Raw genomic sequence first — 57,671 nt, 5'->3', positions numbered from 1 at the left:
CAGCAAATTATTATATCGTCTACTTATTTTTACTTACAATTTTGGAAATCAATTATATGATGGCTCATATCTGTGGCTTCCTGATTAGTTTCATCATTTCATTTTTCCTGAATTCCTATTTTACGTTTATGGTGAAACCAACGTTATCGAAGTTTTTGCAATTTCCTTTGACTCAAGCTTTTAATGTAGCCGTTTCCTCTTTATTTATGTATGTGTTTGTTGAGTATTTCCAAATGGATAGTACAATCGCGCCAATCCTGTCTATTTTAATTACTACTCCACTTACTTTTATAATAACGGGAAAAATCTTAAAAAAATAACGGGGATTTGATATGAAAAAAAAACGTAACCTTTCCATCCTTTTTGGAGCAAGCCTTGTTCTTGCAATCCTTGCCCATCTGTTTTTTTTGAAGGAATGGACCCAAGGGCAATACATGGTAGGGCCAAATGACGGCTTGCAGCAGATGATGACATTCAAAAAGCTCCTTTATGAGCAATATACAAGCGGAAATTTCTTTTACGCGTATCAATATGGTTTAGGTGGCGGGACATACAGTCAATTAGCCTTTTACTTCTCGACGTCATTTGTATTCATCATCACTGCAGTTCTTGTTTTTTTATTGGAATGGATTCACCTGATTGAAACACCGGATATTGTTTTTTGGGCTAAGGCAGCTGTTTTTATAAGCATCTGCCGGTTAACACTCATTATTTTTATGACGACATATGTTTTTCGCTATATGAAATGTAATTGGCTGTCTGCGTTTATCGGGGCCGGTGTATATGGTTTATCTATTATGTATTACCGTCACGTAACGTATTGGGAGTTTTTTTCTGACGCGTTTCTCTGGGTTCCGTTGCTTGTGTTTGGCGTGGAAAAAATCATCCGTGAGGGACGGGTCGGATGGTTTATTGTTGCTATGGCAATAACGCTTTTTAACAATTTTTACTTTGCTTATGTCAATATCATTTTTATTGTCATTTATATTATATTTAGATGGCTTATTCAATTGGAGTCGAATGAAACAAGCAGACGGAGTCAATTAAAATTATATGTCAGTGGTGGACTGATCAGCTTTGGGATAAGTGCGGTGGCATTTATTCCTGCTGTTTATGGTTTTTTAAACAATTATCGACCATCCTATCCTTACGCCATTAAAAGCTTCGATTTTTCGGATAATATTTTATTTTTAAGTGCTTATGTTATTGTGCCTGCCCTTGTTTTACTTTTTCTTTTTACATTTTCCTTATATAAAATGAAAACTTTCCGATTGTTTGCCATCATGAGTGCTGTATTTATTTTTTTTCACTTTAGTCCGTTCGTGGCAAGTGCATTTAATGGTTTTTCTGCACCTCAATATCGCTGGGAATACCTGCTGTCATTCACGATGGGCGGAGCTGTTGCGGTAGGGTTGCAATATGTAAACAAGATAAGCAAGAAAGGAATTGGGCTATCAAGTATTATTGTGATCAGCCTTTATCTTGTTGTTTGTTATCTCGATGAGTCACTGCCCATCGCTTCTTTTCCGGTCATCTCCATATTATGTCTGCTAATTGCAACCATTACACTACTGTTTCTTTTTATTTGGAAGCGAAACAGGCCAAGGTATCTCTTATTACACATTGGGGTTTTACTTACCTGTGTTCTGCTCGCCAATGTTTATCAATACGCTATTTCAGAGGCGGGATCAGTTCAGAAAGTTACCAAAAGCTATTTGCTCAGTGATCGATATAATGGAAAAGAACAACGTGAATTGTTGCAAAAAGTGAAAGAACAGGATGCTGGTTCCTTTTACCGGATTGATTGGAAGGTCGGTTACTTAAATAACACCCCCATTGTTCAAGACTTTAATGGGATAAGCGCCTATTCAAGTATTCTGAACCAAGATATTCTATTTTTCTACCTGTATGATTTAAATATTGACATGGGCCGGGAAAGTGTCAGCCGTTATGCGACACTGGGAAATCGGGCAAACTTGTACAGCCTGTTTCAAGGCAAATACATGATGCGGGAAAAGGGCAATCCAGCGAGTGTTCCGTATGGTTTTAAGGAATTAATGGAGTCGGAACACTATACTGTATATCAAAATTCAAATGTATTGCCATTTGTACGCACAACAAAGCAAGTCTTTTCTGAAAAAGACCTGGAAAATGCTCCTGTTTTAAAAAGAGAACGCGCCATGCTCGAAGGGGTTATTGTAGCAAATTTGGACCGAACAAACGCTAACCTGCATGATGTACCTAACATCATAAACAAGACATCGATTGAAACGGTTGGTGCATCATATAAAAACAATAAACTGTCCGTCAATGAAAAAGAGGGAGGAATTGATCTTATTATCGATAAACCTGATATGGCTACAAGGGATTATTACGTCAGCTTTCATCTTGAAAGTTTGGCCAAAAGTCAAGGGTTTGCGTTAAAAGTAAATGACTACAGGACAACCCGCAAGCATAATCAATCCATCTATAAAACCTTTGTAGATGACCTTGTCATTCGTGTTCCAAAAGCAAATAAGATTTCGATCCGTGTACCAAGAGGAAAGTACATTTTGCGAGATCTTGCATTGTATAAAGAAAATTATCATACATTGGAAACTGCAAAAAAAACCGCAACAAAAAAGTCACAGGTGAACTGGGTCGATAATAAATTAACGATAACCTATAATAACCAGAACAATGATCGCTATATGATGCTGCCGATTCCATTTGAAAAAGGGTGGGAGTTAAGCATAAATGATGAACAGCAACCATTGAAAAAAGTGAATTATGCGTTCCTGGGGTTTCCTATAAAAGATGGGATCAATGAGATTAAATTAGTATATTACCCGCCATTTTTCAAGATCTCTTTAGCGGTGACATTGATAAGTATCCTGCTGACCCTTTTAATTATAAGACGAGGAAAGGGTAAGAAAGAACAAAGGCGCAAGCGCCCGATTAGCGGCGTATGTGCTGGACTGAGCCGTAGGAGATAAAGGAAACACGACGACCGGAGGGAGTCGATGTTGACTTATCGTACGGAGGTGAAGGAAGCACACTAGCCGCTGGGCGCTGGAGCCGGACGTGGCTTATCCGGTTATTAAGTTATCCACAGCCGCAAAATTTTATAATTTCCTAGACGACAAGACAGGAAATAGTGATTATAATGAAGGCTATATTTCCTTTCCCATACTTATTTTTGTAAACATAACAGGAAACAGCGCAGCTTATAGCGAATTATATAAGTAAGAATGGGTATGAAAGGGAGCTGGAAAATGGTAAAGGCAATTTTATTTGATTTGGACGATACATTGTTATGGGATAAGAAAAGTATTAAAGAAGCGTTTAAAGCTACATGTGAACTGGCAAAAGCAAAATATCATATCGACTCAGGTCTGCTGGAGGAAAAAGTGCGGGAAAATGCCCGTGAATTGTACGCCTCTTATGATACATATGCTTTTACCAAGGATATTGGCATCAATCCTTTCGAAGGACTTTGGGGGAATTTCGCGGACGAAGGGGAATCGTTTCGTAAATTAAAGGCAATTGTTCCGACATATCGGCGTGAATCATGGATCAAAGGCTTGAAAGCAATGGGAATTGATGATTCCAGTTTTGGTGCCACCCTCGCGGAAACATTTCCAACGATGCGCAAGAAAATGCCATTTGTTTATGATGATACGTATCCTGTACTAGATCAATTAAAAGGGAAATTTCAACTTCTGCTATTGACAAATGGTTCCCCCGATTTACAGCAGGCCAAACTTGATCTGACGCCAAAATTGGCAACATACTTTGATCATATTATAGTTTCTGGCGATTTTGGTAAAGGAAAACCAGACCCTGAAATTTTTGATTATGCATTAAAACACCTGCCCGTGAAGAAGGATGAAGCGATCATGGTAGGGGATAATCTTATGACTGATATCCTTGGAGCATCAAGGGCAGGGGTTGATTCTGTCTGGGTAAATCGTAATGGTGGCTTAAAACAAGGGGAAGTAATGCCGACCTATGAAATAGCTGATTTGGAAGGGCTTTTGCCGATTGTAGAGGGCTTGCAATCAGGTAAATTGGCTAAGCACTCGGTGCGGCAATGCTGATCAATATGCAAAGGTATTAAAAAGAAAACCCATTTCGGCACAGCAACAAGGAAATTATATGACGAAAAAAACGGCCTCCATTTAAATGAAGGCCGCTAATACCATAATTTACTTCGCCTCACTAACCTCAAGCTGGTTATGGGCATAATTTTGCGCCATTGCGACTGCATTTTTTGCTTCAATATATCCCCAATGATCATCAAACATTGGTGGGGCAGTAGTTTGCAAAATGCTCTTTACATCGTTCGGGCTAAGTGCAGGATTTGCCTCAAGCATCAATGCGACAACACCTGCACATATTGGGGTTGCCATCGACGTACCGGATAGCTGCAAATAATAGTCGTCGATAATTTGTTCCGGCACTTGTTTTTCCAACTCTGAATCTGGTGCCAGCAGCGAAATTATATCGGTCCCGGGTGCATAAATATCAGGCTTAATCAGTGAATCAATTGTAGGTCCTCGGCTGGAATAATCAGCAATTTCGTCGTCGGAACGTGACTCGGTATTTTGATCCACTGCCGATCCAACAGTGATAATGAACGGATCGATTGCTGGCGTACTGATTGTCATAGGCTTTGGTCCGTCATTCCCGGCAGCAGCACAAACAACAATTCCTTGATGCCATGCTTCTTGAGCTGCTTGGGCTAACGGGTCATCCCGATAGGATTCATAAGCCTCGGCACCTAAAGAAAGAGAAATGACCCGGATGTTGTAGTCTTCTTTATGTTGTATACACCAGGAAATGCCTTTTATAATGGTCGATAATCTGCCGCTTCCATTCTGATCCAGCACTTTTACCCCAATTAGCGAGGCTCCTGGTGCGGGACCAGTATATTTTCCGTCTGACTGATAGCCATCACCCGCTGCATCGCCAGCGCAATGCGTTCCATGTCCATTATCATCATATGCTTCTTTATTATCATTAATAAAATCTTTAAAAGCAACAATACGATTCGCTTGCTTTGTTAAATCATCATGAGGAAAAATTCCTGTATCAATTATGGCAATGCCAACGTCTTTTCCAGTAAAACCGGACTGTTCCTGTACGTTAATTGCACCAATTTGTTCCGTAGCAATGTCAAGCAGGGCTGTAACTTGACGATCGTAAAAGATCCGATCAATTGCTTCATGATCTTTGATTTTCCGTATCATTTTTGGTGTAAGATGACCACAGACCGTATTGTCCATTCCCAAATCATTGCCAATCTTGTTGTTCGCTTCCTGATGACAGGTTTTTATAAGATCATCCACCTTGCTCCTTTCCATGCTCTTCGCAAAATAAACAATAACTGGGATGTTCTCGTCGTCTGTTTCATAAGGATCTTTTTTTCGTTTGTACCGTAGTTCTTCCACTAATCCAGGATCCAGTTTCCGGCCGGCTTCATCATACCATACTCTTTTTCGACTGCTCATTTTGTTTCCTCCTTGTGATTTTATATTTTTAAAATCTACTTGCGAAACAACAATGATGTTGAACAAGGTATGCTAACCATCATCTGGGCTGTCCATTCACATATCTTGTTCGTTTTCTAAGAGTTTGCCAATCTGATAGGTGATGATTCATTTGATACTAGCATAGCAGGCCGGGACAAGGTTAACAATATGCCGAATTAATCAATTTTTTAGAAAAGTATCATGTTACTTTAAAACTAGAATTTGTAAAGTGGTTAGGTTGAAATGTCTGAATCTTGTAGTAATATAATTACTATAGACTTATAAAAAGGGGGATTAAGATGAATGCAAAGGATATAGTAAAACGATTTGGTTTGCAGATAAAAGAGGAACCAGTAAGTATCTATCCTTTTTCGCCCGTTTTTCGTGTCCCTTATCAAAAGGGAGATGTCATTGTTAAGCGAACGCAAAGGCGTGCAAAATGTTTGACAAACTATACCACCTCAATAAAAGAAAACGGGATTCAGGTCGTAACCCCTGTCCCGCTGGCTACAGCAAATCCGCAAAAAATCGGTAATGATACATATGTCGTTTATCCGTTCATCAAGGGGTTTACCTATTCCGGTAAAGACCAGGAAATTGTAGAGGCAGGTGAATTACTGGGACGTATTCATTCTTTGTCTCCAAAGGAAAACACGTTTTCTTTGGCAGAATATGATGTCTTTGATTTTACGGACGACGAAGTAGAAGAAAGTATGCAAGATATTGAACGTAGTGCCGAACAACATAACATTATTATCGACAGCATGGAATTAAAACAAAAGCTGCTGGAAATCGTCAGACAACAAAATAATTTTAAAAACAGCAATTTGCCGTCTATTGCAACACCACACGATTTCAAGGCAAATAACCTGATTTATACACCAGAACCCTATTTAATTGATCCCGATAATGCAATATGGATTCCCCGTATTTTTGACTTGGCATTAGCCCTTTTGTTATTTCATAATGAACTGTCGACTGCCCCGGATACAATCTTTACACCTCGGCAATGGAAGCTTTTTCTGAATGGATATAAGGCAAACGTCCAGTTGACCAATTTAGAAAAGCAATTCTGGCAAGAAGCAATTGAGCATGTCTTTTTAGATGAGGTGATGTGGCTGATGGCTGATGTTGAGGAGGATTGGGAGAGAGTGGAGCAGCGAAAACTGTTTGAAAGTTTGATAAAGATGTTGATGGATCCAGTTGATTATGGACTTGATATGTAGTATTGAATAAGATTGTTCAATACTAGGATATTCTCCTTCTGCATAATTTGCATTTAATTACAACCTGGATTCCCGGTTTTTTATACCTAGGCGCTTGAAACCCTTAATAACACTGGATTCTTCATTTGGCTCCATAGGTATAAATTAACCTATGTGTTGACGAAAATAATTCAAGGATCCTTTATTTATACGGCTTTAAAGAATCCTAGGTATAATTTTCCGGGAACCCAGGTTACAAAGATAACTAGCAAAAAAGTTAACGGAGGTTTTTTGATGGAACAGGGAAAACAAATAAGACTAACCCCAGGAGAAACATCACAGGGTGCTGTTTTACATTATGGAGGATATGGCTGTAAAGGATATTGCTATTCAGGAAATCACCACTATAAATGATAATCTAAGGATGTACACACCACAGATTTACTCTTATCTTTCGTATCCATATTCCATTCTTTTGACTTCATACAACGATACAAACACTATGTTATTCATACTGTTCCTTCTTATTGGGCATATTATGGAATGATCAACAAGTAAAAATGATCCAAGTAAGAAAGGATTGTCATCATGGAAAAAATTATTTTACGAGGATTTTTTGCATTGGGGCTCGGTCTGTTACCTATTTTATTTAGGAAGCCTTCAAAGAATTTGCTGATCACTTTCTTTTTGACTGGGTTTTTAGCGAATTTACTTGATGAATTTATGGTCAAAACCCGTCGAGTAAAGTATCCTGTCCGGCTGTTTAAACGATTTAGTGATAAAAGCATCTTGTTTGATTTTTTAATGCTACCCATTGCCTGTACGCTTTTTATAAAAGCAACATCAAAGTCGAAATGTTCTTCCATTATTGGTAAAGCATTTTTATTTAGTGTACCGATGACTGCTTTTGAATGGTTGTTGGAACGAAAAACGCGTCTCATTCGATGGATTCGATGGTCCGTAGTACATAATCTCATTTCGCTTACGCTTTATTTTCTTGGGGCACGCGGCTTTATAGGGGGTATCAATACGTATTCAGGAATGGACTTACTAAATAAAGAGGATGATGATTAGACATGTAAGCCTAAATAAGCTAGTAAAGAAGCTGCAGATATAGCTTCCCCCGACAACAGCCAAAGATGATCTCTATTGATGTAACGATCCTTAAACACAGAACTATGGATAGCGACATTACTTTGAATGAGGCATAGCGATAGAAGGGATTGTATGAAACCGAATAAAGAATATAAATCTCCTGTGGCAGCTTTATTGTGGTCGATCATAATGGCTGGTTTCGGCCAGTTTTATAACGGACAGTATTTTTTTGGTACACTGCTTTTAATATTGGAAATTGTTTTTAATGGTTTTTCCAGTTTAAATATGTCTATTCTTCATTCTTTTCATGGAGAGGCACAAAGGGCTCATGATATTTTCGATCATCAATGGGGGTTATTTTATCCGTCTACGTATGCTTTTTCAATTTGGCATGCTTATAACAAAGCAATTATTATAAATTATCAGCAAGAGGAGAAAGATCCTCCTAAAGAGACGTACTTAACGGGTTTTTTTATTGCATTTGTCGTTGGGATGAATGTTGGCGTTTATTATCACCACTACTTCCTCGTCCATATCCGGTTTTTTACATTCTTATCCAGTCCTATATTCAATGGGCTTCTTTTTGGAATTATTTGCGGTATCGTTGGGCACTTTTTGGAAAAGTACATAAAACATAAATGGAATTAAATCAAAGACAGGTTACTATAGCAACATTAGATTTTCCTACCCATGTTACAAGTTGCAGGTGGATTTGACCAATTTGGAAAAGTGATACTAGCAAAAAGCAACCGCGATGTCTTTTTAGGTGACAGATGTAGAAGAGAATTAGGAAAGGGGGTAGCAATGAAAACTGTTTGCAAGTTTGATTGAGATGTTGAGTGATTCAACTGATTATGGCTGACATGTAGTTCCATCCCTGCGCACCAAACGTTAAACCGACTTTTCCATATAGAGGGGGCTCTTATCGGAACGCCTTTTGATAAGGAGAATACAATAAAATGTATACGGTTTAGCTAAAACGATGTAGAAGAGGGAGTTTTATAATTGAAAGACATTACTGCTATTCTTGTTCAATATACCGATCAGGCATTATTGCAAAAGGCGCTCGTCTCTTTAAAAGAAATACGCTCCAGGTTGGAATCCATTATCATTGTCCAAGCGCAAAATAGTTCCTTCCAAAATCAACAAAATTGGTTTGAGCAAGTTCAGCTTGTTACAATCAAAAATAACGACCTTGGGGAAACCTTGAATACGGTTATTGACGGGGTAACAAGTCCATATGTGTTATTTCTTCATGATTCAGACTACCTGACTGCTAACATTAATGATGGATCCCTCCACATCCCAAACAAAAAAGCGATTTTAGCAACACTACATTGTCATCGCAACATTGTTACCCATTGGCCATTATTAGTCCCCACAGTGTTGCTAAAACAGGAACGTTTTATGTCCAGCTATCAGCTGCCTTTTAAGGAGGCACTTTTACCTGCTTGGCTTAGCAAAATGGACACTGCCTTTATAATTAAGAAGGAAGGTATCATCAAACAAGCAAGGAAAAATAATGCTGCAAATACAATAGAGAAGCAGCAATTTATCCAGAAATATCAGCAACAAAAAATAAAAACGGATCACCCGGCCATTACTGTTTTGCTAGCAAATTATAATATGAGGAAATATGTAGAAACAGCTATTGCTTCCTGTTTCATGCAAAGTGAACAACCTCAACAGGTTCTAGTCATGGACGATGGATCAACGGATAATTCACTTGAACAACTAAAGCGCTGGGATAATGGAAAGCAAGTGCTTGTATTTCGTAAAACAAATGAGGGAAAAGCAAGGGCATTAAACGATTTGTTACCGCATGTTACATCTGATTTTATATTGGAGCTTGATGCTGATGATTGGCTTGATCCTGACGCCATTTCTGTTATAAAGCAAAATTTATCAGACCTTCCGAACGATGTTTCGGTGTTGTACGGCAATTTGCGGAGATGGAAACAGTTAAAAAATGAAGTGGATGTACTTTTTAAAGGTGTTGCCAAAGGAAAAGCTGTCAATGGCCTAAACGATTTGTTAGGGTATCGTTTTCCCCTTGGTCCTCGAATATACCGAACATCGTTTTTACAAAAGGCAGGGGGATTTCCTGTCATCACTTTTGAAAATGGCAGGCTGTATGAAGATGTAAGTGTATTATGCCGTTTAATAAAGGATTCCCGATTTAGCTACCGCGACTTTACTGTGTACAACATACGGGAACATCAGGAGAGTATTACAAAGATCAACAATAAGAAGTGGAATGACTTTATAAAATTAGTATCCATTGACTGAGAAGAACAATGGATATGTCTTTTACCCATTGTTCTCGGCAAACTTTTTGACTACTGAAATAATGTAGTCCTGTTTCTCAACGGAAAGTGTAGGAAAAATTGGCAACGCTAATATTCTTTGAGCTGCTTTTTCGGCAATCGGGAAATCACCCTTCTGATAGTCAAGATAGTGGAAAGCCTTTTGCAAATGCAGCGGAATCGGATAATAAATAGCAGAGGCGATGCCGTTATTATTTAGTTCCTTTGCAAGCTCATCCCGTTTGTCTAATTCGATACAGTACTGATGGAAGGTGTGCCTTCGCCTTTCCGGGATGGTTGGTGTTTTAAAAAGATTGTTGAAGCTGTGCGTGTATCTTCTGGCGATTTCTATTCGCTTATGCAAATAGGAGTCTAAATAAATAAATTTGGTAAGCAAAATTGCTGCCTGAAATTCATCAAGCCTGCTGTTCATACCAATTGCCGCATGATGATATTTCTGTTCGCTCCCATGATTCCTGAGTATATTTATTTTTTCATACCATACCTTCTGATTTGTTGTGACAAGCCCACCATCACCAAATGCACCGAAATTTTTGGACGGAAAAAAGGAGAAACAGCCAATGTCCCCAATTGCGCCTGCTTTTTTTCCTTGGTACTCGGTTCCAAAGGCTTGACAGGCATCCTCGATGACATACAAGTTATTGTCACTTGCGATTCGCTTTATTTCCTGCATATTAGCCGCCTGCCCAAATAAATGAACGACCATAATCGCTTTTGTATGATGGGTTATTTTTTCTTCCAATTTTTCGGGGTCAATGTTATAAGTAGTTTCCTCAATATCAACAAACACCGGTTTTGCCCCAGTTTGTGCAATTGCCTCGGCAGTCGCAAAGAAGGTAAATGGGGTAGTGATGACCTCATCTCCTGGTCCAATGTCTAATGCTTTTAAAGCTAATATAAGGGCATCGGTACCATTTCCTACTCCAAGACTATAAGATGTTCCTAAATAGCTGGAAGCTACCTTTTCCAGTTTTTTCCCTTTTTCCCCTAATATATATCCCCCACTATTTAAAACCTCGGTTAATTCGGTTAAGAGGGGATTTCTTAACAACTTAGCCTCTTCTTTTAAATCAACCATTGGTATCTGTCCGAATTTATTATTTTGCATGTTTAATTCATCCCTTTACTTGCATTTCCGATACTTTGATAATCAATGCCCAACGTGGTAATCTGTTCTTTGTTTAGTTTATTTCTTCCATCAAAAACCAGCTGACAGTTGCTAAATTGCCTAAACCCAAGATCGGCGTATTCTGAATGAAAGGCTTGGAGAATTACTACATCTATTTTGGAAACAAAAGAGTCATCCAATGATAACGGGTGAACACTAAATTCGGCAATTTCGTGATCTGAAAACTGTGGATCATTTACGAAAATATTTGCATTTCTATCTTGTAGTAAATCAATTAATAACAATGTGGTAGACTTGGTTGGCTCCTTGACATTTTCCCGATAGGATAAGCCTAAAATAAGCACATTTTTATTCGCCAGGGATCCGAGCTCTTTTTCAATTTTTAAAATTGCGTCATTTGCCATGTTATCATTGATTTGCCGTGACAGCGTCGTTAGCCCCTGGCCCAAGCCTTTGTTGATAAAAAAGTGGGGATAAATTGGGATGCAGTGTCCGCCAACCCCAATACCAGGGGAATGTATATGTGAATAGGGTTGACTATTGCTAGCTGCGATCACTTCTGAGATATTCACTCCTTTTTCATCGGCAAACTGGGCAAGTTCATTTGCGAGTGCAATATTCACATCACGATACACGCACTCTGCTACCTTGGCGAATTCTGCCGTTTCCAATGAACTTACTTTGATTAATTCGCCGCTAAGTGTTTGTTTGTAAAAGTTTGCAGCAAGTTCAACACTTTTCTCGTTAATTCCGCCAATGATTTTCGGATAGTGCTGCAAATCTTCAATAATTCGATTGGAGTAAACTCTTTCGGGACTATATGCCAGATAGAAGTCCTTACCTAAACGCAATCCCGCCACTTCTTCTATTTTTTTGCCGAACCGATGTTGTGTATCCCCTGGTGGAAGTGTTGTTTCAAAAATGACTAACGAGCCTTTTTTAATCCCCTTGGCTATGTCTTCAACCGCTTGATCAATAAAGCGGTAATCGGTATTATTTTGCTGATCAATTAATACGGGAACAATCACAACAATTACATTTGCTTGGGAAACGGCTTCTGTACTTTTGGTAGTAGCCGTTAATGTTTTATCTTTATACGCATTTGCGACTAGCTGATCTAATCCTGGCTCATTGTTAATATGGGATTTACCTTGATTGACAGCATTTACGACATCATTGTTAATATCTGCACCAAAAACATGGCATCCATGATTGGCAAACACAGCAGCTAATGGCAGCCCAATCTTGCCGAGCCCGATAACTGCCACATTCGGCAGTGACTGGTTTTGATCTATCATTCTATTTCAACCTCATTTCTATGATCGTAACAAATTTATTAACAGTTTATGTAGTTGAAAAATAAAATGATTGGACTGTTTTGTTGGGTTGTATCTTGATTTATTGTCAATATCATCAAGTAAGTTTTACGAGCCAGATAGTATGTATACGTTATTGCTTTAATCGGCTGTAAATGGAAAACAGCTTTTTTTCCATATGTCCCCAGCTGAAATATGTTTCCATTATCTTGCGGGCATTTGTACTCATTTTGATAATTTCACTGCGATTGGAATGAAGGTTGCTCAGTGCATGAGCATAATCAGCAGCTGTTGCCTGCTGTTTCTTGACAATATACCCACAATGATAGGTTTGAATAAAATTCTCCATATCCTTGCATTGGTTAACCAGTACGGGTATGCCATTATTCAAATAGCTGAAGAATTTGTTTGGCATAGCATATCGATTATTCAGGGAATATTCGGCATCCAAATCGATCCAACCAATATCAACGTCTTGCATAGCTTCCGGAATGGAATCATAATTTACCCATCCAGTAAATTCCACTTTGCTTTCTAAATGAGAAGGAACAGGAGGATCCGTATCTTTGGCTAATTTTTTTCGTCCGCCTATAATCCTTACTCTCAGGTCAAAGTTCTTGTTACACGTTTCCACAATATTCATCAGCTTTTTAAAACTCCCGCGTTTCGTATTGAGCACACCTTCAAATCCGATGAGCAGATCCTTTCCTTTGCCTTGACCTGGGTTATATTCGGATGTTAATGGCGGGGAATTATAGATTACTTCAACCGGAGTCTTGGGGTTTATCGAATGAAACCATGATTTAATCGATTCGGATACCGTAATCACGTAGTCTACCTCTTTTAACATATACGCAAGCATTTCACGTTTCAGCTTTTGTGTGCTTTGCGCCTGTTTAACCAGCGGGTCTGGTTCTAATTCATGGCTATCGTAGATTAATTTGCAATTTTTCCCTATTGCAGTTAGTGCACGCTTGATTCCGACACCAGAATAAAGTGAAAAAAATTCATGAGCATGATAGATATCTGCCTGTTGCTTTATTCCCAATTGTGTTAACGGATCATTAAAACGTGAATCGCTTCCAGAACGGAGATTGTGATGCAGACCTTTGATATTTTTTTCTGGATCTATCTGTTCATAAGTAACCACTTTAATACCTTCATGAAAAAACGTAGGGGAGCGAAAACGGTCGTGAAAGATAGTTCCATCTACGTCAAACAGGTAACCATCTTTTCTGGGCACAATCATTGTTACCCGATAACCTCGTTTGTTAAGACTTTTGGCTTCCTTTTTAAAAATTCGTGCGTCTAAAAAAGGATGTTCCGATACAAGAATACAAACATTTTTAGGCATTATGATCCTCCAACTCACGCTTTACGTTTTTCCTGCACTTTCTTTAAAAGCTAAGAAAGTATATAAATTTTGGCTTTATTCTGCTCTCAGCAGGGTAAGCCACGTCCGGCTCCAGCGCCCAGCGACTAGTGGACTTCCCTCACCTCCGTACGATAAGTCAACATCGGTTCGCTTTCAGCTCACCGTGTTTCCTTTATCTCCTACGGCTCAGTCCAGTCCATACGTCGCTAAACGGGCGCTTGCGCCTTTGTTCATGTGTAATTCATTACCTACTCTCTATGATATTTGCGTCCATGTAAAATCATGTTCGGAAAGTGATAATAAGTAAGACCAAATTCAAGTTAATGAACCACAAATAGAATGGCGAATAAAATGGATTAAACGTTTTATGGAAAGGAGAAAAAAATGAAAATTTTAACGGTTATCGGAGCAAGACCGCAATTTATAAAGGCATGTATGTTGTCTAGAATGATAAGATCTGATTCGAAAATGGAAGAAATTATCGTACACACTGGACAACATTACGATGATAATATGTCGGCCATTTTCTTTAACCAATTAAAGCTGCCAAAACCAGATTATTATTTAGGGGTAGGGTCTGGATCTCATGGAAAACAAACAGGTAAAATGTTAATGGATTTGGAGAAGGTGATGCTCCTTGTTAGACCAGATATCGTATTGCTATATGGCGATACCAATTCAACGCTAGCCGGATCCCTGACAGCTTCAAAGCTTCATATTCCAATAGCGCATGTAGAGTCCGGATTGCGCAGTTTTAATAAAAGTATGCCTGAAGAGATTAATCGAATTGTCACGGATCATCTCTCTGATTGGTTGTTTTGTCCTTCGAATACTGCTATTGAGAACTTAAAAAGGGAAGGGATCGAAAAGGGAGTATATCTCACGGGCGATATCATGTATGATGCTGTTCTGCATTTTAAACATCATGCCTTAAAACAATCGTCCATACTAAACGAGTTATCACTTTCCAAAAATAACTACTATCTGGCAACCATTCATCGGGGTGAAAACACGGATGACCCCGAACGCTTAAAATCGATACTTGAAGCTTTTCAAAAGGTAAACATGGAGGTTGTCCTCCCGCTACACCCCAGGACCAAAAGTAAAATAAACCAATTCAATTTTACCGATTTCATTTCGTCTTCGTCTATTAAAATCGTAGAGCCGCTACACTATTTTGACATGTTAGCTGTTGCTTCGCAGGCAAATGCTATTTTAACGGACTCTGGAGGATTACAGAAAGAGGCCTACATGCTTCAGGTTCCTTGTATTACGCTACGAGATGAGACAGAGTGGGTAGAAACTGTAATGGCAGGCTGGAATCACTTGGTCGGTACAGATACGCAGCAAATCGTCAATACAGTAAAGGCACTTCAAGTCCCCAAGGAATATGTACCGCTTTTTGGGGATGGAAGTACTTCAAAAAAAATAGTTGATATCCTCATGAAAAGCTTTGGAGAAAATTGATGGGGTGAGAAAAACTCACCTCCTTTCTGCTAAATCATTTATGGGCTTATAATTTTTTATAAACCTCGATATACTGATTAATTACCTTCTGTGCACTATGATGTTGTTTGGCATAAGCTCTTCCTTTAACACCCAAACTCTTCCATTGGTTAGGGGTATTGATCAAATTGCCCAAAACAGTGGTAATGGTATCCGGGTTTGCGTTAACAATTGGAATTTTTGCGGGATATTTATCTATTAGATCTTCCCTTATATAGCATATTACCGGTTTTCCCAATGCCATCGCCTCTGTACTGAGATAACCGTAGGAACCAATTCTTAGCTGATCAATAACGATATCAGCCTTTGCTAAAAGTTTCATTGTTTCCTGATGATCCATGCCTTCAATTAATTTAAATTCAAGGGAAACTCCGGAATTTTTCAATTGTTTCACAGCTTCCAAAATAAATTCTGTTCCTTTTAAATCACGTTTTGTGGGAGCGTGAACAATAAGAGGTGTTGCCTTACCTTTTGGATAATTTGGTTGTAGTTCATTGTGATCAATGATATGTGGAATCACATGGATATACTTATATGAATCTGAGATATATCTCTCTAACTCATGATCCTGGACAATTGCATGATCAATATATTTGGACAAAACAGCTAAGCTATTATTTATTTTTCCTTCTGTCCACCCAGGTTTTACCCGAACATAGGGGTTGTTTTTTTTGGCTACCGAAAGAAGCCGAATGTCTGAACCGTGATGATGGACAACCATTTTCTTGCCAGCTTGTTTCAAAATTTCCAAGTCCTTTTTATCGGGGAAAAATGTTTCTCCAAAATGAAAGTGAAAGATGTCATACGTTTGTATCGATTCTTGTAAAAACTGTTTTATTTTGGTATACCTTTCCGTTTCTGGAAGTAAATTGAGTTTCAAACATATATCAGGTTTGAATTTAAAAGGATGTTCATTAAAATGACAAGATGTAGACTGCACTCCCATTGATCGTAATGCCTTTGACAATTCAATCATAGGAGAACCATAAGAAATATGAAGTACTCTCAAATGTACCTGTCCTTTCTTTTGATTATAAAGGTGAAACACTGTACAGATAAAACTTATTTTCTCTTCACCACATAGTATTAACGTATTAACAACTTTATTGAATTATTCATACAGATATAAATAGATATGTCCATTTTAGGAGGAGACAAAGGTGGATTTAAATCTTAAAGGGAAAAAGGTGTTAATTACTGGAGGATCAAGAGGGATTGGAAAGGGGATCGCTAAGGCTTTTCTTGACGAGGGGGCAAAGGTCGGAATTGTAGCTAGAAATAACAAAGAACTTTTACTAGCTAAGCAAGAATTAGGAGTAGAAATCTACCAAAAAGACCTTTCAAAATATGAAAATAGAGAGCAGCTAATAAAGGAATTTATTAATGAGTTTAATGGCATTGACATTCTTGTTAATAATATGGGGGCTAGCCATGGCAGTACGGTTCTTAATACACCCCCACATATATTTGAGGAAGCGATGGAACTAAATTTTATTGCTGGGGTTCATTTATGCCAATTGTCAAGTAAACACATGATAGGTAATGGGGGAGGGGTTATTATAAATATTTCCTCAATTTATGGAAAAGAATCCGGAGGTTTACCTTCATATAACGCTTCAAAAGCTGCTTTAATCAGTTTTACAAAAGCATTTAGTTCGGAGGCAATAAAAAATAATGTTCGGGTAGTTGGAATTTCTCCGGGTGCCATTTACCATCCAAATGAGGAATGGCAACGGAGGTTAGCACTTGATTCCAACTTTCTTGATAAATACGCCCACGATAAAATACCAGCAGAAAGACTTGGAAAAACAGAAGAGATTGGAAATGTTGCAGTATTCTTAGCTTCCGATAAGGCTTCATGGGTAGTCGGAACAACGGTAACTGTAGATGGCGGGCAATCTCGATTAAACTTTTAGATAAAATAGTAGAAAGGAATGGACAAAGATTGAAGCGACAATCAATTGAGAATAGCACTGTATTAGTCGTTGGTGGCGCCGGTTTTATTAGTAGTCATTTGGTAGATAATCTAATAACAGAGGGGGCAAAAAGAGTAATAATTATTGATAATCTTTTTATTGGAAAAAAGGAAAACTTAAACCACGCCTTAAATAAAGGAGCAATTTTTCATGTGGATGATGCCGAGAATCAAGAAGTGCTTGACTACATCATGGAAAAATATGATATTGACATTGTATTTAACTGTGCTACCAAACCATTAAATTATTCTTTTATTAATCCTTCCAATGCTTTTTTGACAAACGTAATTGTCATGAAAAACTTATTGGAGCTGCAGAGAAAGAATGCCTTTCAAACATTATGTCATTTTTCTTCTTCAGAGGCATATGGTTCAGCCCAATATCAACCTATGGATGAAGGACATCCGCTTGTTCCTTTGACCACATATGCAGCAGGGAAGGCTTCGGCCGATTTGATGTTGCAATCTTATGTAAGAATGTTCGATTTAGATGCCTTTATTGTTCGTCCTTTTAATAACTATGGACCGAGGCAAAACTTTGAAGGAGAGCTGGCTGGGGTAATCCCGACTACAATTAAAAAGATTCTTGAAGGTGATGCTCCGGAGATTCATGGAGACGGCAGGCAAACAAGAGACTTTATTTATGTTGAAGATACAGCTAATATCGTGTTAAAGGTCTTTCCTATTATTCCTCCCGGTGAATGTGTAAACATTACAACAGACCAGCAAACCACGATTAAGACGGTTGTGGAAACCATAATTGATGTTATGAATTATCAAGGAACTGTTCTTAAAAGGTCCGCCCGAACGGCCGATGTTCAAAGCCATCGAGGTTCGGTAAAAAAACTGCAAGATATGGTTGGTAAGGTTCAAAAAACTTCCTTTAAAGATGGCATAGTGAATACTGTAAATTGGTTAAAAGAAGTAAAGGGAATACCCATTGATCATTAAATTTGTTCAGACACAAAAAGAATTTATCACAATGAAAATGAGGTGACTAAGTCTCACCTCATTTTACATATGACCTTATTTTACTTCTCCTTGCAAATACCCTTTCCATCTTAGTAATGTTGCATTGATTTTCGCGTCTTTCTCGATTGAATTTAATGCAGATAGCTGATGAATATGCATAATATGATATCCCCACTTTGCAACATTTGGAAATCCTCCATCCGTTGTATAATGGGTTAAGTCATATGCTGACCGATTCCCTAAATCATACAAAGGAAGCATTCTTTTTAGTGAAGTGATTCCCTCTTTATATAACCATTTTGCTTCCTTATCGCCTGTTGTTTTATACAAATCATATAAGCCAATCAAGGCAAACATGAAACCGTTTAAAATATAACTTGGAGGATCTGTTGGACATTCCTCATAGAATAGAAATTTATTTTCAAATTTGGCTTGCACACCATTGTTAGTTGATGGCGTTTTAAAAAGGGTCTTAGCTTTTAATGCACAAATACTATATTTATTATCTTCTGTTAGAAAAGTTGCTCGAGATAAAACCGACATTGCCATACCTAAACCGATGGCTGAATACCATGGGGCTTTTAGTTTATTTAGTCTGCTGGAAAAAAAGTTATGATCAAATATATATGCCCAACCGCCTCTGGAATCTTGGTGATTTACAAACCAATTAGCCACTTTTAAGAATTTGTTTTTACTATCCTGGTCATTATTTTTTAAATATAGGCTATAATGTTGTAAACCATATTGAGCGATAGTAGATGGATTATAATGTGTACCATGGGAATAAACTGTTTTCGGTATTCCTTCAGAAGTGAATTTTACATTCCAGCTTTCAACCCTGTTTTTATCATAACTCAAGTAATTTCCGTTATGATTATAGGATTCAATATCTGATACCTTTGAGTTGGTCACGTTTAATTTTAACATTTTCTCTTTTTCATTCCATAATTTTACGATATTGAATCCCTTTTCTATTAATGAGAGCGGTATAAATAATTCATCCTCAATCTTTTTCCCTACAGCTTCAAACCGATCATGTATTACTACTTTAAAATTATTGATTGATTTTGATTCCAAAATAGTTCACCTCACCTTATATTGAAAAACAGTTCCTTATAATTTTTTGTAAACCTCAATATACTGATTAATTACCTTCTGTGCACTATGATGTTGTTTAGCATAAGCTCTTCCTTTAACACCCAAACTCTTCCATTGATTAGGGGTATTGATCAAATTCCCCAAAACAGTGGTAATGCTATCCGGGTTTGCGTTAACAATTGGAAGTTTTGCAGGATATTTATCTATTAGATCTTCCCTTATATAGCATATTACCGGTTTTCCCAATGCCATCGCCTCTGTACTGAGATAACCATAGGAACCAATTCTTAGCTGATCAATAACGATATCAGCCTTTGCTAAAAGTTTTATTGTTTCCTGATGATCCATGCCTTCAATTAATTTAAATTCAAGGGAAACTCCGGAATTTTTCAATTGTTTCACAGCTTCCAAAATAAATTCTGTTCCTTTTAAATCACGTTTTGTAGGAGCGTGAACAATAAGAGGTGTTGCCTTACCTTTTGGATAATTTGGTTGAAGCTCATTATGATCAATGATATGTGGAATAACGTGCGTTTCCTTATAATAATCATTAATATAGGTTTCTAATTCATAATCCTGCACAATAGCATGGTCAATATATTTGGATAGTTGTGCTAAGTTTTCTTTGATTTTTTCCTCTGTCCATTCTGGTTTAACACGGACGAATTGATTTTGGCTTTTTGCTGCCGATAATAGACGCACATCGGAACCGCGGTGATGGACAACCATTTTCTTACCCGCTCGTTTCAATATTTTTAAATCCCTTTTATCAGGGAAAAAGGTCCCGCCAAAATGAAAATGAAAGATATCATATTCCTTTATAACTTTTTTAAAATACTGGTTAATTTTTTTTTCCCGTAAATGTTCTGGTATGTCTTGCAAGTTTAGACAAACATCTGATTGGAAGTTAAAATGATTTGCGTAAAAGTGACACGCGGTAGCAGTAACACCTGTTGATCTTAATGCCCGACATAAATTAATCATTGGTAATCCGCCTTCAGGAATATGCAATACGCGCACCTTTTCCCCCCTTTCCTTCATGACAAGTTACGGTTGTCAGTTCCCCAGATGTTGATAAATTTGAAATAATCGATCCTCCATCTTTTCCCACGAATATAGACGCTCCATTACTTTGCGAGCATTTTGACTCATTTGTGTTAATTTGCTTTTATTATTATGAAGAAAAATTAAAGCGTCTGCGAAATCCTGAGCTGTAGCCTGCGTTTTGTCGACAACAAACCCACATTGATGCTTACGGATAAAGTCTTCCATTTCATGACATTTATTTACTAAGACGGGTATCCCGTTATTTAGATAGCTAAAAAATTTGTTTGGCAATGAGTAGTCTCGATTAAGGGATTGATTAACATCATCTATATCAATCCAGCCAACATCAGCATCTTTCATATGCTTGGGAATAGAATGATAATCAACCCATCCGGTTAACTGGATGACATTTTGAAGGTGTTTCGGTATTAAAAAGGAATCACCAAATCGAGTTCCTCCAATAATTTTGAATTGGAAATCGATTGCTTTTGAGCATATTTCAGAAATGCCTATAACCTTATCTTTGTTTCCTCTTTTAGCATCAACGTTCCCTACATAACAAGTAATGAATTCGGCGTTATCGAACTTTTTAGGTGCATAGTCTTTGGTAAGTGGGGGGGAATTATAGATTACTTCCACAGGCACGTTCGGTTTATGAGCTATATACCATGATTTAATTGAATCAGAAACAGTAATGATATAATCTACTTCTTCAAGCATGTAAAGAAGTTTTTGTTCCAAAATCTTTCTTTTTTCCTCGGAATAGCGAGGGTCTAAAGGGTCAGGTGTCAACTCATGGCTATCATAAATTAACTTTACATGTTTTCCTTTTCTTTTCTTTATCAATCGTTTTATACCAATTCCTGCAAAGAGGGAAAGGTATTCGTGGGTATGATAGATATCTGCGTCTTCTTGGATAGCGAGTTTGGTTAAGGGATTGTTAAACCCCTGTTTTTCCCAAACGTCTTCGGTGTTTAGGACTTTATTTAAGTGGTTCCTGCAACTCTCCGAATCATAAGTGACAATCTTAATTCCCTCATGGGTGAAAACTTTATTTCTGAAGCTTTTTGTAAATGGGGTACCATCAATATCGAATAAATGTCCATTTTTTCTCGGAACTATCATTGTCACATTATATCCCTTTTTTTGTAAGCTTTTTGCTTCCTTCTTAAAAATCCTTGCGTCCAGAAATGGATGATAAGCAACAACCATGCAAACCTTTTTTGACACAATTATTCATCCTTTCTCTAGTAAGATGTTTGCTCCCACTATTCTTACGAAGGTATCTTCCTTGCGGGAACACCGGCTGCTACAATACCATCTTCCATATTCCTGGTAACAACAGCTCCTGCCCCAATAACAGTGTTCACACCAATTGTAATGCCGGGTAACAGGGATGCGTTATTGCCAATCTTGGCTCCCGTTTTAATGTACGGTCCTTTTAAGGAATACGGTTTTGCCCCCATATATTTATCATTAGACATGGAGACGCAAGGACCAATGAAAACGCGATCCTCTAGTGTTGTATCACCAGTTATATAAGCATTTGTTTGAACGGTACAGGATTTACCAATGGTCGTATTTAATTCCACAATGGCAGCTCTTCCGATCACTGATTCTGCACCGATGCTAACGTTCTCCCTAATACCAGCATGATCGCCAATAAAAACATTTTCACCAATAGAGGTGCCGGAATAGATAGATACCAAATGGCCAATACGAGTACCACATTGTATAACAAGCCCATTGTTAGCTTTAAAAGTCTTTCGCATTCGCTCATTAACGCTAGGTTCGATGCCTAGCACACAGTTACAGCCAATGGTAACGTTATCACCAATTTCTGTCCCCCTTAAAATGGTAGTATGATGTCCGATCACAACATTTTCACCAATCATCACATCTTGTTCAATAGCCACATGGTTTCCTAGCTTGACGCTTTTTGGAATAGTAGACAACTGAAAACCTCCTTTATTATTTTTGAATGACGCTTTCGATTTTTTTAATAAGCTGGTCTGATCGTTGTTTAACGGAATGCCTTTTCCGGATAAACCGGTAACCCTGTTCCGCTATAGTTTGTCGTTCGGTTTCATTAGCCAAATAGTAGGCTGCTTTATCCATAAAATTATTTTCATCAATTGGTATGAAATGATAGTCAGGGACAAAGCCAAGATCCTCTAATTCTTTGAAGGTTGGAGCTAACAGTAAGGTTTTGCAAGCAAGCACTTCAAAATATTTTATGACAGGATATTGGAATACGGATGGACAGGTGAATACAATTTTCGCCTGGTTTATTTCTCTTGCATATCTTTCACCAATAAAATGTTGGTTTTTTTCATCTTTATTAAAGTTCCGATATCCAGGATGCTTGTGATAAATAAAATCTGGATTCCCTTTATATGTCTTGATGATTTTTTGCCGTAATGGGTAATGATCGCTAACTGCTCCCATCATCAACAGGTTGATATTCTTATCTATGCCGTAATCACGGAATATTTCTGTTTGAACAAAATGTGGAAACCATTCCATTTTATCAACAAATTCGGGATAAGTTTGGATAAATTTATCGCGTATGACTGTAAATAAATGGTTAATATTATTTTTGGTGATGAAATTTCTCCGCAAATTGATGAAGCGGTGTACATCATTTATGAATAACCCAGTGGGGATACCGGAATGGGACAGGCCCTTAATCATCGGGGACATTTGTTGGTCTATGTCATTTAATAATAAGATAAAGTCCGGTTTGGTGGGGAGCTGCTTCAAAATAAAATCAATATGGCCAGATTTTCGCCATATCATTACGTTTGCTCTTTCCTTTAGCTCTTGTTCCAGATCATAATAAATTCTATGTATGAACTGTGAAGTGTCTTCTGTAACAAACAACACATTTAACATTTTCCCGCCTCCTTTTTTCCAAGAATCTAGTATTTTGGTCATCGTACAAGCGCCAAATTTATTTTTTCGTTATGAACGTCTACCTCACCGAAAAGCTAGTGCATAGGATATTTATGAGCAGTACAAAGAGTGAGGAGATATTTTATGAAAGTAGGCGTAATTGGAACAGGTAATATGGGAGAAAATCATGTACGAACATACTTATCGTTACATGATCATTGCCAGCTTGTTGGTATATACGATAGTGATGAAAAAAAAGGACAGCAAATTGCCAAGAAATATAAGGTGAAACAATTTCAATCCATGCCTGATCTGCTACAGTCAGTTGATGCCGTCAGTATTGCTGTACCAACTGAATTTCATTATGATATCGGTCTAACTTGTATCAGGCACAAGGTACACATGTTGATGGAAAAGCCAATTACGAGTACAGCCGTTCAGGCTGAAGATTTACACCATAAAGCTGCAGCAGCAGGTATAAAACTTCAGATAGGACACATCGAACTTTTTAACCCATTCATTCGATATCTGATCAAGGAACTGAAGAAAGAGTCTATTATTGGTATTGATTTTCTAAGAATGAATCCGTATGATGAGAGGATTAAAAATGTTGATGTGGTAAAGGATTTAATGATTCATGATCTATATATTTTACCTGAATTGCTTGATGATGAAATCGTAGAATTTTATGCGCTTGGCAATATTATGGAAAATACACCAAAACACGCAGCAGTCATTTCCAGATCATCACAAGGGGTTACAGCCCAGCTGACGGCCAGTTTTAAGGCGAAAAGAAAAATCAGAACCATGCAAATTTTGACTGAAGATGCTTTTATTGAAGCCGATATCCTTAACAATAAAATAAGGCGAACCTACCCTATGATTGAGCATACAAGCCATGCTCCAATAACTGTAACCGAAAATATTCAAATTGATAGTTCCATCCAGCCATTAGAAATTCAGTTGTTGGATTTTCTGAATTGTATTATGTCCGATACAGAGCCTTCCGTTACCGGGAAAGACGGAGCGAAAGTATTAATGATTACCAATGAAATAAGCAAGACAATCCGAAATGGGAAACAGTGATCGTTTTATAACCGTTATCTAGTTCAGAGTACATTCATTCATGTACTCTTTTTTTGTTTTTTATTGTAATGATTGTATGCCATGTTTTATGCATTTATTCGTGAGCTTTTAAGATAAGTGGGGGCAGAAGTATTAAGGGGATGGATGATCTATTGATATGAAACATAAAAAACCGGAAAATGAGGTATTGAATCCTATTTTCCGGTGCTTGCTGTTTGTTAGGCTGCTACAGGAAAGCGAATAAAGTTTATCGCATCCAGTGAGATATATAATCTGGTACTGTCATAACCGCTGTTAACGTCAATAACGAGAACCAATTCAGCGGTTACTGTTGAAAGAATTCCTTCCACCAAATTGTTATCAGTAGCGACCTCCACACTTGAACCGACTCTGGTTGCTAGTTCCGCTGCAAACGTATCTTCAAACATCCGTATCCCTCCTTACATTTGACTGACAAATTCAATTTTATCGATGCGAACCAATACTTGATCACCGGTACCACTTTCAATTAAAACAATATAGTCGTTTCTTACTGCGATTAGTAGACCGGAAACCATACCAAAAGGCGTTGTCACTTGTACCTGTTCATTTAATGCATTGCATAATACTTCTCGAATTGTCGTAGGTGTGGTTGGTGGACAGGTATCTGAACCGCTACCTGAACCGTCACCTGAACCGCCTCCTATTCCAACATTGAAATCTACGTCTAAGCCTGGTAAACCAACTGAAAAATCAGTATTTAACCCGCTGTTAGCTGCGATATTTTGTGACAATTGGTTAAGAAACCTTACAAGATCCGCCTGGCGATTTGTTAGTGCCAATTGTACTCATCCTTTCTGTAATATAATCTTTTCTCTATTTACTATATTCTCATCTAAACCTTCTGTAAGGGCGTTTAAGTCTAAAGATAGATAATTCCACCAATATCCTAGAATCTCAGATAGTTAACTAGGTTGAGGTTTGCAAGTAAGGAAACGGCCCTTGTCCTAGTTGAAAGCACATTTTTAATAGATTAACGGATATTGCACTAAACAGGTGCACAAAATGTATGGAAATAGACTATTAGTCCTAACACAGACACTTCTTATGAATATACTATATAAAAATAAGTGCTGGAGGTGGATTTTTTGAGTAATAATAATGGGTTTGAAAACTTTTCAACTCAAATTATCGATATGCTTGTGGATACAACATTAAAAAAGCACGGTGCAAAATTAGATGCAGAAAAACTCGATTCCCAAGATAAAGAAAGAATTAGAAATTTAGTGGAAAGCTTGAAACAGAGTGTGGATGATTTAACACGGGTTCGGAAGGAGGAAGGGAATCAGGAAAAAGAAAAAGGTTAATTATTCTGTACAATTGAGTAGTCTATATCATTTTCCGTCACTTTCCACATCGGTGAAGCACATTCAGTTATATGTCTATTAAAATAGTTGTAATACCCCGGGCAGTCAAGTGTCCGGGGTATTATATGCCTATCATTATTGGGATAGTTTATCGTTTTCAACTATTTCATTAGAAAATGAGAAAATAGGTTACTATGATAAGACAATCACCCTTACTAATTAAAACGTTATACATAACATAAAGTAAACGGCAAGAAGGAGGAGAGATTTAATGCACAACCAAAGAAACTTTTTACTAGAAAGGGAAAGGTCTAAGAGTCATTGTCGCAAGGTAGATCTATGTGACAATCAGTGTCATCATTGTGAATCGCACTGCAAAGAGGATTCATGCCATAAGCAAGATCCGTGTGACAAAAAGGATCCATGCCACAAGTGGAGTGCACTAGACCCAACAATGGATCATCCTATGCATTTTGATAATGATAGTACTATTAATCAGGAAGCGAGCGGACAATTGAAAAATGTTCAACAGTCTAGTGAATGCATTGTGATAAAAGATTCATGCGATGTAGATGTTCAATCAACAGATACCCAGGCTGCTGTTAATATTCAAGTTGCCCTGCAAGCTGCGATTGCTTTAGTTATCAGCATTTCAATTGCTGATACCAATGCTGGAGATGAGATCACACAAGATCTTTTTGCAAAATTAAAGTCAAGCCAAGTAAACAAACAGCAGCTTTATATTGAAAATTCACGTGGTGTAAATGTAACGACAACTGACACTGATATCGCCGTTAATGCCCAAATCCTGTTACAAGTTTTAATTGCATTAGTTGTTAGACTAGACGTACTTTAGTTTTTACAGTGGTGTAACAAGAGGCAGATTTCCGCAAAAAACCCAATTACTCCTTTTAAAATAGACGAGAAACATAGAAAACTCCTATTGTGAAGGCAGAAGATAAGTTGCCGGTATAGGAGTTTTTCTTTTATTCTTCTTACAGTGCTTCCGACAGATGCTAATAGGGAACTAATGCTATGGTGACGCTGTAGCCAAAGACCGGTCGACATATTTATTTAATTATTATAAAATTATTATTGTAAGCGGTTAACTAATAAATTATCATATTTGTAAGTACCTATACATTCCGGAAAAGCTGGATTAAATTCAGGATTTATGATGAAAGGAAGTTAGCTATGCATGAAGCAGTAATTGTTGAAGCGGTTAGGACGCCTGTAGGAAAACGAAACGGAATTCTAAGTGGTATCAGAGCAGAGGAACTGGCCGCGAAGCCATTGGAGGAGGTCGTGAAAAGAGCTGGTATTAGTCCGTCATTGGTGGAGGATGTGATCTTTGGCTGCGTTTCCCAGGTGGGAGAGCAAGCATTTGATATCGCCAGGCAAGCTGCATTAATTGCGAATTATCCAATTGAGGTTCCCGGAACGACGATTGATCGACAATGTGGCTCAAGTCAACAAGCTGTCCATTTTGCTGCGCAAGCGATCATCAGTGGGGATATGGATGTTGTCGTCGCTGGCGGAATCGAAAGCATGTCGCGGGTACCAATGGGGTCAAATGCGCAGGGGGTTAAATTAAGTGAGTCGTTAACAACCAAGTATGAAATCATTAACCAGGGCTTATCTGCAGACCGTATTGCAACGAAATGGGGGTTCAGTCGGGAGCAAATGGATGAATTTTCCCTGGAAAGCCACAGAAAGGCAATTGCTGCACGTCAGGATGGGCGTTTCGCAAAAGAAATATTGCCACTGGAAATACTCCTTCCAGATAGCACAAAAACGGTCGTGAAGGATGATGAAGGGCCAAGAGCTGACACGACATTGGAGAAGCTTGAGACATTAAAACCTGCGTTTAAAGAAGACGGAAGCATAACAGCGGGAAATTCCAGTCAAATTAGTGACGGTGCTGTGGCGATTCTCCTGATGTCACGTGAAAAAGCGGAGAAACTTGGACTTAGGCCAAGATTTCGTGTAATCGCCCGTTCTGTGATTGGATCCGATCCGACATTGATGCTGACGGGGCCGATCCCAGCGACGGAAAAGGTGCTAAAAAAGGCAGGACTCTCGATTAACGACATCGATATCTTTGAAGTAAATGAGGCGTTCGCTTCGGTACCGCTCGCTTGGTTGGACGAAACCGGTGCTGATCCGGAAAAACTGAATCCAAATGGGGGAGCAATAGCACTAGGTCATCCGCTCGGAGCAAGCGGTGGGCGGTTAATGGTAACGATGATGCATGAACTGGAACGGACGGGGGGACGTTACGGATTGCAGACCATGTGCGAAGGCCATGGTATGGCTAATGCAACGATAATTGAGCGGTTGGAGTAAGCAGCTTCTTGATCAAATGCACAATTTTTGGATCAAGCGAGAAAAAGTACTTATTGGGCTGCGTTCAATATAAATGGGGATATATTGCCGAACATTAAGCAAATCTAAATTATTCATTATGAATAGCGTCTAAATCTATACCATTTTCACGGATTCAGACGCTTTTCTAATCTTTTTCAGGGTCAATTACCGTGAACGGTCGCATCGTATCATAATCTTCATGTTCCAGTATATGACAATGCCAGACGTAATCCCCAGTATACGGGGCAAAGTGAGCAATTACCCGAGTGATTTGGGCAGAAGGTGCCGCTAATGTGTCTTTCCATCCCCGTTCGTTTGGTTCTGGTGGTATTGCCGGTCCTGTGAATTTGATCAGTCCACTTTCGTTATAGAAATCAAGATCGAATGGACGACGATCCAGTATCTGAAACTGAATCAAATGGATATGAATTGGGTGTGTGAAACCAGTGATATTCATGAGCGACCAGATTTCGGTCGTTCCTAAACGAGGTTTTTCTGTAATTGGATCTTTCCATTTTTATTGTCGAGTAAAAGTAATGGTCTTCCTAGTTCATCGGTCGATCCAACAAGCTTTAAATTACGGATCGCATTAATGTTATTTTGTTTTAGTGATGGAATATGTGTTAAATTGCGTGGAATGATGCTCGTATCTTTTTTGGAAAGCGGTACGGTTACCTTAAATTGCAGTACATCATCCGTTTTGTCATTTGGATCAGCATTTGGTCCCAAGTCATTTTTTAAATTAATTGTCTTACCATCATAGTTTGAAAAATCAATAATCAAATCTACGCGTTCTGCGGGTTCAATCGTAATTTTTTTCATTTTGGCTGTTTTTTGCAGGAGCCCCCCATCTGAGCCTATTTGAAAAAACAGCTGCTCCGAATCAAGGTATAATTGATATGCTCTCGTGTTTGATGCATTTAAAATGCGAAATCGATATTTACGTGGTTCGACTTCCAAATATGGCCAGACCTTCCCGTTTACTAGAATGGTGTCGCCGGTAAAGAACGGGGTAATCGATGGGTTTGGCAACTTATCGGAAGGATTGGCAGGTTGCCGCGGATAAAAGAGCGAGCCATCCTCATTGAACGATCGATCTTGGATAACCAGCGGAATCTTAGTGAGCCGATACATGTTAAATGGATTAACAATAGTAGATGAGTGCCCAATCTCGTTTGGATAGCAAGAAAAGAGTCTTTCATCTAGGCAATGAACGCCCCAATCTCGTTTGGATAGCAAGAAAAGAGTCTTTCATCCAGGCAATGAGCGCCGAATTTCGTTTGGATAGCAAGAAAAGGGTCTTTCATCTAGTAGATGAGCGCCCAATCTCGTTTGGATAGTAAGAAAAGGGTTTTTCATCCATGCAATGAGAGACTTACTATATAAAGCCGGATACACCAGTAAAAAAATGGCATGTAAGCCTTTATGATTTCACATGCCATTTATTAGGTGTTTTTGCACCCTTAAAGATAACCCATTATATTTGAACTAGGGGATGTTCATTACTCTGCCATTTGCAAAAGTTGTAATACTTCCTTGGAGGCATCTTGATAAGAGGAAGCCATAATATTATCTTTAATGCTTTCGATCAGATCCACTGCCTCTGGATTGGTAACGGTCAATATTTTGACATTGCCATTAAACATGTCGTTTACCTCATTTTTGGCCTGCTTCAAATTATCAAGGCTTTCACCTTTTTCGTCTTTTACTCCCTCAGGTTCGCCTCTTCCGGACATTCCTTCATTGCCGCTTAATAAATCATTTTGCATATTATCGTATTTATGGCTAGTTGTTTCCTTTTTATTTCTTGCCAACACAACAGAGTCATCAATAACAAATACTTTTACACCTGTAATTCCTTGACCCTCCAAAATCGATTCAAAATAAGAAGAAACGCCCCCTTCATGGATTCCGGAACTACCGATTGAGCCATAAATATTATTTCCCATACCAGAATATGTAGTCCCGTCTTTATTAGTTGTGCTTGTTTTATCCCCTATCTCACTTGGGATAACGTCAGGATTATCTAACCCCTCCTGGTTGTTGTTATGGGAATGGTCGGAAACATTTGTTGTGTTCTCTTCATCCTGTCGATTTGCATTTGCTGCTCCTTGATCTTGATTGTTACAGGCAGAAACAATGATTGCAATACTAAGCAATAACGCCATTGTTATTCCCTTGCTGATTCTTGTCATTATTCTTTCCCTCCATCATTTTATGATCTTTTTTATTTTACCCAGTTTAGTTTTTGGCATGAGTGGATAATTATGTTTTTTTATGCATGAATGGCTAATTTTGGTGACATAATAAAATGAAACTTCATTCATTGGGGGGTCTTACTGCCCGTTAATTCAGGATAAAATGACTAAAAATACTTTTCGTAAGGAGGTCTATGGATTGGCAGACGAAAATCAGAGTAAACACGGAGAAGATGTATCACGTCGAAAATTTTTAAAAAATTCCGGGATAGCCGTTGGCGGTCTTGCTGTTGGTGGAGTAATTGGCAGCATGATTCCGTGGGACGTTGGCGATAAAGAAGAACAAAAGGCTACTAAAAACGTAAAAAACAAAAGCTATAATCAAGCACTCATGTATCTCAGCCAGGCTGAATTTAAAACAACGGAAGCCGCGACAGAACGTATTTTTCCAAAGGATGAACATGGTCCTGGAGCAGGCGATTTAGGTGTAGCCTATTATATTGACCATCAGCTAGCCGGATCTTATGGGTTTAATGCAAGGGACTACATGGAACCTCCATTCTTCCACGGCGAAAAAGTTCAAGGGTATCAGGGCAGGTTAAAACGCCGGGAAATTTTCAGGGTTGGCTTACGGGAAATGCAAAACTATAGCCATCAGAAACATAAAAAGGGGTTTACAGAGATTACAGAGGACCAACAAGATAACATTCTAAAAGACTTTCAGGAAGATAAGGTTAAATTAAGCACAATATCACCAAGCGGTTTTTTTAATTTGCTTCGAAGTATGACATTGGAAGGTTTGTATAGTGATCCTCTTTATGGCGGTAATATTGATATGGAAGGATGGAGGATGAGAAATTATCCGGGAGATCAGATGGGCTACACGGACATTATTGAAGGAGATTTCAAGAAAATGGAGCCAAGTAGTTTACGTGATCATATGTAAAAAACAAAGGCGGAAGCGCCCGTTTAGCGACGTATGGACTCTCGCCCTGCCAAGCAGGGTGGTTCGGTGTGGCGATTGTCGTCGCGGTTTTAACCGAACTTCCCCTGTAATCGATGTTGACTTATCATACGGAGGCGGGTGTTGTCCACTAGTCGCTGGGCGCTGGAGCCGGACGAGGCCTACCCTGACGTGTAGAATATGTGCTTGATTTATATTTTCTTATCGTAGCATAAATGAAATGAGGAGGATGAAAGAATGGCGAAAAAATTGCCGAAAACGGATGTCGTGATTGTTGGAGTCGGCTGGGGTGGAGGTATTATAGCATCAGAACTGACAAAGAAAGGCCTTAACGTCGTAGGGCTGGAAAAAGGGGAAGAAAGACATACGGAAGATTATTACATGGTCCACGATGAATTGCGATATGCGATTCGCTATGAATTAATGCAGGATTTGTCAAAGGATACGCTTACCTTTCGCAGAAATGAAAAAATACGGGCATTACCAATGCGGCAATATGGATCATTTCTCTTAGGAGAAGGGCTTGGAGGTGCAGGCGTTCATTGGAATGGGATGACATTTCGTTTCTTGCCTTATGATTTCGAAATACGCAGCAGAACGATTGAAAAATATGGTAAGAATAAAGTTCCGGCCGATATGACCATTCAGGATTGGGGGATTACGTATGATGAGCTGGAGCCGTACTACGATCAATTTGAGAAAATGGCTGGTATATCAGGAGAAGAGAATCCACTGGGCGGAAAACGCTCCGATAAATACCCGACAGGTCCAATGAAACAGTCCCCGCAATTGAAAATGTTTAAGAAAGCAACGGAAAATTTGAAGTATCACCCATATATGATACCGTCCGCCAATTTATCGGAAAACTATACAAATCCGGATGGCATAGCAAGAGCGGCATGCCAGTATTGTGCATTTTGTGAGCGGTTTGGTTGTGAATATGGGGCGAAAGCTGATCCTGTTGTCACCGTCATTCCAGTTGCCAATAAGACGGGGAAATTTGATTTACGTACACATTCATGGGTGCGCAGGGTTTTACATAAGGATGGTAAAGCTACCGGTGTCCTTTATACGGACCTTACTACTGGAGAAGAAATTGAGCAGCCTGCAGATGTAGTCGTTTTGACAAGTTATGTCTTCAATAATGTAAAGACTTTATTAAACTCCAAAATTGGACGCCCGTATGACCCTGCAACCGGAACTGGCGTTATCGGTAAAAACTATGCCTATCAAGTTGTAAAAGGTGCAGCTTCTGGTTACTTCAAAGATAAACAGTTCAATAATTTTGCTGGGGCAGGGGCACTTGGTATGGTTATCGATGACTTTAACGGCGACAATTTTGACCATACTGATCTTGATTTTATTCATGGTGGTTATCTTTCTCTAACTCAAACAGGGAAAAGACCAATAGCGAATAATCCCATTCCAAAAGGTTCGCCAACATGGGGCAAGGAATTTAAAGAAAAATCGCTAAATTATATAAATCGAACATTATCAATTGGTGTACAAGGAGCCAGTATGCCGTATAAACACCATTATCTAGACCTTGACCCCGTCTACAAGGATACATTTGGCGATCCACTTGTTCGTATGACCTTTGATTTTGAAGATCAGGATCGAAGCCTTGCGAAATTCACAGCCCAAAAGTGTAGTGAAATCCTTAAGGAGATGGGTGCAGATAAGATTGATGCAATGGAAGAATTAGGTCCATATGATATAACAGTTTATCAGTCCACTCATAATACAGGTGGGGTTATTATGGGTGCGGATCCGGAAACTTCAGCCGTTAATAATTATTCGCAAATGTGGGATATGGATAACTTGTTTGTTGTTGGTGCAACGGCGTTTCCGCACAATGGCGGCTACAATCCAACCGGAACTGTTGGTGCTTTAGCGTATCGGGCTGCTGAAGGAATCATGAAATACCATAAAAATGGCGGTATGCTTGCTTAACTACTGTATTCTCCTGAAGAAGGTAGGAAAATGCTTACAAACGTCGGTTATAATATAAATCCTGCGTGTCGGTCGGAATGTATGTTTTTTGTATGTTTTTTTCAGGTTAATCATTAGTTTTGATGTTTTTGACCCGAAAAAATCCGTGAAATTGTTCAGCATTTGGAACAACACAACGGACAACGAATTCATGAATGAACGACGAAGATAATTCAGTTAAACCGCAAACAAAGTCACCCTTAAGGGTGACTTTGTTTCTCGTAAATGAAGGAATCTGACATCTCTATGTGGAATTACTGATTAGGAAGGAAAAGCTGCTCAGAAAGGGTGCTAAAATGCGCTATTTAAAAATCGGGTTATGCAGTTTCATGATACTTTTACTCATCCTTGTTGCAGCTTCTGTACCTTCTGACAATGATAGGAAATCAGTTCTTGAGGGGGAGGAGGCAAGCGTTATGAAAACAGAACCGGTTAAAACAATTAAACTAAAGCACGAATTGGATAAATTTATCCAAAATGAGCTTCTTTTACAGGGGGCTTTAATTGGAATAAGTATTCGTTCATCTGTAACTGGTGAAATAGTATACGAACATATGGGTGATACACGTTTAAGACCTGCTTCCAACATGAAATTACTGACTGCAGCATCCGCACTTTCGGTTTTAGGTGAAGATTATAGATTTACGACGGAGATTTTGACGGAGGGATCCGTAAAAGGGAGTAAGCTAAAGGGAAGCCTATATCTGAAAGGAAAAGGTGATCCGACATTATTACCAAGCGATTTTGATGCGTTTGCTCAGAAACTGCGGGAAAGTGGCATCAAAACAATTGATGGAGATCTTGTTGGTGATGATACATGGTATGATGATGTACGGCTATCACCTGATTTAATTTGGAGTGATGAACATTATTATTATGGGGCACAAATTTCCGCATTAACCGTTTCGCCGAATGAGGATTATGATGCTGGGACCGTTATTATCGAGGCTAGCCCGGGTAGTTCCCCTGGGGAGGAAGTAAACTATACCGTGACACCTGAAACAGATTACATACGCATTGTGAATAATGCAAAAACCGTAGCGGCTGGTGAGGAAGAGGATATTACGATTGAGCGCAAGCACGGAACGAATGTTTTTACAATAGAAGGGGAAATTCCGGTTGAATCGTCAACTATAAAAGAGTGGATGGCGGTGTGGGAGCCCACTGGTTATACCTTGGATCTTTTTCGACAGTCATTGGATAAAAATGATATTTACTTATCTGGAAAAATACAGGCGGGTGATACACCGGACAAGGCGGAGAAACTTATTTCTCATCAATCGATGCCATTGTCAGAGATGCTCATTCCTTTTATGAAATTAAGTAACAATACTCATGCGGAAGTTTTCGTAAAAGAAATGGGCAAAGTTGTTCACGATGAAGGTAGCTGGGAAAAAGGTTTAGAAGTGGTAGAGACGGCACTTGAGGAAATTGGAATGGATATAGACACATTGCTGATTCGTGATGGTTCGGGAATATCACACATTGATTTAGTACCGCCTAATCAGATCACCAGATTACTATACAATATACAGGAAGAAGACTGGTTTCCCTCGTATCTGCAGGCATTGCCGGTTTCCGGAGAAGAAGGCCGGATGGTTGGCGGGACATTGCGGAATCGGCTAGAGGATATGAAGGGAAAGGTACAAGCAAAAACGGGGACCATTCATGGCGTTAGTACGTTGTCCGGCTATGTCAAAACAGCTGTTGGAGAAATGCTGATCTTTTCCATTATGCTTAATAACCTATTGGATGAAGAGGAAGGACCTGATATCGAGGATCGGATTGTTAAACTAATTACAGAAGGATATGAGCAGTAGTAATTTGGAATGTATGAATAGTAGTGAAATCCGTGCAAAATCGGCAAAAAAATGGAGAAGCATTTAAAAAAGGAATCCCATTTTGAGATTCCTTTTTGTAATTTCACCCTTACTGAAAGCTATTGTTTTGCTGGTTGCTTTGTGCTTGTTGGGACTGCTGCGCCTGTTGCATTTGCTGGTACGCTTGCTGTAATTGCTGCTGTGCCTGCTGCAACTGGGTGTTTTGTTGTCCGCTTGCACCAGCCTGGGCTTGAGCATTTTGCAACCCTTGCTGAGCCTGCTGCAGTTGCTGTTGTGCTTGTTGGACAGCTTGCGGATTCGCGCTTGTTTGCGCCTGCTGAACCGCTTGCTGAGCCTGTTGTGCTTGCTGCAATGCCTGTTGTAATTGTTGCTGTGAATTTTGTTGAGCCATAGAATATAACCTCCCGCGATTTTTGAGCATAACGCTCATTAATTAGGTTCCGCTATTCGTATCTTGTTATGTATACAATTTTTATTTTTTGAACAGCCTCTTCTAAGAGCAAATAAAAGGACAGCGTTTTCCAAACCCAAACAAACGAACCAGCAGCAATATCGGTATCATACACCATAAAGAAGATAGCAGTTGCATAGATGCTCCAGTAACTCGGAGCGGATGGGGGCATCGTCGTTTCCAATAAATCAGTAACTTTGATTTAACAAGTGGACCAAGTTGCGATTATCCGTGCTATCTGTTTTTCACCCCTTAGCGTTTATCTGGGTAAATAAATTGACTCACTTTTTGTTCAATTTGCAAAGCTGCAATATATGTTTTTTTACTTTCGGTCTTACAATAATTGAACAAGAAAAAACCATCCAGAGTAGAATGGTTTTAAAACTAATGTTCGTAAATTCTAAATGATATGCTATAGTTATTGTATGGGATAAAAATCGATTTTCACTAGTTAACAGCATCCTCCATGGACAGGAGTGAGCTATTTTTCACTTGGGTCATACTCGTCATACGTCAGTTTCGTAACCTTTGTTGATTGGCCGCTTTCGATTTCGGATTTTGTGGCATCTTTTCCGAATGAATCATCTGGATCAATTCCAGGTGCGAGCACATCATCATATGCGTCAGGTTTCTTTCTTTTTTTGTCCACCGTATATCCCTCCAGTCCATCTTATTCTTTGCCAAACCCACATAAATTATGAAAATAGGTGATAGGAATGCGATTAATTTTAGCCGAAAAGCCATCTGTTGCGAAAAATATTGCGGATGCATTAAATAGTACACATAAACGAGATGGATATTTTGAAGGAAATAACTATATTATCACATGGGCGTTTGGTCATCTTGTTCAGCTATACGATGCTAAAGATTACGACAGTAAAATGTCTCGTTGGAAGCTGGATAATTTTCCGTTTATCCCGGAAAACTTTAAATATAAAGTAAAAAGTGATCCCAGAAATAGACAGCAGGCAGACAAGGGAGCGGCAAAGCAATTAAAAACCATTCATAATTTAATGAAGCGACATGATGTTGACATGATTATTTCTGCTTGTGACTATGACAGAGAAGGACAGTTGATTGGGGATAGTATTATTTATCGGGCAAAGCCTAATAAGCCTGTCTATCGTTTATTACTGAACGAATGGACACGGGATGAGGTAATTAGGGGGATGGAAACGATGAAACCAAATGATTCCATGCGATCATTGCAGGATGCCGGTGTTTCCAGACAATGGGCTGATTGGGTGATCGGTATTAATTTAACTTCTGTTGCTACTTTGAAATATCAACAAGGAAAGGGGAAAGCACTCAATATCGGCCGGGTGTTATTACCAACACTGAAAATTATTTATGATCGCGATAAGGAAATTGAAACTTTCGTGCCGGAGGATTATTTTAAATTAACGGCAATTTTTCACACAAAAGACAATGAGGAATATGAAGGTACATATGTGGAAGAAAATGAGGATAAATTTAAGAACAAGGAAAAACTAGAAAATATCCGGCAGCAGATGCAAGGTAAGCAAGGCACCATATTAAACAAACAAGTCGAAAAGAAAAAGGAGTTGGCCCCTTCTTTATTTAACCTTTCCAATTTACAAGGGTACGTAACGAACAAATTTAAAGGCTGGACTTCAGATAAAGTATTAAAAATCGCTCAGCGTTTATACGAGAAGAAATACATCACCTATCCACGGACATCCAGCGTTGCATTAGAAGAAACCCTTGTTGGAAAAACGGCCAAGGTATTAAAGGTAATGGCGGAGGATTTGCCATATAAAGATGAAATCATATTCCGGAAATCGAGGCGAGTATTTAACAATGCCAAAGTAGAAAGCCACAGTGCAATCATACCTACATATGAAAAACCGAAACGTCTGTCCAGCGATGAACAAATTGTTTATACAGCAATTAAAAATCGTTTCATTATGCAGTTTATGCCGATTGCGGAATATGAAGAGACAAAACTTGCGACTAAAATCGACACGGTTAATGGACAATTTTCATCAAAGGGCAGAGTACAGCTTGTAGAGGGGTGGAAAAAGGTTGAAAATATCCAATCAAAGGATAATCTTTTACCAAGTGTGCAAATAAACGATATTGTAAGTTTGCTAGATTCAAAGGTTACTTCTCATGTTACAAAGCCACCGAAACAACATACCGAAAAAACATTATTGCGGGTAATGGAGACATGTGGAAAGAATTATAAAGAAGAGGAAATGGACCAGATTTTAACAGGGTTTAGCATTGGTACCCCTGCAACAAGGGCAGAGACGATTAAAAAGTTAAAGGATATCGGGTATATCACCAGCAAAGGGAAAAATCTCTCGTGTACAGGTCTTGGCGGAAGGCTTGTTGAAACCTTTCCGGTAAAAGAATTGTTTGATCTGGAGTTTACTGGCAGGCTTGAAAAAACGTTGGCCGATATTCAGAAAGGCAAGGTGAAGAGACAAGATTTTCTAAATGTCATTTTTACGTTTACCAACGAATCGGTTGCAACTATTAAAGCAGGGCAGGATGCAGTTATTAATGAATTATCATCCACACCAAAACCAATCGAAGTGCTCGGTTCTTGTCCAAATTGTGGCGGTAAAGTAATGGAAGGAAAGAAAGGTTTCGGCTGCAGTAATTGGAAAAATGGCTGCAAGTTTGTGATCTGGAAAAATGATAAATACTTGCAGACGATGAAAAAACGAGTTACCAAAACAATGGTGAAGCAGTTATTAAAAAATAAACGAGTGCATGTAAAAGGATTAACAAGCAAAAAAGGGAAAAAGTTTAACGCTTATTTGCAATATGAGAAAAATCCGGATAATGCGTATTATAGCTGGAAGATGGACTTTGGGAAATGATAACGATTTACACATGAATAGAGATCGTTTCATGGTAAACGACCTCTATTCATGGTTACAAAAAAACTAAAAATGCTGAGAAATCATTAAATGCTCCCGAACACAAGTTCAAAAGTTGTGTTAAAACTGCTGATAAACGCTGCAATCCAGCTGATAAAAAGTTAATTCATACTTCTACCCATCTCCAAAATCGATTGAAAGACATGAATTATTCGTTCGACAACTTCAACACATCAAGCAGTTTAAAGAATAATCCAAGAATGATCGCCACAATTGTTGCTAGTCCCATTCCGGTTAAAGCAACGGAACCAATTTGAACAGTTGCCCCACTGATACCGATAACGAGAACAACACAGGTTAGGATTAAGTTTTGTGACCGATTGTAATCGACTTTTGACTCTACTAGCATCCTAAGCCCGCTTGCTGCAATAATACCGAATAACAACAATGAAACTCCGCCCATCACCGGTGCTGGAATGGATGAAATCAAGGCTGCCAATTTTCCGCAAAACGATAGGATAATAGCCATAACAGCAGCCATACCGATAATCCAGGTTGAATAAACGCGGGTAATGGCAAGCACACCGATATTTTCTCCGTATGTTGTATTTGGTGTTGAGCCAATAAAACTGGAAATAATGGTAGAAATACCATTTCCGGCTAACGAACGATCAAGCCCCGGGTCTTTTGTCAAATCACTTTTCACGATATTTCCTGTCACAAATAAATGGCCGATGTGCTCAGGTATGATAACGAGTGCTGCAGGCAGGATAACCAGAATCGCTGACCAATCTATTTTCATTTGGTAAAAGGTTGGCGCCGAGATCCAGGCTGCTTCCTGCACTTTTGTTAAATCGACTAAACCGACTGCATAGGCAATAATATATCCCGCAATAATACCGATTAAGATAGGAATAATTTTCAAAAAGCCCCTTAGGGTAACCCAGCAAATAACGGTAATGCTTAGGGTCAGAAAGGAAACCAGTGCAACTTTTGGGTCAATTGCCCAGGCTGCATCAGCATCTGCCGGGGCGATCCACCCGGCCATTTCTGCCGCTGTTGGTACAAGCTCAAGACCGATTACGGCAACAATCGCTCCCATAGCAGCTGGAGGAAAAATGACGTCAATCCATGCTGTTCCAACGAATTTGACGATTAGTGCCACAATAGATAAAACAATTCCAACCATCAGGAAGCCGCCTAATACATAACTATAACCGGATCCACCTGCATGTTGACCTAAGACGACAAAGACAGGGGATATGAAGGCAAAGCTGGAGCCGAGAAATGCAGGAATTTTACCTTTTGTTATAAAAATATATAATAATGTTCCAAACCCATTCATTAAGAGAATGGTTGCTGGATCAATTCCAAATAATACAGGTACCAACACATTGGAACCAAACATTGCAAACAAATGCTGGATACCTAATGGAAGGCTTTGGGTAAATGGTAACCGCTCGTGAACCTGGATCTCATTATGTGCCATATCTTTCTCTCCCTTATAAAATTTGGTTTATCGGTTACCGCTAGTTGGAAAATCAAAAATGCCACAAAAAAACACCTTGCTGCAATTTCGCAAGGTGTTTCTGGACAGACAAAAACTACTAAACTGCTAGTTACAGGTTTTGTCCGATATCAACAGACCTACATCTGTTCCACCTTGCCAGCCTCACAGGACTGAATTAAAGGTAACCGTATAAACTTTTCATAAGCTATTATTACAATATATTGGTGATGTGTCAATCATTTTTTCAACGTATTTTTTCATAAAATTGAAACCTTTTTTGTTTTGGATTCGTATTGAATAATGAAAGGGACGTTATGAAAATAGTATATTGACAAGGGGGGATATTAATGGAGGTGCTTGGATACCCGCTGGAAACAGTTTATCTGTTTGGTTTAATTATTGGCGGCGGCTTAGTTTTTATTTTTATCTTGTTATCGGATGTCCTGGAAGGTATGTTCGAATTTCTTTCCAGTAGTATATTCAATCCAACGCTGATACTGGCTTACGTTACGATCTTGAGTGCAGCCGGTTACATACTGGAAATTTCTACTTCGCTTCACAGCTTAATCATATTTATTATTTCACTTGTCCTAGCCTTTGTACTCGTCGTGTTATTGAATGTATTTGTACTCATTCCGCTTTCTTCAGCAGAAGCATCTCTGGCATATACAGAAGAAGATTTAAAAGGAAGAGTCGGCAAAGTGATCACTTCGATTCCAGAAGAAGGGTATGGAGAGGTTGTGCTGTCTGGAAAAGGCGGCAATATAGCGAAATCTGCTAAAAGTTTTGAAGGACAGCCGATAGCAGATGGGACAGAGGTATTGGTTATTGATATTAAGGGAGGGGTTGTTTATGTGTCTGTTTATGAGCATTAGCTCTTAAAATGCAGCCAAATTTTTGAAAAACAGGGGGAGATGTAGTATGGCGCCAATCTTTATTGTAATTGGAATTGTTCTTGTATTATTACTTGTTCTAATAGGAGTATTCGTTTCAAAATACCGGACTGCTGGTCCTGATGAAGCATTGATTGTGACGGGAAGTTATTTAGGGTCAAAAAACGTAAATATGGATGAGTCAGGAAACAAAATAAAAATTGTCCGTGGTGGGGGAACCTTCATCCTGCCAGTATTTCAACAGGCTGAACCATTAAGTTTGCTTTCCAGCAAGCTTGATGTGCAAACCCCAGAGGTATATACCGAGCAAGGCGTTCCCGTCATGGCGGATGGTACAGCCATTATTAAAATTGGTGGTTCCATTAATGAAATTGCCACAGCGGCAGAACAATTTTTGGGAAAATCAAAAGAGGATCGCGAAAATGAAGCAAGAGAGGTTCTTGAAGGCCATTTGCGGTCGATTTTAGGGTCGATGACAGTCGAGGAAATTTATAAAAATCGCGATAAATTTTCACAGGAAGTACAGCGTGTAGCAACGCAGGATTTAGCAAAAATGGGGCTTGTTATTGTCTCATTTACGATTAAAGATGTCCGTGATAAAAATGGTTACCTGGAATCACTTGGGAAGCCCCGCATTGCGCAAGTAAAACGGGATGCGGATATAGCGACAGCAGAAGCAGTAAAAGAAACACGAATTAAACAGGCGGAAGCAAATAAAGATGCAACAAAAGCGGAGTTGGAGCGGGAAACAGAAATTGCCGAGGCAGAAAAGGCAAACAAGCTAAAAATTGCTGAATACACAAGGGAGCAGGATACGGCAAAAGCACGTGCCGATCAGGCGTATCATCTTGAGGAAGCCCGTTCGAAGCAGGAAGTTACGGAACAGCAAATGCAAATTAAAATCATTGAGCGGCAGAAGCAAATTGAGCTGGAGGAAAAAGAAATCGCCCGCCGTGAACGACAGTATGATTCCGAAGTTAAGAAAAAAGCGGATGCCGATCGTTATGCAGTCGAGCAGGCTGCTGAAGCACAAAAGAGAAAACAGCTTACGGAAGCAGATGCCCATCAATATCATGTAGAAGCAATGGCGAAAGCAGAAGCGGAGAAGGTTCGCATCGATGGTCTTGCACAGGCCGAAGCAGAAAGAGCTCAGGGTCAATCCGAGGCAGAAGTTATTCGTCTGAAGGGTCTGGCCGAAGCGGAGGCAAAACAAAAGGTTGCTGAAGCCTTTGACCAATATGGGCAAGCAGCAATTCTGGATATGATCTTGAAAATGTTACCTGATTATGCAAAAGAAGTCGCAAGCCCAATGGCAAATATTGATAAAATTACTGTTGTTGACACTGGCGCAAGCAGTGAAAATGGCGGTGCCAACAAAGTGTCAGGCTATGCAACTAATCTGATGTCAACACTGCAAGAATCATTAAAAGCATCATCGGGAATTGATGTGAAGGAACTGATTGAAAACTTCTCCGGGAAGGGGAATATTAGAGAAAATTTGCCGCAAATGACTGAAGGAAAAACTAGTTTGGAGTCAGGTAAGGAAGAAGAATTAATGTCATCAGGTAAGTAAGTGAAAAAAAGTCCTTATACTGAGCATTTATAACCAGCCCGGAAAAGCTTCTCGTAATTTTCGGGTTAGCTTCATGTAAAAGGGTTGGAGTATCAACCGGAGAGGATAGAACATCAACCAGAATGGGACGGGTATCGATCGAAATTTGGAAACATCGACTAGAATCGTAGAAACATCGACCGGAGACACAAAACATCAATCGGAATTGCAGGAATATCGACCGGAATCGCCCAAATACTATCCGTATCATGGTCTTCGTGCTTTTCTATGCTGGAACGTTTTTGTTCGCTTGTCAAATGAAAATAGATAAAACAATTTCCGAGTTGTCAAAACAACCCCAAATTGGTGCAAACTCATGGTTAGGTTTTTTGTTTCTGGTACTCGTGGCAATAAGCGGCCGGTATCCGGTGGTCTCATTAAGTTTTATTATTGTGTTTGGGTTCATGGTCAGTGGTAAACGGAGAAACGCTGGAAAGTTGATTGCTTGAATCTTAACGAAAAAGTCACCACAAGAGGTGACTTTTTTCTATAGTTGAACTTTATTTACTTCCAAAAAATTCTCTATTTGCTGCTTATGATGTTTATCATGCCAGGCAAAACTGGCGAAATAGTTATACATGGTATGCGGATAGCCTGAGTACTCATCAATTGTTTCCCCGTTTAATGTGAATGTCGCAAAAAATTCTTCTTCTGCCTTTTTTCTTAGTTCTGATACAAGTTCTTTTCTCGTCTCGATTTGAGTTTCTAGTAAATGATTCATCGAAACACCGGATAAAGCATAGATTGCAGCTTTTTTGTTTAAAGGTTCGAATGCAATACTAGCAATGTCAGCATCAGTTTTCATTTGAGGTAGCGTTTCATCCAATATGTATCGATCCCAGAATGTAATATGGCTGATGATTTCCGCTGGAGACCATTTCCCCTCCTTAATAGGTGTAAAGAAAAGATCCTCTTTCATATTTTTTAGTGAAGTAATCCATGTGTTAAATTGTTCCAGTTCATCAATCAGTTCTTTTGTATTATTCAAAATCATTCCTCCATATATTTTTATATTCTACTAGATTATTTCGACATAATAACCAGATAATCCTTTTAAAAATACTTCATTAAAGGGATAGCTATTGTAGATAATGATTTTTTTAATGGAATGAATATTCTTATATAACCATGCTATAATGTGAATAATAAGTTTAAAATTGAAGGAGTATTAAAATTGCTTAGTCCAATCGAGAATCAGGTCAATACTATTTTTGTGCATGTCAGCGATTTGAAAAACTCAGTAAAGTGGTATTCGAGAATACTAGGGAAGGAATATGATATAAATGCGGTGTCCGACCCGGTTTATAATATCCAGCTTAATCATCATACGGGATTAACCCTGGATGCAGGACCGGTTGGTGTGGTCAAAGAAAAAAGTTCTTCCACATATCCTTTGTTTAACTTTCATACAGATGATATTCATAAGGCATATACGTATGTAAAGGAATTGGGTTTTTCGATTCAATCCGAAATAGTTGATTTTAATGATTTTTCGTTTTTTACTGTTAGAGATCCGGATGATAATATTATTATGATCTGCACAGGTTAAGAGGCTGGACGAACAGCCTCTCTCTATATCAATGATGATGTCCATGCTGCTGTGGTTTTTGGTTAGATTCACACATGAGTGAATTTTCATGTGGGTGATCATTATTTTCTAACTGAATGGTTACATGACCTATACCCCTGTGTTCTAGCTCATGTTCAATGGATCTCAGTAATTGTTGACTATCCTGTATCGACAAATTGTCATCGACGACAGCATGACATGAAAGAGCGTTTTGTCCACTCGTTATGCTCCATACATGTAAGTCATGTATGCTTGCGATGCCAGAAACGTTTTCAATCGTTGCAATAACATCATTTAAATCAATATTTTTCGGCGTGCCTTCCATTAATACGTGGATAGCATCTTTTGCGACTCGCCATCCGCTAATTAAAACAAGAACAGCTACAATGACACTCGCAAGCGGATCCGCAAAGCTCCAGCCAAAGAACATAATTAACAATGCTGCGATAATTGCTCCTACAGAACCAAGGAGATCCCCTAGCACGTGAAGAAATGCTGCGCGTAAATTAAGGTTTTCTTCCGTATCTCCACGCATCAAAATCCACGCAACCAGGATATTAACAGCAAGGCCAATACAGGCTATGATTAACATTCCTGTTGATGCAACTTGAGGTGGGGCCATAAATCGTTCGTATGCTTCATAAAAAATATACAATGCTATTAATATGAGGGTAACCCCATTAAAAAGTGCTGCAAGTATTTCAAAGCGTTTGTAACCATATGTCTTGCTGTAATTAGCAACTTTTTCACCCATAATAAAGGCTATTACCCCAACACCTAGGGAAATAGAGTCACTTAACATGTGCCCTGCGTCGGATATCAAGGCAAGACTGTTGGTGAGAAACCCGCCGATTGCTTCTATGACCATATAGGTAGTTGTAATGATGAAACTAACTGTTAAAGCTTTTTTGTTTGCGCCATGTGTATGATCATGGCTGTGGTCGTGTCCCAAACTCAGTTCCTCCCTCCATCTTAATTGTGACATGCGTGTTCAATTGTTTGTTTCAACATATCCATAACATGTTCATCATCGTGCGAATAATACAGGGTTGTTCCTTCCCGGCGATATTTCACCAATCGTAAATTTTTCAAAAAGCGCAGCTGATGTGATACGGTTGATTGTCTAAGATGCAAATTATCTGCAATATCATTTACCGAATACTCCTTGTCAAATAATAAATACAGAATCCGAATTCGTGTCGGGTCGCATAAAGCTTTAAATGTCTGTGACACGACGAATAATGTTTCTTCGTCAAGGTCATTATGCTGTTCATCCATAAGAAATCCCTCGCTTTGTTAATATATGCGTATATTTTCATATATTAATATTGTATACATACATTGGATTTTTGTCAAAAATAAAACAGATAAAAAGCCTTTATCTCTTATCAGTGTTAAACTAAACACTCAAGGTTCAAGTTTGTTCCTAAAAAATCTATTAAAATTAGGTTCAAACATAATATACAAGGGGGGGAAATGAAATGGAAAAACTAACTGGGAAAAACGCAGTTGTAACAGGAGCCAGCAGTGGCATAGGGGCAGCGATTGCCAAGCATCTTGCACGTGAAGGGGCGAATGTTGTTTTAGCAGCTCGCAGACAGGCTGAATTGGATGAAGTTGCGGCGTCAATTAATGAACAAGGGTATGGTAAGGCGTTAGCTGTCGTGACGGATGTTGCGAAACGAAATGATATAGATGCGCTGATCCGAAAAGCCTTGAATAGTTTTGGTGAAATCGATATCTATGTCAACAATGCGGGCGCAGTACTTAACTCCAAACTGCAGGAAGGTAAAGTCGACGAGTGGGACACAATGATCGATGTTAATATTAAAGGGACACTTTATGGAATCAATGCCGTATTATCAAGTATGCTGGAGCGATCTCGCGGTCATATTGTCAACATTTCCTCTGTATCTGGTCAGGAAGTTGCGAAAACGGGAGCGGTTTACAGCGCAACGAAATTTGCTGTCAGGGCATTGTCAATGAGCATGGAAAAGGAATTGGCCCGGACTGGTGTCCGTGTAACGAATATTTCACCAGGAATGGTCAATACCGACATTATGACGAACAATTCCAGTGATCGGAAACCACTTGAGGCAGGAGATATTGCGCGGGCGGTTGTTTATGCAGTAACACAGCCGGATTATGTGAACGTGAACGAGATAACCGTAAGACCAGTGTAACAGGAATCCCCCAGAATGCCTTAGCGTTGTGGGGGTTGGATATTGATTATACTATCCATCTCGTCGATGGATTCATATCGTCTTTCAAAATCCAAATGAACCACTTCCCACAAATAAAACGAGGCAATGGTTAAATGTGGATCCCAAATGTGTTGCTTTTCTTCCAATACTTTCCTGCGGCGTGCTTTATCTGTCTTGTATAGCCATCTTGCCCCGCGCTGCAGACCGATATCATCCAGGGACAGGACATTCATTCTGCCAAGCGAAAAGATTAAAAACATTTCAGCGGTCCATTTTCCGATCCCCTTAATGCCAGTGAGCTTCTTCATAATTTGTTTGTTATCCAATTCATAAAGTGTTTCCAAATTGAGTTCGGAACTTATCACTTTATTTGCCAGGTCGCGTATATACAGTATTTTTCTTGCAGACAATCCGATGGAGCGCAATGATTCATCACTTGCACCGATAATTTTTTCCGGTGTCATATGATTATCCATTAATGTTTGTAGTCGGTTATATATCGCGTTTGCAGCTGCAACAGAAATTTGCTGACCAATCATTGATCTAATCAACGAATTAAATAAGTCCGGTCTCAGAGCTACTTCCATATTTCCGACAATCGTTATTAATTTTCCCATAACCGGGTCTTGCTTAGATAACTCGACAACAGCTTGATCATTTTTTTGAATAATTAACTTCTCCATAATTCGCCACCTCATCCCAAGTTTAGAATGAACCGGGTAAGATTTGCAAAGAATACATGTGATCAGTATCAAAGAAATTCTGACAATTCCATGACAATATTATTTCATTAGCCTATTTATAAAAACTTTGCTATTATGGATATATTGTTACATAACTGGTTTGTAATTATAGTATTTATTGCAAATGAATGAAATGGGAAGGTGGATTTGATCATGAACAAACCAAAAATTGTTGTCCTTGGTGCAGGCTATGCCGGAATGATGACAACGAAAAAACTGACACAAAATCTTGGTATTGATGAGGCGGAAATTGTACTTGTCAACAAACACAATTACCATTATGAAACGACTTGGTTGCACGAGGTAGCGGCAGGAACCATTAATCATAACAGGGCACGTTTTATGATTAGCGATGTGATTAGTCCAAATCGCGTTCGTTTAATTTACGATTCTGTTGTAGAAGTGAAACGGGATGAAAATCTTGTTGTGCTGGAAAACAGTGAAATTTCCTATGATTATTTAGTCATTTCACTTGGTTTTGTGACAAACACATTTGGCATTAAAGGGATGGAAGAAAATGCATTCTTTATTCAGGATATCGATTCCTGTCAATTGATCCGTGAGCATATCGAATACCAATTCGCTCAATACAAAAACGGTGAAGAAAAGGACGACGATAGTTTAACCATTCTAGTTGGTGGTGGTGGTTTCACAGGAATTGAATTTGTTGGGGAACTTGCTGAAAAAGTACCACAGTTATGCAAGAAATATGATATTGACCGCAGCAAGGTTCGCATCATCAATGTGGAGGCTGCACCATCGATTATGCCTGGCTTTGATAAAGACTTGGTTACTTATGCTAAAAAGTCTTTGCAGGAGCGCGGTGTGGAATTTCGTGAAGGTGCTGCGATTAAAGAGTGTAAAGCCGATTGTTTCGTTGTTGGTGAGGACAATGAGGAAATTAAGGCAGGCACCATTGTTTGGACGGGTGGTGTAACAGGCAGCCCAGTCCTAAGTAAATCCGGTTTTGAATTGACAAAAGGAAAAGTTACGGTAAACGGTGATTTACGTGCACCTGGTGAGGACAATATTTTCATTCTTGGTGACTGTGCATGGGTGATGAACGAAGCGGAAGGACGTCCATTCCCGCCAACAGCGCAGGCAGCAATGCAACACGCAACAACTTGTGCAAATAATATAAAGGCGCTGCTTCATAATGAACCATTAACAAACTTTGTATTTGATGATAAAGGTACCGTTGCCTCTCTTGGGGTTACAGATGCAATGGGTACTGTATTCTCAGGTACAAAATTGTATGGCAAATCAGCTGCGACGATGAAAAAAGTAATTGACAATCGTTCGTTATTCTTGCAAGGTGGCCCAAGACTGCTTCTTAAAAAAGGAAAAGTGCGCCCGTTTTAAATCTGACCGTATACGAATGCTTTTCCTAACGTGACGGTTTCCGTTTTAACTATTTTAAAACAACGAAGGGGAGGGTTTATGGAATGAAAAAAGGAATATTATATTTTATTTTGGCGGCACTGGCAACGGTTGTCGGTTACGCATGCGCTAGCCGGAGCATGGAAAATACACGTGACTTCCGTTAATAGATAAAATAATAAGCTCCCTTGAGTCTTCAAGGGGCTTTTTTTAGTGCTTTTTTAAATGTAATAAACAGTACTAGCAGCGGTTAGATTGCAAAGGCAAAATTCACTGAAAATTTCACAAAAAGTTCAGATTTACTAGTGGAATTCCTCCCCGTTTCGTATCATGATAGAAGTAGGTGATTGTATTATTAATGAGAATATTGATGATAAGCACTTATCGTTTTGCTCTTGTGTTTGTTAGAATTACAACATATTAGGAGGAAGATTACATGAGTATTGGACTTATTGTATTTTTAATTGTATTGTGTCTTGCAGCACTGATAGGAACAATGTTTGTTTTCAAGCAAGAGGAAAATAAGATGAAGAAATACGAAGAAGTAGGAGATAGCATAGAGGATCAGCTGAGACGTTCGCATGAATATGAAACAAGTTCTTTAAAATCAAACATCCCGCTACTAATTACCATTTATGCAGTAACAATTACTGTATCATTACTGGTGTTTGTTATTTATCTTTTTTAGAACGCCAGTACGGTTCTTGCAGATGTTTTTCGGATTCTATAATTTATGTTAAACATACGTCAGAAAATCTTCGATGTATGTTTTTCTCATGTATTTTCTACTTTTACTAATACTACTAGCAGGAGGTTGGAATAGATGAAGTCCATCATTTTTTCATTTCTGTTAGCCATTTCCCCACTAGCTGTAATACCCAATGAATTAACCGTGACTGATCAAGGAAAAATTGTTACAACCGTTACCCGTGATCATTATGCTGTGCCATTCTTGGATGGGCCATTTATCGGGAAGGAGAGACTAAACCTGATGTTTGATACCATTGAGCAAAAAGTAAGTAAATCGCCAGTTAATGCCAAACTGGATGATCAAGGGGAAATTATTAAAGAAGAACCAGGATTTACACTTGATCGGCAAAAATTCAATGTCCAGTTTCGAAAATTCTTTTATCATGGTGAACCGACAAAAATAGAAGTGCCGAAAAAGCCGGTATATCCAAGGATAGATAGTGAACTGTTAGCGGATATACGGGAAAAGAAAATTGGCAGTTATGTGACCCATTTCAAACCAGGTAACAAAGAGCGTTCCCATAACATTGAACTAGCGTCAGATGCAATCAATAATTACGTTCTATTTCCTGGGGAGACATTTTCCTTTAATAAGGTAGTTGGAAAGCGGACGAAAGAAAAAGGATACATGCGCGCTCCGGTTATCGTAAAGGGTGAATTGGCCGAGGATATTGGTGGAGGAATTTGTCAGGTATCATCAACATTGTATAATGCTGTAAATCTTGTTGGAATCAAAATTGTAGAGCGCTACTCACATAGCAGAAGTGTACCATATGTTCCACCGGGTCGTGATGCGACGGTAAGCTGGTATGGACCGGATTTTGCGTTCAAAAACGATTACAATCAGCCGATTTTAATTCGGGCAAAGGCTCGTAATGGAAAAATGATGATCAACATTTATTCTTCTGAAACAGTGGAATACAAATCATCCTAATTAGCTTTTTTTAGAAATTTGACATGCCCCATCACGACATTGGTTAACCGGGATGAGCTTTCTGTTTTTGGCAACCTTTTTATAAATGAAGTCCCCTATACCGATCGCTTTAAGAATATACATGAACGGAACCATAACCCATAGTAACGGCAGTTGTTTGGTAATTTGCATCAAGGCGTTATATCCTGTATACCATTTTCCTTTCTGATGAACATGCAGACTTTCTTCCATCGCCTTAGGATAATCTTCCAAGTCACGAAATGATGCAAAGGTAAGCCGGTTATTCCAGTCGAATTTTTTCCAGATAATGGAACTATTCGTGCAGATCTTGCAAAAACTATCGTAATAGACAATCATGCTTGATCACGCTCCTTATTGTCATTATAACACGAAAGTGAAAATATGATCATTTCATGAAACTGTGATAAAATGGGAGAAAAATCCTGGTTTTTTAGTTACAATAAGGCTGGGATCATTAATAAAGACGACTGGATAGGGGATAATGCAATGCCAAATATGGATATTTTAAACTTGGAAGAACGATTCGAACAATTGAAGGATGAGACGAACAAAGAAGATCTGCTCTTGTTGGTCAAAGAATTTAAACGTAATCATTTTCCTAATGTGCTGACAAAATCTGCGGAATACCGTAAAAAATATCGTGATCAGAAACAGCTTGTCAACCTGTTATTGCTTCTGGAAGCGGTTTGCCATGCGCAAATTGGGGAATACAAGCAATCCTCTGTAATTTTACAAACGCTATATGCGAAAGCAGAGGGTATGACTGGTAGTGAGCTTGTAACATATGGTGAACTGGCTTTTATGAGCGATTATAAGCTCGCGCGCAAAATTTTATCGGATGCAGTCAGACGAATGGAAGCTGAAGCAGAGGCTGACCGGATAAAACTTGCCCGAGGATATTTGGTGTTAGGGGAAGCGGAGGAAAAACTGGAGAAGTTTACCCGGGCGATTAAATATTATAAGCAAGGTTTAACCTATTTTCAGGAGGACGATATCCGCGATAAGTATATGATTCTTTATTTGCATTTTAAAATTGGCATGCTTTATTCTGCCAAAAATGAGCATGAAGAAGCGATCGATTATTTGGAAAAGGCGGTTGAACTTGCAGGTGAAAATTTCGAGATGAAAATCAACAGCCTGGTTAGTCTGGCAAAAATCTACGGAAGTAAGAGTGAAAATGAAAAGGCATACCCTTATTTACAGGAGTCACTTTCGCTTCTGGAGGAATCAAGCCTGTCTGAATCATTCATTCACGCTGAGGCTTTGATCGAAATGGCTTTTTATCATTTTGATCAAGCAAAATTGGACGAAGCTGCTCCTTATTATCAACGTGCAATTAATCTGTATAAAAAACTGCCTGGAAGAGATAATCGTAAAGTGGGAATGGTATACATGCAATATGCCTATTGCCTGGAGCATAAGAAAAAGGCGGACAAGCACCAGGCAGGGGTTAGTTATGAGAAGGCGATTGAACAATTGGAGAAAACAAAGGATCGTGAGCTGCTGGAAAATGCATACGCTGATGTTATTGCTTTTTTCGATGCGACAAATAATACGAAAAAGAAACGTATGTATGAAAATAAATTTGTGAAAATGGTGAATGGGTAAATTTAAAAAAGTATTGACAGCATTATCCTGCTCCGTTATCATTACAAATGATAATGAGAATCTTTTTCAATTAAAAATTTGGTCAGGAAGCAGATGATGACAGTCGCTTTAGCTGAAGCAATCAAGACGCGTCGAACAATTCTTGATTATAACCTCTGAGAAAATTGACTGGTGAGGTAACCAGGTTGTTTGATCTTCCCGAATTTGGTAAGTACTAAACCATCACATGAGAGAGAGCCGTGGGAAATGAGAATCAATGAGGATGAGACACGATCCTTTCTGGGGGAGAAAATTGCCGGCAGTTATCTACGATGAGGTTAGTTAAAGTCATTTGAGGAACAAAACATTCAAAAGCCAAGGAAATCCTATGATCGATTTTTTTGTTCTGTACCACATTCATGCATTATTTTATTACGCATTAATGGGCTGTAATACCCCTGCTGATTAGAGTTCCACTTTATTTGGGTAAGGAAGATGACTGCGGTTACATAGATAATGAGAGCGTTGCAGCGGTTGGTACGTTCATTCGCGATATTGGTTTATCGCTGATTGAGCACAACTAATAGCGGTTGTCAGATTGGATATCTAAATAAAGCGTCACGTGCAAAACTCGGACACCAATGGAAAATTCGCTTGATTGGATACCTAAACAAACGAGGAGATGTAACATGAAGAAAATAGGACTAACAGCATTTATTTTATTGCTTTCATTATTGGCTGCATGCAGTAGCAGTGAGGATAACAAAAATGACGAAAATGATACGAAGTCAGCTGACGATGGACGCCGGGTTACGTTTGAGGACGCAGTGGGAGAGCAGACGATTAAAGGGACTCCGAAGAAGATTGTTGTTCTTGAGTGGTCATACGCTGAAGATTTATTAGCGCTTGGAATTCAGCCGGCCGGTGTTGCAGACCTCGATGGTTATCATCAATTTGTTAATGTTGAGAAAGATTTTGCTGATAGTGTAAAGGATGTTGGTACACGCCAAGAACCTAATTTAGAAGCTATCTCTCGTCTGAATCCGGACTTAATCATTGCTGTGAAATTCCGGCATGAGCAAATTTTGGACAGTTTGAAGGAAATCGCCCCAACTGTCACATTTGATCCGTATAGTAAGGAAGCAGCAAGGGATCATTATCAAAATATGAAAGACGAATTTAAAACAATTGCAAAAATCGTTAATAAGAAACAAGAGGCAGATAATGCTTTGGCTGACTTAGACAGGTTTATCAAAGATCAGAAGCAGCGTGTTACTGATGCAGGTCTTGAAGGATCGAAATATATTGCTACACAAGCGTATACAGTACAAGATACACCGACATTACGATTGTTTACGGACAATTCCATTGTTTCGCAGGTAATGCGTGAATTAGGATTTGAAAATGCCTATCAATCGGGTAAAACTGAAACGTATGGATATAGTGAGGTAACGGTTGAAGCGCTACAAAACTTCCAGGAGGGGAATTTACAGTTTTTATATATTGTTCAGGATGAGGATAATATCTTTGCAAACCAGCTGAAAGGAAATCCGGTCTGGGAGAATCTAAGCTTTGTGAAAAAAGGTAATACACATCAGCTTCCAGGCAATACATGGCCATTTGGCGGTGTTTTATCTGCCGAAGTTTTAACAGAACAATTAGTCGATGCTATGGTAAAAGAGTGATGTTATGGAGAATGCCTTTCAAAAGACATTAGTTGCGGTTCTCACCTTTGGAGGTGGAATCGCGCTTTTGTGCATATTCGTTTTTATTCATATTAATCAAGGAAATGTTTCTATTCCTGTTTCTACTGTCAAGGGCGCAATTTTTGCACCTGAAGATACACTTGCACATCACACAGTGCGTGTTTTACGCTTGCCTCGGGCGGTAATGGGAATTCTGGCCGGTGGAGCCCTTGCTGTTGCAGGGGTAGTATTGCAAACCGTAACAAAAAATCCGCTAGCCTCGGCAAGCACACTGGGGATTCATTCCGGAACATATTTTGCAGTAGTAGCAACGACGGTGTTTTTTCCTGCTGTATTGGTTGGAAACGGGATCATCGCTGCGTTTCTTGGTGGTATTATTACGTTTTTAATTGTCTTTATCTTATCTGGAGGAAATAGTGCGACACCTGTACGGATGGTGTTAGCTGGTATGATTGTTACGTTTCTATTTTCTTCATTAACTAGTGTCCTGCAGATTTTTTATGAAAACGAAACGGCAGGGTTGTTTTTATGGGGATCAGGAACGTTGGTGCAAAATGACTGGAGTGGTGTACATTTTTCTTGGCCGTTTATTTTGGCTGGATTCATTGTACTATTATTCATGGCCTTTAAGCTTGACACATTATCATTAGGTGATGATGTCGCAATTGCTTTAGGACAAAATGTAAATACCGTCAAGTTCATATCGGTTATCGCCGCCGTTATGCTGACATCGGTGACGGTAAGTGTTGTTGGTCCTATCGGGTTTGTCGGGCTAGTTGCCCCGCACATTATCAAACTGATTGGCTATCGCAAGCATTTACCACTTATTATTGCATCCTTTATTTGGGGTGGAAATGTCCTGCTTTTTGCCGATATACTGGCTCGAATAATTGACCCGTCCTTTTCCGAGTTGCCGGTCGGTGCATTAACTGCATTGATCGGGGCACCATGGCTAATCTGGTTAGTACTGCGGCTGAAAAGGGCAAAATACGGCGATGAAGTGACGTCGGTTACAGCTGGGAAAACAACGATGGATATGTCCTTAAAAGTTGTTATTCCTATGCTAATTGTGCTAATAGTATTCGTGTTTTGTATTAGCCTTGCATCTGGAAATTACGGTTTTGAGCCGATGGTAACACTGCAGGCGTTATTCGGTGAATCAAACGCCTTTATGAAGGGCTTAATTGTCGACCTGCGATTGCCAAGAGCGCTTGTTGCGTTGTTAAGCGGCATGGTGCTTGCTGTAAGCGGGTTGATTTTCCAAGGAGTATTACAGAATCCGCTGGCGGACCCATCTGTAATCGGAATCACTTCCGGTGCCGGAGTAGGTGCATTATTAACGATGTACGTTTTTGGTGTTTCGGCAGCTTGGATTCCGGTTGGTGCAATTATCGGATCGTTTGTGTTCTTTTTAATGGTTATGATTTTTGCTATTCGTGCGGAGTTCAAACCAACAATTTTAGCGTTGTTAGGAATCGGTGTCTCCGCCTTTGGCTCAGCAATTGTTCAGATATTGGTCGTTCGTGCAGATATTGGTGTAGCATCAGCGTTGACATGGTTATCTGGTACGACCTATGCAAAAGGCTGGTCAGAATTGGTAAACTATTTAGTTTGGCCGGTTGTAATCATTTTTCCTCTGCTTGTTATACGTATGCGGGTACTGGATACATTAGCTTTAGGAGACGATACTGCTAAGGGGCTTGGAATGCGGGTGATGTCTGCCAGATTTCAATTGGCATTTTTGGCAACTTTATTAGCGGCACTAAGCGTGGCAGCGGTTGGGGCTATTGGGTTTGTCGGGCTTATCGCACCGCATATTGCCAGATTGCTAGTCGGTCCAGCGAATCAGCGATTATTGCCGGTTACTATTTTGATTGGGGGAGCGTTATTAGTCGTGGCGGACTTGTTCAGCCGGACATTGCTCGCACCAAATGAAATTCCTTCAGGGGTTCTTGTTGCAATCATTGGCGCTCCTTACTTTTTATGGCTGATGAAGAAACGGGCGTGATCGTTTGAAAAGAGACTCTCCATCAGGAAAGTCTCTTTCAAAAATGCAATTATGCTTCTTTTTGTGCTTCAATTTCAACATTGAGTTTTACCTTTTCACCAACAACTACGCCACCGGTTTCAAGGGCAGCATTCCATGTTAAGCCAAAGTCCTTACGGTTGATTTCCGCGGTGCCGCTGAATCCGGCAACTATATTACCACTCATCGGATCTTTGTGCTGACCTTCGAAAGTCACATCAAATGTAACGGGTTTTGTTGTGCCGCGAATCGTTAAGTCTCCGGTTACATCATAATGATGCGCAGATTTTTTTGTGATATCTGTAACTTTGTATGTCATTTTTGGATGATTTTCCACGTCGAAAAAGTCAGCAGAGCGCAAATGATTGTCCCGGTCTTCTTTCCGCGTGTTAATACTATTTACATCAATTACAAATTCTATTTCTGCATTCGTTAAGTCTTCTGGATCTGCAACAACAGTGGCTTCAAAGTCTTGGAAAACTCCTTTTGCTTTTGAAACCATCATGTGTTTTACGACAAACTCTAATGAACTGTGTACTGGATCGATTAGCCAAGTTGATTTTGCCATCTTAATCCCTCCATAAGGTATTTTTTATATGTTAGTTACTTTTCAATACTAAGTATAAAATCATAAATTAATATTGTCAAGTTAATTTTTAGCATTCCCGTAGTCATTCATCCTTAAACCAATCAGGTCAGGGATCGCAAATCGATCCTGGATAATGCTATAATGATGCTAAGATGAAAAAAGTGGGGAGGACTATTATGTATTGTGCCAATTGTGGATCAGAACTGGATGCAGATGCAAGCTTTTGTATGAATTGCGGCCATAAGGTGATGCAGCCTGTTTCTGCAACGAGCATGGATTCGGAGCCAGTTCAGAATGCATCCTATGAAACTAGTTCTTTTGATGAGGATGTGCGTTATTTTGTTGGTGAGAAATATCCTTTCTATGAATCGAAATGGAAGCGTATGAAGGAAAAGGGGAATCCGACATCGCTAAATTTCCCGGCTTTCTTTTTAAGCATATTTTGGCTTGGGTACCGGAAGATGTATCGGGAAGTTGCTATTCTTGCACTGATTTTCTTGGCATTCGATTTTATTCTTTATCTGGTTGGTTATCAATACACGGCCCAATCGCTATGGGATCCGGTAGACAGGTCAATCAATATGGGTGTCGCAGTCATGATGGGACTTTTTGGCAATTACTTCTATCAAAAACATACGCTGAAAAAAGTATCCTTAATCCGTAATCAGGGTTTGACGGAAGAGGTAAAACAAATGGAATTGAAAAAACGTGGGGAAGCAAGTTTTCTTGGTGTATTGCTTTCAGTCCTCATTTCAGTAGTTATATATATTCTCCCAGCGTCGTTTATTCCGATGAATGTTGATCAGGTGGAGCTGATCAAATATGGAACATTTGAACAATACCCCGATAAAACGGTTGGAGAGACATTTGATGATTTTTTTGCACGTGGAGATTGGCAAGAGGTTACCAATGATAGCAAATCCATTGTTGTGGCGTACCATGGTGAAAAACAGATTGATAACCACAATTATGATATTCGGATTGAATTTTATAAGGAAAAGGATAGTGAGGCATTTGATATCCAGCGTATTGTTGTTGATGATGAAGCGTTGTCGTTGAGTGAGACAACTAGTTTTCTGGAATATGTTTTCAGCAATGGTCAACTTCATGGAGATGATTCGTTTGATGGCGGTGGGCCATCAGACAGCTATATGTGGTGACAGAATAAATTGGGGGTGTTGTCATGAAACAACTAGGTATTATTCCGTGTGGGATCAAGAAAGTCTGGGATAAGTATCCAGAATTAGGTGCAGTGCCAGCAATGGAAGCTTATATTGGCACATTTCATACGTTATGCCGTAATTACGCAAAAACTTTTACAGATAATTGGGTGATTTTATCGGCAAAGCATGGTTTCCTGTTTGCGGAAGATATCGTGGACGGTCCATATGATGTAACGTTTAATCAAAAAAGCGATGAAATCATTTCGATGGAGCAACTGCGGGAACAGGTTAGGATGAAACAACTAGATAAATACGATGAAATAATTGTGTTAACAGCACTAGCGTTGCATTAATTATAACTAATAATAAAAAATGTTGGTAATGTTCAATTTTTAACTGTCTAGACAACAAAAAATCCTTTATAATGAATAGG

The 57,671-nt window shown here is 39.1% G+C and carries 52 protein-coding genes and 1 pseudogene (1 of these 53 running past the window's edge); 30 read left to right on the top strand and 23 right to left on the bottom strand.

Annotation, left to right across the window (positions count from 1 at the left end; translation table 11 throughout):
• The 3 genes from IEX12_RS14200 to IEX12_RS14190 form a co-directional block, all read left to right on the top strand.
• Positions 1-320: the 3' portion of a GtrA family protein gene (locus IEX12_RS14200; protein ID WP_188725407.1), read on the top strand. It extends 55 nt beyond the left edge of the window; only the last 320 of its 375 coding nucleotides appear in the window; the start codon falls outside the window, past its left edge; the stop codon is at positions 318-320.
• 12 nt (positions 321-332) lie between these two features.
• Entirely contained in the window at positions 333-2,975 is a 2,643-nt protein-coding gene (locus IEX12_RS14195) for a YfhO family protein (protein ID WP_188725406.1), read from the top strand.
• A 279-nt stretch (positions 2,976-3,254) separates the two neighbouring features.
• A complete protein-coding gene (locus IEX12_RS14190; RefSeq protein ID WP_188725405.1) occupies positions 3,255-4,079 on the top strand; it encodes an HAD family hydrolase in 825 nt (274 codons plus the stop codon).
• Between the two features lie 108 nt (positions 4,080-4,187).
• On the opposite strand, the gene IEX12_RS14185 is transcribed toward IEX12_RS14190, so the two are convergent.
• Positions 4,188-5,492, bottom strand: a complete 1,305-nt coding sequence (locus IEX12_RS14185) for a S8 family peptidase (protein WP_188725404.1) — start codon at positions 5,490-5,492, stop codon at positions 4,188-4,190.
• A 320-nt stretch (positions 5,493-5,812) separates the two neighbouring features.
• Between IEX12_RS14185 and IEX12_RS14180 the strand changes: the two genes are divergently transcribed.
• From IEX12_RS14180 to IEX12_RS14165, 4 genes are all read left to right on the top strand, one after another.
• Positions 5,813-6,739, top strand: a complete 927-nt coding sequence (locus IEX12_RS14180) for a phosphotransferase (RefSeq protein WP_088049912.1) — start codon at positions 5,813-5,815, stop codon at positions 6,737-6,739.
• 567 nt (positions 6,740-7,306) lie between these two features.
• Positions 7,307-7,792 (top strand): CBO0543 family protein, encoded by a 486-nt coding sequence (locus IEX12_RS14175; RefSeq protein ID WP_088049914.1) that lies wholly within the window; start codon positions 7,307-7,309, stop codon positions 7,790-7,792.
• A gap of 153 nt (positions 7,793-7,945) precedes the next feature.
• On the top strand, positions 7,946-8,461 hold the full coding sequence (locus IEX12_RS14170; RefSeq protein ID WP_088049915.1) for a hypothetical protein: 516 nt from the start codon (positions 7,946-7,948) through the stop codon (positions 8,459-8,461).
• 357 nt (positions 8,462-8,818) lie between these two features.
• Positions 8,819-10,102 (top strand): glycosyltransferase family 2 protein, encoded by a 1,284-nt coding sequence (locus IEX12_RS14165; RefSeq protein ID WP_188725403.1) that lies wholly within the window; start codon positions 8,819-8,821, stop codon positions 10,100-10,102.
• Between the two features lie 21 nt (positions 10,103-10,123).
• On the opposite strand, the gene IEX12_RS14160 is transcribed toward IEX12_RS14165, so the two are convergent.
• The 3 genes from IEX12_RS14160 to IEX12_RS14150 form a co-directional block, all read right to left on the bottom strand.
• Positions 10,124-11,248 (bottom strand): DegT/DnrJ/EryC1/StrS family aminotransferase, encoded by a 1,125-nt coding sequence (locus IEX12_RS14160; RefSeq protein WP_102415386.1) that lies wholly within the window; start codon positions 11,246-11,248, stop codon positions 10,124-10,126.
• 2 nt (positions 11,249-11,250) lie between these two features.
• Entirely contained in the window at positions 11,251-12,567 is a 1,317-nt protein-coding gene (locus IEX12_RS14155) for a nucleotide sugar dehydrogenase (protein WP_102415385.1), read from the bottom strand.
• A 151-nt stretch (positions 12,568-12,718) separates the two neighbouring features.
• Positions 12,719-13,939, bottom strand: a complete 1,221-nt coding sequence (locus IEX12_RS14150) for a glycosyltransferase (RefSeq protein ID WP_102415384.1) — start codon at positions 13,937-13,939, stop codon at positions 12,719-12,721.
• Positions 13,940-14,344: 405 nt separating this feature from the next.
• Here IEX12_RS14150 and wecB point away from each other — a divergent pair, with 405 nt between their 5' ends.
• Positions 14,345-15,427 carry a non-hydrolyzing UDP-N-acetylglucosamine 2-epimerase gene (wecB, locus tag IEX12_RS14145; protein WP_088049920.1) on the top strand — a complete coding sequence of 361 codons (1,083 nt, stop codon included), beginning with the start codon at positions 14,345-14,347 and terminating at the stop codon, positions 15,425-15,427.
• A 46-nt stretch (positions 15,428-15,473) separates the two neighbouring features.
• Here the strand turns inward: wecB and IEX12_RS14140 are convergent, their stop codons facing one another.
• Positions 15,474-16,475 carry a glycosyltransferase family 4 protein gene (locus IEX12_RS14140; RefSeq protein ID WP_088049921.1) on the bottom strand — a complete coding sequence of 334 codons (1,002 nt, stop codon included), beginning with the start codon at positions 16,473-16,475 and terminating at the stop codon, positions 15,474-15,476.
• 151 nt (positions 16,476-16,626) lie between these two features.
• Here IEX12_RS14140 and IEX12_RS14135 point away from each other — a divergent pair, with 151 nt between their 5' ends.
• Entirely contained in the window at positions 16,627-17,382 is a 756-nt protein-coding gene (locus IEX12_RS14135) for an SDR family NAD(P)-dependent oxidoreductase (RefSeq protein WP_155555431.1), read from the top strand.
• Between the two features lie 29 nt (positions 17,383-17,411).
• Positions 17,412-18,392, top strand: coding sequence for a dTDP-glucose 4,6-dehydratase (locus IEX12_RS14130; RefSeq protein WP_088049923.1), 981 nt, complete (start codon positions 17,412-17,414; stop codon positions 18,390-18,392).
• A gap of 75 nt (positions 18,393-18,467) precedes the next feature.
• Here the strand turns inward: IEX12_RS14130 and IEX12_RS14125 are convergent, their stop codons facing one another.
• The 5 genes from IEX12_RS14125 to IEX12_RS14105 all read right to left on the bottom strand — a co-directional run bounded on the left by IEX12_RS14125 (position 18,468) and on the right by IEX12_RS14105 (position 23,453).
• A complete protein-coding gene (locus IEX12_RS14125; protein ID WP_088049924.1) occupies positions 18,468-19,490 on the bottom strand; it encodes a D-glucuronyl C5-epimerase family protein in 1,023 nt (340 codons plus the stop codon).
• A 36-nt stretch (positions 19,491-19,526) separates the two neighbouring features.
• A complete protein-coding gene (locus IEX12_RS14120; RefSeq protein ID WP_088049925.1) occupies positions 19,527-20,531 on the bottom strand; it encodes a glycosyltransferase family 4 protein in 1,005 nt (334 codons plus the stop codon).
• Positions 20,532-20,567: 36 nt separating this feature from the next.
• Positions 20,568-21,770: a glycosyltransferase gene (locus IEX12_RS14115; RefSeq protein WP_088050970.1), complete on the bottom strand. Its 1,203-nt coding sequence runs from the start codon at positions 21,768-21,770 to the stop codon at positions 20,568-20,570.
• Between the two features lie 62 nt (positions 21,771-21,832).
• Positions 21,833-22,513: an acyltransferase gene (locus IEX12_RS14110; RefSeq protein WP_230856210.1), complete on the bottom strand. Its 681-nt coding sequence runs from the start codon at positions 22,511-22,513 to the stop codon at positions 21,833-21,835.
• Between the two features lie 16 nt (positions 22,514-22,529).
• The gene (locus IEX12_RS14105) at positions 22,530-23,453 is read right to left on the bottom strand and encodes a glycosyltransferase family protein (protein ID WP_088049926.1); all 924 of its coding nucleotides are present in this window, start codon (positions 23,451-23,453) and stop codon (positions 22,530-22,532) included.
• Positions 23,454-23,597: 144 nt separating this feature from the next.
• On the opposite strand from IEX12_RS14105, the gene IEX12_RS14100 reads away from it, so the two are divergent.
• A complete protein-coding gene (locus tag IEX12_RS14100) occupies positions 23,598-24,539 on the top strand; it encodes a Gfo/Idh/MocA family protein (protein WP_088049927.1) in 942 nt (313 codons plus the stop codon).
• A 218-nt stretch (positions 24,540-24,757) separates the two neighbouring features.
• On the opposite strand, the gene IEX12_RS14095 is transcribed toward IEX12_RS14100, so the two are convergent.
• Together IEX12_RS14095 and IEX12_RS14090 are read right to left on the bottom strand one after the other, a co-directional pair.
• Complete coding sequence (locus IEX12_RS14095) at positions 24,758-24,967, bottom strand: hypothetical protein (RefSeq protein ID WP_188725401.1); 210 nt, start codon at positions 24,965-24,967, stop codon at positions 24,758-24,760.
• 12 nt (positions 24,968-24,979) lie between these two features.
• Positions 24,980-25,360, bottom strand: a complete 381-nt coding sequence (locus tag IEX12_RS14090) for a DUF2642 domain-containing protein (protein ID WP_188725400.1) — start codon at positions 25,358-25,360, stop codon at positions 24,980-24,982.
• Between the two features lie 306 nt (positions 25,361-25,666).
• On the opposite strand from IEX12_RS14090, the gene IEX12_RS14085 reads away from it, so the two are divergent.
• The 3 genes from IEX12_RS14085 (at position 25,667) to IEX12_RS14075 (ending at position 28,231) form a co-directional block, all read left to right on the top strand.
• Positions 25,667-25,885 (top strand): hypothetical protein, encoded by a 219-nt coding sequence (locus tag IEX12_RS14085; protein ID WP_188725399.1) that lies wholly within the window; start codon positions 25,667-25,669, stop codon positions 25,883-25,885.
• A 466-nt stretch (positions 25,886-26,351) separates the two neighbouring features.
• Complete coding sequence (locus tag IEX12_RS14080) at positions 26,352-26,741, top strand: spore coat protein (RefSeq protein ID WP_230856209.1); 390 nt, start codon at positions 26,352-26,354, stop codon at positions 26,739-26,741.
• A gap of 338 nt (positions 26,742-27,079) precedes the next feature.
• Positions 27,080-28,231, top strand: a complete 1,152-nt coding sequence (locus tag IEX12_RS14075; protein ID WP_155555594.1) for a thiolase family protein — start codon at positions 27,080-27,082, stop codon at positions 28,229-28,231.
• 166 nt (positions 28,232-28,397) lie between these two features.
• Here the strand turns inward: IEX12_RS14075 and IEX12_RS14070 are convergent.
• Together IEX12_RS14070 and IEX12_RS14065 are read right to left on the bottom strand one after the other, a co-directional pair.
• Positions 28,398-29,371: pseudogene (locus IEX12_RS14070) on the bottom strand (multicopper oxidase family protein); the annotation flags it as partial.
• Positions 29,372-29,754: 383 nt separating this feature from the next.
• Positions 29,755-30,447 carry a hypothetical protein gene (locus tag IEX12_RS14065; RefSeq protein ID WP_155555595.1) on the bottom strand — a complete coding sequence of 231 codons (693 nt, stop codon included), beginning with the start codon at positions 30,445-30,447 and terminating at the stop codon, positions 29,755-29,757.
• 202 nt (positions 30,448-30,649) lie between these two features.
• Between IEX12_RS14065 and IEX12_RS14060 the strand changes: the two genes are divergently transcribed.
• The 3 genes from IEX12_RS14060 (at position 30,650) to dacB (ending at position 35,226) form a co-directional block, all read left to right on the top strand.
• Positions 30,650-31,396 (top strand): gluconate 2-dehydrogenase subunit 3 family protein, encoded by a 747-nt coding sequence (locus IEX12_RS14060; RefSeq protein ID WP_230856243.1) that lies wholly within the window; start codon positions 30,650-30,652, stop codon positions 31,394-31,396.
• Between the two features lie 255 nt (positions 31,397-31,651).
• A complete protein-coding gene (locus IEX12_RS14055; RefSeq protein WP_155555597.1) occupies positions 31,652-33,367 on the top strand; it encodes a GMC family oxidoreductase in 1,716 nt (571 codons plus the stop codon).
• A 335-nt stretch (positions 33,368-33,702) separates the two neighbouring features.
• Positions 33,703-35,226: a D-alanyl-D-alanine carboxypeptidase/D-alanyl-D-alanine endopeptidase gene (gene dacB / locus IEX12_RS14050; protein WP_188725398.1), complete on the top strand. Its 1,524-nt coding sequence runs from the start codon at positions 33,703-33,705 to the stop codon at positions 35,224-35,226.
• Between the two features lie 109 nt (positions 35,227-35,335).
• Here the strand turns inward: dacB and IEX12_RS14045 are convergent, their stop codons facing one another.
• Positions 35,336-35,638, bottom strand: a complete 303-nt coding sequence (locus IEX12_RS14045; protein ID WP_188725397.1) for a hypothetical protein — start codon at positions 35,636-35,638, stop codon at positions 35,336-35,338.
• Positions 35,639-36,179: 541 nt separating this feature from the next.
• Complete coding sequence (locus tag IEX12_RS14040) at positions 36,180-36,347, bottom strand: hypothetical protein (protein WP_155555599.1); 168 nt, start codon at positions 36,345-36,347, stop codon at positions 36,180-36,182.
• 67 nt (positions 36,348-36,414) lie between these two features.
• On the opposite strand from IEX12_RS14040, the gene IEX12_RS14035 reads away from it, so the two are divergent.
• Positions 36,415-38,550 carry a type IA DNA topoisomerase gene (locus IEX12_RS14035; RefSeq protein ID WP_155555600.1) on the top strand — a complete coding sequence of 712 codons (2,136 nt, stop codon included), beginning with the start codon at positions 36,415-36,417 and terminating at the stop codon, positions 38,548-38,550.
• 208 nt (positions 38,551-38,758) lie between these two features.
• Here IEX12_RS14035 and uraA read toward each other — a convergent pair whose 3' ends face one another.
• On the bottom strand, positions 38,759-40,039 hold the full coding sequence (gene uraA / locus IEX12_RS14030) for a uracil permease (RefSeq protein ID WP_155555601.1): 1,281 nt from the start codon (positions 40,037-40,039) through the stop codon (positions 38,759-38,761).
• A gap of 368 nt (positions 40,040-40,407) precedes the next feature.
• Between uraA and IEX12_RS14025 the strand changes: the two genes are divergently transcribed.
• Together IEX12_RS14025 and floT are read left to right on the top strand one after the other, a co-directional pair.
• A complete protein-coding gene (locus IEX12_RS14025) occupies positions 40,408-40,935 on the top strand; it encodes an NfeD family membrane protein (RefSeq protein WP_155555602.1) in 528 nt (175 codons plus the stop codon).
• Positions 40,936-40,981: 46 nt separating this feature from the next.
• Positions 40,982-42,526 (top strand): flotillin lipid rafts scaffold protein FloT, encoded by a 1,545-nt coding sequence (floT, locus tag IEX12_RS14020; RefSeq protein ID WP_088049939.1) that lies wholly within the window; start codon positions 40,982-40,984, stop codon positions 42,524-42,526.
• 526 nt (positions 42,527-43,052) lie between these two features.
• On the opposite strand, the gene IEX12_RS14015 is transcribed toward floT, so the two are convergent.
• Positions 43,053-43,553, bottom strand: a complete 501-nt coding sequence (locus IEX12_RS14015) for a DinB family protein (RefSeq protein WP_286171158.1) — start codon at positions 43,551-43,553, stop codon at positions 43,053-43,055.
• Positions 43,554-43,739: 186 nt separating this feature from the next.
• Here IEX12_RS14015 and IEX12_RS14010 point away from each other — a divergent pair, with 186 nt between their 5' ends.
• Positions 43,740-44,114, top strand: coding sequence for a VOC family protein (locus tag IEX12_RS14010; protein ID WP_088049942.1), 375 nt, complete (start codon positions 43,740-43,742; stop codon positions 44,112-44,114).
• Positions 44,115-44,142: 28 nt separating this feature from the next.
• Here IEX12_RS14010 and IEX12_RS14005 read toward each other — a convergent pair whose 3' ends face one another.
• Together IEX12_RS14005 and IEX12_RS14000 are read right to left on the bottom strand one after the other, a co-directional pair.
• Positions 44,143-45,120, bottom strand: coding sequence for a cation diffusion facilitator family transporter (locus IEX12_RS14005; RefSeq protein WP_088049943.1), 978 nt, complete (start codon positions 45,118-45,120; stop codon positions 44,143-44,145).
• Positions 45,108-45,413: an ArsR/SmtB family transcription factor gene (locus tag IEX12_RS14000; protein ID WP_088049944.1), complete on the bottom strand. Its 306-nt coding sequence runs from the start codon at positions 45,411-45,413 to the stop codon at positions 45,108-45,110. Before IEX12_RS14000 ends, IEX12_RS14005 begins: the two co-directional genes overlap by 13 nt.
• Before the next feature lie 203 nt (positions 45,414-45,616).
• On the opposite strand from IEX12_RS14000, the gene IEX12_RS13995 reads away from it, so the two are divergent.
• Positions 45,617-46,318: an SDR family oxidoreductase gene (locus IEX12_RS13995; protein ID WP_088049945.1), complete on the top strand. Its 702-nt coding sequence runs from the start codon at positions 45,617-45,619 to the stop codon at positions 46,316-46,318.
• 20 nt (positions 46,319-46,338) lie between these two features.
• Here the strand turns inward: IEX12_RS13995 and IEX12_RS13990 are convergent, their stop codons facing one another.
• The gene (locus IEX12_RS13990; protein ID WP_159457759.1) at positions 46,339-47,022 is read right to left on the bottom strand and encodes a DNA-3-methyladenine glycosylase family protein; all 684 of its coding nucleotides are present in this window, start codon (positions 47,020-47,022) and stop codon (positions 46,339-46,341) included.
• A 213-nt stretch (positions 47,023-47,235) separates the two neighbouring features.
• Between IEX12_RS13990 and IEX12_RS13985 the strand changes: the two genes are divergently transcribed.
• From IEX12_RS13985 to IEX12_RS13975, 3 genes are all read left to right on the top strand, one after another.
• Entirely contained in the window at positions 47,236-48,444 is a 1,209-nt protein-coding gene (locus IEX12_RS13985; protein WP_188725395.1) for an NAD(P)/FAD-dependent oxidoreductase, read from the top strand.
• A 454-nt stretch (positions 48,445-48,898) separates the two neighbouring features.
• Positions 48,899-49,150: a hypothetical protein gene (locus IEX12_RS13980; protein WP_188725394.1), complete on the top strand. Its 252-nt coding sequence runs from the start codon at positions 48,899-48,901 to the stop codon at positions 49,148-49,150.
• Between the two features lie 135 nt (positions 49,151-49,285).
• Positions 49,286-50,146, top strand: coding sequence for a VanW family protein (locus tag IEX12_RS13975; protein WP_188725393.1), 861 nt, complete (start codon positions 49,286-49,288; stop codon positions 50,144-50,146).
• On the opposite strand, the gene IEX12_RS13970 is transcribed toward IEX12_RS13975, so the two are convergent.
• Entirely contained in the window at positions 50,147-50,503 is a 357-nt protein-coding gene (locus IEX12_RS13970) for a thiol-disulfide oxidoreductase DCC family protein (RefSeq protein WP_188725392.1), read from the bottom strand.
• 150 nt (positions 50,504-50,653) lie between these two features.
• Between IEX12_RS13970 and IEX12_RS13965 the strand changes: the two genes are divergently transcribed.
• From IEX12_RS13965 to IEX12_RS13955, 3 genes are all read left to right on the top strand, one after another.
• Positions 50,654-51,775: a tetratricopeptide repeat protein gene (locus IEX12_RS13965; RefSeq protein ID WP_188725391.1), complete on the top strand. Its 1,122-nt coding sequence runs from the start codon at positions 50,654-50,656 to the stop codon at positions 51,773-51,775.
• Between the two features lie 668 nt (positions 51,776-52,443).
• Positions 52,444-53,439: an ABC transporter substrate-binding protein gene (locus tag IEX12_RS13960; protein ID WP_102415370.1), complete on the top strand. Its 996-nt coding sequence runs from the start codon at positions 52,444-52,446 to the stop codon at positions 53,437-53,439.
• A 4-nt stretch (positions 53,440-53,443) separates the two neighbouring features.
• Positions 53,444-55,468 carry an iron ABC transporter permease gene (locus IEX12_RS13955; protein ID WP_102415369.1) on the top strand — a complete coding sequence of 675 codons (2,025 nt, stop codon included), beginning with the start codon at positions 53,444-53,446 and terminating at the stop codon, positions 55,466-55,468.
• A gap of 49 nt (positions 55,469-55,517) precedes the next feature.
• Here the strand turns inward: IEX12_RS13955 and IEX12_RS13950 are convergent, their stop codons facing one another.
• Positions 55,518-56,054 carry a YceI family protein gene (locus IEX12_RS13950; protein ID WP_088049954.1) on the bottom strand — a complete coding sequence of 179 codons (537 nt, stop codon included), beginning with the start codon at positions 56,052-56,054 and terminating at the stop codon, positions 55,518-55,520.
• A gap of 197 nt (positions 56,055-56,251) precedes the next feature.
• Here IEX12_RS13950 and IEX12_RS13945 point away from each other — a divergent pair, with 197 nt between their 5' ends.
• The gene (locus IEX12_RS13945) at positions 56,252-57,235 is read left to right on the top strand and encodes a DUF2628 domain-containing protein (protein ID WP_159457761.1); all 984 of its coding nucleotides are present in this window, start codon (positions 56,252-56,254) and stop codon (positions 57,233-57,235) included.
• A 23-nt stretch (positions 57,236-57,258) separates the two neighbouring features.
• Entirely contained in the window at positions 57,259-57,591 is a 333-nt protein-coding gene (locus tag IEX12_RS13940; protein ID WP_188725390.1) for a DUF6884 domain-containing protein, read from the top strand.
• The last annotated feature ends 80 nt before the right edge of the window (positions 57,592-57,671 follow it).

Origin of the sequence: Lentibacillus populi (genome assembly GCA_014642895.1) — a bacterium.
Classification (GTDB): Bacteria; Bacillota; Bacilli; order Bacillales; family Amphibacillaceae; genus Lentibacillus_C; species Lentibacillus_C populi.
This window is presented reverse-complemented; position numbering and strand designations above follow the sequence as displayed.

Coding starts and splice junctions, on each gene's coding strand:
- IEX12_RS14195 (WP_188725406.1), top strand. CDS start 333: ATGAAAAAAAAACGTAACCTTTCCATCCTTTTTGGAGCAAGCCTTGTT.
- IEX12_RS14190 (WP_188725405.1), top strand. CDS start 3,255: ATGGTAAAGGCAATTTTATTTGATTTGGACGATACATTGTTATGGGAT.
- IEX12_RS14185 (WP_188725404.1), bottom strand. CDS start 5,492: ATGAGCAGTCGAAAAAGAGTATGGTATGATGAAGCCGGCCGGAAACTG.
- IEX12_RS14180 (WP_088049912.1), top strand. CDS start 5,813: ATGAATGCAAAGGATATAGTAAAACGATTTGGTTTGCAGATAAAAGAG.
- IEX12_RS14175 (WP_088049914.1), top strand. CDS start 7,307: ATGGAAAAAATTATTTTACGAGGATTTTTTGCATTGGGGCTCGGTCTG.
- IEX12_RS14170 (WP_088049915.1), top strand. CDS start 7,946: ATGAAACCGAATAAAGAATATAAATCTCCTGTGGCAGCTTTATTGTGG.
- IEX12_RS14160 (WP_102415386.1), bottom strand. CDS start 11,248: ATGCAAAATAATAAATTCGGACAGATACCAATGGTTGATTTAAAAGAA.
- IEX12_RS14155 (WP_102415385.1), bottom strand. CDS start 12,567: ATGATAGATCAAAACCAGTCACTGCCGAATGTGGCAGTTATCGGGCTC.
- IEX12_RS14150 (WP_102415384.1), bottom strand. CDS start 13,939: ATGCCTAAAAATGTTTGTATTCTTGTATCGGAACATCCTTTTTTAGAC.
- wecB (WP_088049920.1), top strand. CDS start 14,345: ATGAAAATTTTAACGGTTATCGGAGCAAGACCGCAATTTATAAAGGCA.
- IEX12_RS14115 (WP_088050970.1), bottom strand. CDS start 21,770: ATGGTTGTTGCTTATCATCCATTTCTGGACGCAAGGATTTTTAAGAAG.
- IEX12_RS14105 (WP_088049926.1), bottom strand. CDS start 23,453: ATGTTAAATGTGTTGTTTGTTACAGAAGACACTTCACAGTTCATACAT.
- IEX12_RS14100 (WP_088049927.1), top strand. CDS start 23,598: ATGAAAGTAGGCGTAATTGGAACAGGTAATATGGGAGAAAATCATGTA.
- IEX12_RS14095 (WP_188725401.1), bottom strand. CDS start 24,967: ATGTTTGAAGATACGTTTGCAGCGGAACTAGCAACCAGAGTCGGTTCA.
- IEX12_RS14080 (WP_230856209.1), top strand. CDS start 26,352: ATGCATTTTGATAATGATAGTACTATTAATCAGGAAGCGAGCGGACAA.
- IEX12_RS14075 (WP_155555594.1), top strand. CDS start 27,080: ATGCATGAAGCAGTAATTGTTGAAGCGGTTAGGACGCCTGTAGGAAAA.
- IEX12_RS14065 (WP_155555595.1), bottom strand. CDS start 30,447: ATGACAAGAATCAGCAAGGGAATAACAATGGCGTTATTGCTTAGTATT.
- IEX12_RS14055 (WP_155555597.1), top strand. CDS start 31,652: ATGGCGAAAAAATTGCCGAAAACGGATGTCGTGATTGTTGGAGTCGGC.
- dacB (WP_188725398.1), top strand. CDS start 33,703: ATGCGCTATTTAAAAATCGGGTTATGCAGTTTCATGATACTTTTACTC.
- IEX12_RS14045 (WP_188725397.1), bottom strand. CDS start 35,638: ATGGCTCAACAAAATTCACAGCAACAATTACAACAGGCATTGCAGCAA.
- IEX12_RS14035 (WP_155555600.1), top strand. CDS start 36,415: ATGCGATTAATTTTAGCCGAAAAGCCATCTGTTGCGAAAAATATTGCG.
- uraA (WP_155555601.1), bottom strand. CDS start 40,039: ATGGCACATAATGAGATCCAGGTTCACGAGCGGTTACCATTTACCCAA.
- IEX12_RS14025 (WP_155555602.1), top strand. CDS start 40,408: ATGGAGGTGCTTGGATACCCGCTGGAAACAGTTTATCTGTTTGGTTTA.
- floT (WP_088049939.1), top strand. CDS start 40,982: ATGGCGCCAATCTTTATTGTAATTGGAATTGTTCTTGTATTATTACTT.
- IEX12_RS14005 (WP_088049943.1), bottom strand. CDS start 45,120: ATGTCACAATTAAGATGGAGGGAGGAACTGAGTTTGGGACACGACCAC.
- IEX12_RS14000 (WP_088049944.1), bottom strand. CDS start 45,413: ATGGATGAACAGCATAATGACCTTGACGAAGAAACATTATTCGTCGTG.
- IEX12_RS13995 (WP_088049945.1), top strand. CDS start 45,617: ATGGAAAAACTAACTGGGAAAAACGCAGTTGTAACAGGAGCCAGCAGT.
- IEX12_RS13990 (WP_159457759.1), bottom strand. CDS start 47,022: ATGGAGAAGTTAATTATTCAAAAAAATGATCAAGCTGTTGTCGAGTTA.
- IEX12_RS13985 (WP_188725395.1), top strand. CDS start 47,236: ATGAACAAACCAAAAATTGTTGTCCTTGGTGCAGGCTATGCCGGAATG.
- IEX12_RS13980 (WP_188725394.1), top strand. CDS start 48,899: ATGAGTATTGGACTTATTGTATTTTTAATTGTATTGTGTCTTGCAGCA.
- IEX12_RS13975 (WP_188725393.1), top strand. CDS start 49,286: ATGAAGTCCATCATTTTTTCATTTCTGTTAGCCATTTCCCCACTAGCT.
- IEX12_RS13970 (WP_188725392.1), bottom strand. CDS start 50,503: ATGATTGTCTATTACGATAGTTTTTGCAAGATCTGCACGAATAGTTCC.
- IEX12_RS13965 (WP_188725391.1), top strand. CDS start 50,654: ATGCCAAATATGGATATTTTAAACTTGGAAGAACGATTCGAACAATTG.
- IEX12_RS13960 (WP_102415370.1), top strand. CDS start 52,444: ATGAAGAAAATAGGACTAACAGCATTTATTTTATTGCTTTCATTATTG.
- IEX12_RS13955 (WP_102415369.1), top strand. CDS start 53,444: ATGGAGAATGCCTTTCAAAAGACATTAGTTGCGGTTCTCACCTTTGGA.
- IEX12_RS13950 (WP_088049954.1), bottom strand. CDS start 56,054: ATGGCAAAATCAACTTGGCTAATCGATCCAGTACACAGTTCATTAGAG.
- IEX12_RS13945 (WP_159457761.1), top strand. CDS start 56,252: ATGTATTGTGCCAATTGTGGATCAGAACTGGATGCAGATGCAAGCTTT.
- IEX12_RS13940 (WP_188725390.1), top strand. CDS start 57,259: ATGAAACAACTAGGTATTATTCCGTGTGGGATCAAGAAAGTCTGGGAT.